This window comes from Streptomyces sp. NPDC006339 (genome assembly GCF_040612775.1).
In the GTDB taxonomy this organism is placed as follows: domain Bacteria; phylum Actinomycetota; class Actinomycetes; order Streptomycetales; family Streptomycetaceae; genus Streptomyces.
Window position 1 is genome coordinate 220,674 of the sequence record NZ_JBEXQW010000002.1, and the last position, 57,671, is coordinate 278,344.

Below are 57,671 nucleotides of genomic sequence, written 5' to 3' on the forward strand. Positions count from 1 at the left end.
AGAAGTTTCGATCATTCGGTCCGTTCCCTCTTGACGTTCGATCGAAGCGTCTTCAGGATTCCGGGCGACGCCGACGTCGCCCAGCGAGTTCCAGGGAGCATCATGCCCACGCCGCCCGAGGACCGTGAGCTCAGCCCATACACGGGATGGACCCGGACCCACTGGGAGCGCACGGCCGACGACCTGCTGCTCGCCGTCCGCCCCTACGCCTCACCCCGTAAGGGGCTGATCGACCTTCCCGGCCCCCGCCCCAGTCGGTCCGGCGTCCGCTCCGACGGCCTGGAGGGCTACGCCCGGACCTTCCTGCTCGCCGCCCTGCGCGCCGCCCACGGCGACGATCCGCACGGCCACCTCGACCGCTACGCCGAGGGGCTCGCCGCGGGCACGGAGCGCCCCGGCGGCACGGGCCCCGAGGACTGGCCCCGCATGGCCGACACCCGCCAGGCCGTCGTCGAGTCCGCCTCCGTCGCCCTCGCCCTGCGCCTGACCCGCACCCGCCTCTGGGACCGGCTCGACGACCGCGTACGGCAGCGGGCCGTCGACTGGCTGCTCCCCGCCCTCGCGCCGTCCCCCGTCGACAACAACTGGTGGCTCTTCGGCCTCACCGTCGCCGGCTTCCTCCAGGACGCCGGCATCGAGACCGACCGCGCCGCCGCCACCGTCGAGCGCTCCCTCGACCGCGTCGAGAGCTGGTACCTCGGCGACGGCTGGTACAGCGACGGCGACAACCGCGCCTTCGACCACTACAACCCCTGGGCGCTCCACTTCTACCCGGTCCTGCACGCCCACCTCGCCGGCGACCGGAACCTCCTCGACCGGTACGGGCCCCGCCTGCGCGCCCAACTCGACGACCACGTCCACCTCTTCGACGGCAACGGCGCCCCCGTCCCGTACGGGCGGTCCCTGACCTACCGCTTCGCCGCCGCGGCGGCCCCCTGGCTCGGCGCCCTCACCGGGCACACCCCGCTCAGCCCCGGCGCCACCCGCCGGCTGGCCTCCGGCACCCTGCGGTACTTCCTCGACCGCGGCGCCACCGACGCGACCGGGCTGCTCACCCTCGGCTGGCACGGCCCCTACGAGCCGGTGCTGCAGAGCTATTCGGGGCCCGGCTCCCCCTACTGGGCGTCCAAGGGTTTCCTCGGCCTGCTGCTCCCCGCCGGCCACCCCGCCTGGACCGCCCCCGAGGAGCCCCTGCCCGCCGAACGCGCCGACACCGTACGGCCCCTCGGCCCCACCGGGCTGCTCGTCCAGACCACCGCCGCCGACGGACTCGTCCGCCTCCACAACCACGGCAGCAACCACGTCGGCAGCGGCGCCGCGCAGGACGGGAACGGCGAGGACGACCCCGGCTACGCCCGGTACGCCTACTCCACCCGTACGGGACCCACCACCGCCCCCGACCCGGCCGACAACCACTTCGCGCTGCTCCGGCCCGACGGCACCCCCACCACCCGGGGCCCCGCGATCCCGCTCGGCACCGGCCCGGACCGGGCCGTCTCCGCCCACCGCCCGCTGCCCGGCGTCCGCGTCCTGTCCGCCACCCTCGCCCACGGCCGCGCCGAGGTCCGGGCCCATCTCGTCCTCGGCGCCCCGGAAGGGACCCCCGTACGGCAGACCGGCTGGGCCACGCACACCGACGGCCCGGTCTCCCAGCTCCACCCGGTCCACGGCTACCGGCCCGGCACCGCCGAACTGCCCACCGGCGCCACCCTCCAGGGCCCCGGCCCCACTCGTACGCCCGCCCTGCACGGCACCACGAGCGGACCCGAGGCCCTCTTCGTGGCCCTCGCCTCGATCACCGCCGAACACGATCCGGCCCCCGTCGCCGACCTGGCCCGCGTCCGGATCACCGGCACCCGCACCCTCACCGTGACCTGGCGGGACGGCACCGCCGCCGAGCTCGCCCTCTGCGCGGACCCCGGCGTGGACCGGCCGCCGGGCTGACCGCCGCGCCGGGTCAGGGCCGCGACCGACACGGGAGCCGTCACCCACCCGCGCGCCCGAACGCCGTGCGGGCGCGGCTACTTGGGCCCGTACTTGCGGCCCGCCCGGGAGGAGACCCCGCCCAGCAGACCGCGCGGCGCCAGCTTCACCACACCCATCAGCGCCTTGTAACGGGGATCGGGGATGGACAGCGTCCGTCCCCGGGACAGATCGGCGAGCGCCGCCGCCACCAGCTTGTCCGCGTCCAGCCACATCCAGCCCGGGATGTTGTCCGTCCCCATCCCGGCCCGCTGGTGGAACTCCGTCCGCACGAAGCCGGGGCACAGCGCCATCAGCCGCACCCCGCTCCCCGCGAGGTCCCGCGCCGCACCCTGGGTGAACTGCACCACCCACGCCTTCGACGCCCCGTAGGTGCCGCGCGGCACGAACGCGGCCACCGAGGCGACGTTCACCACCCCGCCCCGGCCCCGCTTCCGCATCGACTCCGCCGCCGCCGACGTCAGCCGCAGCACCGCCTCGCAGTGCACCTTCAGCATCGTCAGCTCGTCGGCCATGGACACTTCCAGGAACCGGCCCTTGTTGCCGAACCCGGCGTTGTTCACCAGGAGATCGACCGGCCGCCGGGGGTCGGAGAGCCGCGCCTCCACGGCCGCGATCCCCGCCTCCTCCGACAGGTCGGCGGCGAGCACCTCCGCCTCGATCCCGTGCCGGTCGTGCAGTTCGGTCGCCTGCTCCCGCAGCCGCTTCACGTCGCGTGCCACCAGCACGACGTCGTGTCCGTCCGCGGCGAGCCGCCGTGCGAAGGCGGCGCCGATGCCCGCGGTCGCGCCCGTAATCAGTGCAGTCGTCATGGGCGCACGTTAACCCGCCGTGTGTGAACGCCGTGTGTGGGGAAACCGGCCGCCCGGCCCTCCCCGCGCCCGGCCCCCTCGCCGGGCTACTCCCCGTACTTCTCCGTGTACGTGCGCGCGAGGTCGAGCAGCCCGGACTCCATCCACTCCGCCGCCACCAGCGTCTCCGGCAGCAGCGTCCGGTCGGCGGTCGCCGCGTGGTGCAGGCGGGCGACCGTGATGCCGTGCGACGGGCGGTGGACGACCTCGACGGGGTCGCCGGCCCGGATCTCGCCGGGGGTGATCACACGGAGCAGCGCGCCGGGCCCGGCCGCGGACTCGTTGAAGCGGCGGACCCAGCCCTTCTCCTCGAGGAAGCCGGCGAAGGTGCGGCAGGGGATGCGGCCGCCGGTCACCTCCAGGACGACCTCGTCGCCGATCCGCCAGCGCTCGCCGATGAGGGCGCCGTTGACGTCCAGACCAAGGGTGGTGAGGTTCTCGCCGAAGGAACCGGCGGCGAGGGGGCGGCCGAGCTCGCGCTCCCACCGGTCGAGGTCCTCGCGGGCGAAGGCGTACACCGCCCGGTCCGCGCCGCCGTGGAAGCGGAGGTCGCAGACGGCGTCACCGGCGACGCCGCTCGCCCCCTCGGGGCCCGGGGCCGCGATCCGCACCGGACCCTCCACCGGGCGCTTGTCGATGCCCGTCCTGCCCGAGGGCGCGTTGGTGTACTCCACGGCCTTGGCCCGGCCCGCGTTCACGCTCAGCAATTCCATGGGGGCACCCTAACCAGGGCTTTCTCCGGAGTCCTCAAAGTTGTTCGACGGAATTCGCCTCGGGATCCAAGATGCGCTTATGCTCGAAGAATGATCGAGGCCCGCCACCTCCGCGTCCTGCGCGCCGTCGCCGCCACCGGCTCCTTCTCCGCCGCCGCGCGCGAACTCGGCTGCACCCAGCCCGCGGTGAGCCAGCAGATGAAGGCACTCGAATCCTCCGCCGGCACCCCGCTGCTCGTGCGCACCGGCCGCGAGATGCGGCTCACCCAGGCGGGCGAGGCCCTGGTCCGGCACGCCGCCGGCATCCTCGCCGGGCTCACCGCGGCCGAGGAGGAGGTCGCCGCCATCGCGGGCCTGCGGGCCGGCCGGGTCCGGCTCGTCTCGTTCCCCAGCGGCAGCTCCACCCTCGTCCCCACCGCCCTGGCCGCCCTGCGCGCCGCCCACCCCGGCACCCGGGTCTCCCTGGTGGAGGCCGAGCCGCCGCGCTCGGTGGAGATGCTCCGCGAGGGCGACTGCGACGTGGCCCTCGCCTTCCGCTACGGGGCGGGGCCCGACACCTGGGACGACCTGGTGGTCCGCCCGCTGCTCGCCGACCGGCTCGTGGGGCTGGTCCCGGAGGGGCACCGGCTCGCCGGCGCCGGATCGGTCACGATCGGCGAACTGGCCGAGGACCCCTGGATCGCGGGCTGCCCGCGCTGCCGCCGTCAGCTCGTGGACGTCTGCGAGCGGGCGGGCTTCACCCCCAGGATCGACTTCGCCACCGACGACTACCCGGCCGTCGTGGGCCTGGTGGGCGCGGGTCTGGGCGTCGCCGTCCTGCCGCAACTGGCCCTGGAGTCCGTACGGCCCAAGGGAGCCGTCACCGTGACGGTGGAACCCGCGGTGGAGCGGGAGATCGTGGCGCTGACCCTTCCGGACCTGGCCCAGGTCCCGGCCGTCGCGGCCACCCTGGACGAGCTCGGCCGCGCCGCGGGCCGTGCGGGGACGCCGGCGCCCGCCTGAGCGAAAAGGACACGCTCCGGCGCCGTTCGGGTGATGCCGGGGTGCCGCCGTACGAGTGGACCGTCCACCGGCCGTTCGGGTGGACTCGCGTTCCCGTACGGCCCAGCGGGCTGCGCCGTGCGGGTGAACGAGGGTGGGCCGTTGGCGTGAGGGCGTGCGGGCCGTCGGAGTGAGCGGCTCGCGTCCGCGCGGGTGACGGCCCCGCCGCCGTACGGGCGACGGGTGCGCGGCCGGGCCGGGCCGTGCGGGTGAACCGGGGTCGGGCCGTCCGGGTGAGGGGCGTACGCCGGCCATGTCACCGGGCCGGGTGGGCGTCGGTCCGGTGTGTCACCCCGTCAGGTGCCGCGCGGCTCCGCCGAATCAGAGCGCAGAAACGTTCCTTCACGCATGGGCCACCCCGGCCGAACTCGCGGCCGAGGCCCGCGTCGCGGTCCCCGGCGCGGCCGTGGTGGCGGCCGTCGCCGTCGTGGTGACCAGGCGGTTGCGCGCCCGGCCCATGAGCTCCTCGCGTTCGTCCTCGGTGAGGCCGCCCCAGACGCCGTAGGGCTCCCGTACGGCGAGCGCGTGCGCCGCGCACTCCGCGCGCACCGGGCACCGCATGCAGACCTCTTTAGCCGAGTTCTCGCGCGCACTCCGTGCCGCGCCGCGCTCTCCCTCCGGGTGGAAGAACAGGGAGCTGTCGACCCCTCGGCAGGCGGCCAGGAGCTGCCAGTCCCACAGATCGGCGTTGGGTCCGGGAAGGCGGGAGAAATCTGCCATTGCGCTTGTCCCCTTGAAACCGTGTCGAACGGATAGGTGGGCGGGTGGATGGCTGCGGGTGGATGACGGTGGGACGGGGCCTTCCGGCCCCTCCATGGGTCTCGCGTACCCGCTCCCGCGGGTTCGATCCGACCGTACAACTACTGACTGAGTAGATGTAAATATGACTCATTGCGAATCTAGCCACAGACACCGCGAAAAGGGAAGAAAACCCGCTAAATGGGGCATAGCTTCAAGGCGAAGGACGGATGACCTGCGACGCTCTCCTCCGCGTACGGTCCCTTACGTAGAGTGCCGAAGGCGGCCGTCCGACCCGTAACTCTTTCGAGTGACCATCGTTGAGAGTGCGGAGGCGGTTGAAGGAACAAGCGCTCGGGCAGGTGTCCGAGGGCTCGACCGCACAGGTGACGATTCGTACCAGCCCTGGAGGCTCAAGGTGACGCGCATCAGCTGCGAGGGCCGCGGAGGTCAGGCATGACATCCGTGCTCGTCTGCGACGACTCCCCGCTTGCCCGAGAGGCGCTCCGCCGCGCGGTCGCGACCGTGCCCGGCGTCGAGCGCGTGACCACCGCGGCCAACGGCGAGGAAGTCCTCCGCCGCTGGGGCGCCGACCGCTCGGACCTCATCCTGATGGACGTGCGCATGCCCGGCCTGGGCGGCGTGGAGACCGTCCGCCGGCTGCTCTCGGCCGATCCGGGCGCCCGCATCATCATGCTCACCGTCGCCGAGGACCTGGACGGCGTCGCCCTCGCGGTCGCCGCCGGTGCCCGCGGCTATCTGCACAAGGACGCCTCGCGCGCCGAGCTGCGGGCCACGGTCACCCAGGCGCTCGCCGACCCGACCTGGCGGCTCGCCCCCCGCCGGCTGCGCTCCGCCGAGATGGGCGCGGCGCCCACCCTCACCGCCCGGGAGATCCAGGTCCTCGAGGGCATGAGCCACGGCCGGTCCAACGCGGAGATCGGGCGCGAGCTCTTCCTCTCCGAGGACACGGTCAAGACCCACGCCCGCCGTCTCTTCAAGAAGCTGGGTGCCTCCGACCGGGCGCACGCGGTCGCCCTCGGATTCCGCTGGGGCCTGGTCCGCTGACCTGCGGCCGGCGGCCGCATCCCCGTCCGCCACGGGGCGGACGGGGTGGGCTTGTGTCACTTCCCCGCGGAATGCCGCATCCTTGAAGGCGTGGAGTTCCTCGGGGACGAGACGAACGAGCGAGCCGGAATCGAGCGGAAGGGGAGGGCGCAGGAGATGAGTCCCGGCGCACCTGCTCATAACGCTTCGGTGCACAACTACGGACGCGGTGCCGCGGACGAGCGGGCGTCGGGGCACCATGGAGCGATGCGCGACGACGAGACCGTGGGGTCACCCGTGCCCGCCGGGCCGGGGGAGATCGGTGCGCTCGTTCACCGTGCCGTCGAGGGGGACGCGCAGGCCACGCACGATCTCCTCGCGCGCGTGCACCCGCTCGCCCTGCGCTATTGCCGTACGCGACTGAACCGGCTGCCCGGGGACGCCCGCCACTTCGTGGAGGACCTCGCCCAGGAGGTCTGCGTCGCCGTCCTCATGGCGCTGCCGCGCTACCGGGACACCGGCAGGCCCTTCGAGGCGTTCGTCTTCGCCATCGCCGGCCACAAGGTGGCCGACCTCCAGCGGGCCGCCATGCGGCACCCCGGATCGACGGCGGTGCCCTCCGACGAGATGCCCGAGCGTCCCGACGACTCCCTCGGCCCCGAGGAGCGCGCGCTGCTCAGCGACGACGCCGAATGGGCCAAGAAGCTGCTCGCCAACCTCCCCGAGAACCAGCGCGAGCTCCTCGTGCTGCGGGTGGCCGTCGGGCTGACCGCCGAGGAGACCGGCCAGATGCTCGGCATGTCCCCGGGCGCCGTGCGGGTGGCGCAGCACCGCGCCCTGAGCCGGCTGCGGGCCCTGGCCGAGCAGTAGCCCCGGCCGGGCGGCGGGCCCCGGCCGGTCAGTAAGGGTGGTGCGGGGCGCCTGTCCCTCACGTACACGTACGAAAGTCCAAAGCTTCTCCGCGATCTTGCTCGTGGAATGAGACACCCTCGCGGCCCGTTAGCATGGACATCCGCACCGATCAAGGCCATTGGGGAAGGTGTCATGACCAACGTCGACGGAGTGCCCGAGAAATTCGCGACACTCGGGCTGACCTACGACGATGTGCTGCTGCTGCCGGGTGCCTCCGAGGTGCTCCCCAACGCGGTCGACACCTCGTCCCGCATCTCCCGCAACGTACGGGTCAACATCCCGCTGCTGTCCGCGGCGATGGACAAGGTGACCGAATCCCGTATGGCGATCGCGATGGCCCGTCTCGGCGGCGTCGGCGTGCTGCACCGCAACCTCTCCATCGAGGACCAGGTCAACCAGGTCGACCTGGTCAAGCGCTCCGAGTCCGGCATGGTCACGGACCCGATCACGGTGCACCCGGAGGCGACCCTCGCCGAGGCGGACGCCCTGTGCGCCAAGTTCCGCATCAGCGGCGTCCCCGTCACCAACCCGGCCGGCAAGCTGCTCGGCATCGTGACCAACCGCGACATGGCCTTCGAGACCGACCGCAGCCGTCAGGTCCGCGAGGTCATGACGCCGATGCCGCTGGTCACCGGCAAGGTCGGCATCTCCGGCGTGGACGCCATGGAGCTGCTGCGCCGCCACAAGATCGAGAAGCTGCCGCTGGTCGACGACGAGGGCGTCCTCAAGGGCCTCATCACCGTCAAGGACTTCGTCAAGGCGGAGAAGTACCCGAACGCCGCCAAGGACGCCGAGGGCCGGCTGCTCGTCGGCGCCGCCGTCGGCGCCAGCCCGGAGGCCCTGGAGCGGGCCCAGGCGCTCGCCGCGGTCGGTGTGGACTTCCTGATCGTCGACACCTCGCACGGCCACAACAGCAACGCCCTGAGCTGGATGGCGAAGATCAAGTCGAGCGTGAACGTCGACGTGATCGGCGGCAACGTCGCCACTCGCGACGGCGCGCAGGCGATGATCGACGCCGGTGTCGACGGCATCAAGGTCGGCGTCGGCCCCGGCTCCATCTGCACCACCCGCGTGGTCGCCGGCATCGGCGTCCCGCAGGTCACCGCGATCTACGAGGCGTCCCTCGCGGCCCGCGCCGCCGGCGTCCCGCTGATCGGCGACGGCGGCCTGCAGTACTCCGGCGACATCGGCAAGGCGCTCGCCGCCGGCGCCGACACCGTGATGCTCGGCAGCCTCCTCGCGGGCTGCGAGGAGTCGCCCGGCGAGCTGATGTTCATCAACGGCAAGCAGTTCAAGTCGTACCGCGGCATGGGTTCGCTCGGCGCCATGCAGTCCCGCGGCCAGGGCCGGTCCTACTCGAAGGACCGCTACTTCCAGGCCGACGTCACCTCCGACGACAAGCTCGTGCCCGAGGGCATCGAGGGCCAGGTGCCCTACCGCGGCCCGCTCTCCTCCGTGGTGCACCAGCTCGTCGGCGGTCTGCGCCAGACCATGGGCTACGTGGGCGCGGCCACCATCGAGGAGATGGAGTCGAAGGGCCGCTTCGTCCGGATCACCTCGGCGGGTCTCAAGGAGAGCCACCCGCACGACATCCAGATGACGGTCGAGGCGCCGAACTACAGCCGGAAGTAGCGTCCGGTCACGCAGCGCGACCCGTGGGGGCGGTTCCGGCATGTGGCCGGAGCCGCCCCTTCGGCGTGGGTCGGGGATACTGGTAGGCGCAGACACAGAGGGAAAGGCCACACAACGTGACTGAGATCGAGATCGGGCGCGGCAAGCGCGGCCGCAGGGCGTACGCGTTCGACGACATCGCCGTCGTACCGAGCCGGCGCACCCGGGACCCGAAGGAGGTCTCGATCGCCTGGCAGATCGACGCCTACCGCTTCGAGCTGCCCTTCCTGGCCGCCCCCATGGACTCCGTCGTCTCGCCGCAGACCGCCATCCGCATCGGCGAGCTGGGCGGCCTGGGCGTGCTGAACCTCGAGGGTCTGTGGACCCGCCACGAGGACCCGCAGCCGCTGCTCGACGAGATCGCCGAGCTCGACGAGGCCACCGCGACCCGCCGTCTGCAGGAGATCTACGCCGCTCCCATCAAGGAGGAGCTGATCGGGCAGCGCCTCAAGGAGGTGCGCGACTCGGGTGTGGTCACCGCCGCCGCGCTCTCCCCGCAGCGCACCGCGCAGTTCTCCAAGGCCGTGGTCGACGCGGGCGTGGACATCTTCGTCATCCGCGGCACGACCGTCTCCGCCGAGCACGTCTCCGGCGCGGCCGAGCCGCTGAACCTCAAGCAGTTCATCTACGAGCTCGACGTGCCGGTCATCGTCGGCGGCTGCGCCACCTACACGGCGGCCCTGCACCTGATGCGCACCGGCGCCGCGGGCGTCCTGGTCGGCTTCGGCGGCGGCGCGGCGCACACCACGCGCAACGTGCTCGGCATCCAGGTCCCGATGGCCACCGCCGTCGCCGACGTGGCCGCCGCCCGCCGTGACTACATGGACGAGTCCGGCGGCCGCTACGTGCACGTGATCGCGGACGGCGGCGTCGGCTGGTCCGGCGACCTGCCGAAGGCGATCGCCTGCGGCGCCGACGCGGTCATGATGGGCTCCCCGCTCGCCCGCGCCACGGACGCCCCCGGCAAGGGCCACCACTGGGGCATGGAGGCCGTCCACGAGGACGTGCCGCGCGGCAAGCTGGTCGACCTGGGCATCGTCGGGACCACCGAGGAGATCCTCACCGGCCCGTCGCACACCCCCGACGGCTCCATGAACTTCTTCGGCGCCCTGCGCCGCGCCATGGCCACCACGGGCTACAGCGAGCTCAAGGAGTTCCAGCGGGTCGAGGTCACTGTCGCCGACGCCCAGCACAAGCGCTGACCGCTGACCGTCCGCGTGTGACGGAGGACCCCGCACCGGGTGGTGCGGGGCCCTTCGCCGTCGGTCCCGGTCACAGCCGGTGGGCCGCTCCGGCCGGGGTGGCGCCCCGGGTGTCGAGGAGGAGCTGGGCCTTCACCGAGAGGCCCTGGAGGTCGTAGGTGCGGTGGTGCTGGAGCAGGATCGTCAGGTCCGCCTGCGCGGCGGCCTCGTAGAGGGAGTCGGCGCGGGGGACGGGCAGGTCGCGGACCCGCCAGTCGGGGACGTACGGGTCGTGGTAGCTGACCTGGGCGCCGAGGTCCATCAGCCGGCGGGCGATCTCGTCGGCGGGTGAGCCCTGCCGGTCGGCGAGATCGGGTTTGTACGTGATCCCGAGCAGAAGGACCCGGGCGCCGCGGGCGGACTTGCCGTGCTCGTTGAGGAGCGTGGCGCTGCGCTGGACGACGTACTGCGGCATCCGTTCGTTGACCTGGCCGGCGAGTTCGACCAGCCGCAGCGGGCGGTGGCCGTCGAGGCGGTCGACGGGGACGCCGTGGCCGCCGACGCCGGGTCCCGGGCGGAAGGCGTGGAAGCCGAAGGGCTTGGTCTCGGCGCAGCGGATGACGTCCCAGAGGTCGACGCCGATCTCGTGGCAGAGCACCGCCATCTCGTTGACCAGGGCGATGTTGACGTGCCGGAAGTTGGTCTCCAGGAGCTTGACCGTCTCCGCCTCGCGGGGGCCGCGCGCGCGGACCACCTTGTCGGTGAGGCGGCCGTAGAAGGCGGCGGCGGACTCGGTGCAGGCGGAGGTCAGTCCGCCGATCACCTTGGGCGTGCCGGCGAGGGCGTGGGCGCCGCGGACGGTGCCCTGCGCGGGGCGGCCGGGGTCGAGGCGGCCGGGGGAGTAGGCGAGGTGGAAGTCGCGTCCGGCGCGCAGTCCCGAGCCCTTCTCGAGGAGGTCGCGCAGCGGGCCCTCGGTGGTGCCGGGCGGCACCGGGGACTCCAGGAGGACGGTGGTGTGCGGGCGCAGCCGTGCGGCGAGGGCGCGGGCGGCGTCGGACACGGCGGTGAGGTCGAGGGCGCCGTCCGGTCCCGGCGGGGTGGGGGCGCAGATGACGGCCGTGCGGACGCGCCCGAGCTCGGCGGGGTCGGCGGCGGGCCGGAAGCCGGCGGAGAGCATCCGGCGGATCTCGGCGGCGGTGAGGGAGCCGTCGACAGGGGGGCGTCCGGCGGCGAGCTCGGCGGCGGGGCGGGGATCGGTGTCGTAGCCGACGGTGGCGATGCCGGCGGCGGTGGCTGCCTGGGCGAGGGGGAGTCCGTGGTGGCCGAGGCCGATGACGGCGAGATCAGCGGGCATGGAGGTGGGCCGTCCTTCCCAGTAGCCGGAGGGGACGCGGTGCGCAAGCCCTGTGGACCGAAGGAGCCTTACGCAATGTCAGACTAAGCGTAAATATGACCGATATGCGGCATTGTCGGGCCGAAGGTCGCCGAGTGTTATCCACAGGTCGGGGTCGGGGCGGTGGCTGAAGTCGGAGGGCCGGGACAGAATCAGGACTGTGAGCCGGACCACACGCGTCGGGCGGCCGGTGATCGAGGCCGTGTACGGGGACGGGTGCGGCCGGCCGTGCCGACACACGGGGGACGACGGGAGGCAGCAGCCGTGAGGACAGCGACACTGGGACCCGCCGAGCGCGCCGAGGCGCTGGCGGCGATGGCCGAGCGTGAACTGGACGTACTGGTCGTCGGCGCCGGGGTCGTCGGCGCCGGCATCGCCCTCGACTCCGTCACCAGAGGGCTCGCGACCGGCCTCGTCGAGGCCCGCGACTGGGCGTCCGGCACCTCCAGCCGGTCGAGCAAGCTCATCCACGGCGGCCTGCGCTATCTGGAGATGCTCGACTTCGCGCTCGTCCGCGAGGCCCTCAAGGAGCGCGGCCTGCTCCTCGAACGGCTCGCACCCCACCTCGTCAGGCCCGTCCCCTTCCTCTACCCCCTCCAGCACAAGGGCTGGGAGCGGCTGTACGCGGGCTCCGGCGTCGCCCTGTACGACGCGATGTCGGTCTCCTCGGGCCACGGCCGCGGCCTGCCGGTGCACCGCCACCTCAGCCGCCGCCGCGCCCTGCGCGTCGCCCCCTGCCTCCGCAAGGACGCCCTCGTCGGCGCCCTGCAGTACTACGACGCCCAGATGGACGACGCCCGCTTCGTCACCACCCTCGTCCGCACCGCCGCGAGCTACGGGGCGCGGGTCGCCAGCCGGGCCCGCGTCGTCGGCTTCCTGCGCGAGGGCGAGCGGGTGGTCGGCGCCCGCGTCCAGGACGTCGAGACCGGCGGGGAGTACGAGATCAGGGCCCGTCAGATCGTCAACGCCACCGGCGTGTGGACCGACGACACCCAGGCACTCATCGGCGAGCGCGGCCAGTTCCACGTCCGCGCCTCCAAGGGCATCCACCTGGTCGTGCCCAAGGACCGCATCCACTCCACCACCGGACTCATCCTGCGCACCGAGAAGTCCGTCCTCTTCGTCATCCCCTGGGGCCGCCACTGGATCATCGGCACCACCGACACCGACTGGGACCTCGACAAGGCCCACCCGGCCGCCTCCAGCGCCGACATCGACTACCTCTTGGAGCACGTGAACGGCGTGCTCGCGACCCCGCTCACCCGCGACGACGTCCAGGGCGTCTACGCGGGCCTGCGCCCGCTCCTCGCCGGCGAGTCGGACGCCACCAGCAAGCTCTCCCGCGAGCACACCGTCGCCCACCCCGTGCCCGGTCTCGTCGTCGTCGCCGGCGGGAAGTACACGACCTACCGGGTCATGGCGAAGGACGCCGTCGACGAGGCCGTCCACGGACTCGACAAGCGGGTCGCCGCCTGCGTCACCGAGGACACCCCGCTCCTCGGCGCCGAGGGCTACAAGGCCCTGTGGAACGCCCGCGCCGGAATCGCCGCCCGCACCGGCCTCCACGTCGCCCGGGTCGAGCATCTGCTCAACCGCTACGGCTCCCTGACGGAGGAGCTCCTCGACCTCGTCGCCGCCGACCCGTCCCTCGGCGCGCCCCTGCCGGCCGCCGAGGACTATCTGAAGGCCGAGATCGTCTACGCCGCCTCCCACGAGGGCGCGCGCCACCTGGACGACGTCCTCACCCGCCGCACCCGCATCTCCATCGAGACCTTCGACCGGGGCACGCGCAGTGCCCGCGAATGCGCCGAACTCATGGCCCCGGTCCTCGGCTGGGACGCCGCCCAGATCGACAAGGAGGTCGAGCACTACGAGAAGCGCGTCGAGGCGGAGCGCGAGTCCCAGCGCCAGCCCGACGACCTGACGGCCGACGCGGCACGGCTCGGGGCGCCGGACATCGTGCCGATCTGACAGGGTGGGGGCACCCTTCACGGGTGGGAAAGGTGCTCGGAGTGCGGACCCGGGGGAGGCAGCGGTCCCGGAGTGAGGGACAATGAGCTCTCTTCCAGGGCGGGTTGCCGCATTGCGCGGGAGCTCCGGACGCGGGCGAGAAACAGGGATCGCAGAGGGGACGCATGTCGGAGGCGGAGCAGTCGCGGGACACGGGGCAGGACCCCCGGCGGGACGCCGCCGCGGGCGCCGCCACCGACGGCGACCGGGGTGCGGTTCCGGCCGCGCGCGCGGAGCGGGACAAGAAGCCGGTGGACTCGGCGGATTCGGACGGTTCGGCGGCGCCGAAGACCCCGGAGACGCCCAAGGTGCCGAGGGCGTCCAGGGCGCCGGAGGACACCCAGGCCGGACAGGCCGGGCGGACGGCGGAGGACGCGCGGCCGGCCGGCTCCGCCGACGTGCCGTCGGCCGAAGCGGCGGGTGACGACAGCGGGCCGGCCGGTGCCGACCCGTCGACGCGCGCCGGCCGGGCACCGGCCGCCGGTAGTGGCGCCGACGCCCCCGCGCGGCAGGAGGCCGCCTCGCCGGCCGGTACGCGGGACGCCGGGCAGGACGTCCGGGACAAGGTTTCTGACACCCCGACCACGACGGTCCTCGCCAAGGGCCGCAGCGGCGCCGCGGACCAGACGGGCCGCAGCCGGGACGACAAGGAGTCGGACAGCCCGGCGACCGCGATCCTGGCCAAGGGCCGGAGCGGTGGCACGGGCGCGGGCGGACCGGCGCGGGACAAGGCGGCGGACGCTCCGGCGGCCACCGGCCTGGCCAAGGACCGCGCCACCGGCGCGGGCGCGGCCGGGCGAGGCGTCCAGGACGCGGTGCCGGGCAGCGCGAAGGGCGCGGGCAAGGCCGCAGGTGGCAGCGGGTCGACCGACGGGGCCGCGCCGGCCGCGGGCTTCGGGGCCGACGCGACCGGAACGGGCGCCCGGGCCGGACGGGCTGACACGCCGTCCGCCCAGGGACGCCTCCTGGCCGGGCGCTACCGCCTCGGCGTCGTCCTCGGCCGTGGCGGCATGGGCACCGTGTGGCGCGCGGTCGACGAGACCCTGGGCCGGACCGTCGCCGTCAAGGAGCTCCGCTTCCCCAACAGCATCGACGAGGACGAGAAGCGACGCCTCATCACCCGGACCCTGCGCGAGGCCAAGGCCATCGCCCGGATCCGCAACAACGGCGCCGTGACCGTCTACGACGTGGTCGACGAGGACGACCGCCCGTGGATCGTCATGGAGCTCATCGAGGGCAAGTCGCTGGCCGACGCCGTCCGCGAGGACGGCACGCTCACCCCGCGCCGCGCCGCCGAGGTCGGCCTCGCCATCCTCGACGTGCTGCGCTCCGCGCACCGCGAGGGCATCCTCCACCGCGACGTGAAGCCGTCCAACGTGCTGATCGCCGAGGACGGCCGGGTCGTCCTCACCGACTTCGGCATCGCCCAGGTCGAGGGCGACCCCTCGATCACCTCCACCGGCATGCTCGTCGGCGCCCCCTCCTACATCTCGCCCGAGCGGGCCCGCGGCCACAAGCCCGGACCGGCCGCCGACCTCTGGTCGCTCGGCGGGCTCCTGTACGCCGCCGTCGAGGGCAGCCCGCCCTACGACAAGGGCTCCGCCATCGCCACCCTCACCGCGGTGATGACCGAGCCGGTCGACCCGCCGAAGAACGCGGGACCGGAGCTGGAGAAGGTCATCTACGGCCTCCTCGCCAAGGACCCCGACCAGCGGCTCGACGACGCGGGCGCGCGGGTGCTGCTGCGCGCCGTCCTGGACGCGCCGGAGGCGCCGCCGGAGCCCTCGCCGGAGGCGACGAGGGTCGTTCCGCTGCCCCCGCTCCCCGATCGTCCGCCGGTGGCCGCCAAGCCGGAGAAGCCCGCCCGGGAGAAGGCCGGCGAGGCGACCGCCGAGCGGCTCCGGGGCGCCCTGAAGTCCGTGCGCAACGCCGCCGCGGGCGCGGCCACGCGGAGCGAGGCCGACCGCAGGCCCGGCGCCGGGACGCCCGAGCGGCCCGGGCAGGCCCGCGCCTCGCTCACCGACGTCGTCCCGCGCCGCACCCTGGTGATCATCGCGGCGGTCGTGGTCCTCGCCCTGCTCGGCACGATCCTGTACGTCGCCCTCGGCGGCGGCAACGCGGGCACCGACCAGGGCAAGGGCACCGCCTCCGCCGGCACCACGGCCTCGGCGGGCACCAGTTCCGGCGGCACCGACGGCCGGACCGACGACGGTACGGACACGACCCCGAGCGACCCCGACCAGCAGGGCAGCGGCGGCACACCGGCGACCGACGGCGGCGGGCAGGGCGGCACCACGCCGTCCGGCACGCCCGGCGGCGACCAGGCGGGCGGCGGCCCGAAGCTGCCGCCCGGCTATGTGATGGTCACCAACGACCGCTTCCACTTCCGGATGGCGATGCCCGCCACCTTCAAGCTCGCGGCGATAGCGGGCCAGAACTCGGGCGGCATCTTCCACGCCGGCGGCACCGGATTCCCGCGCGTCCAGGTCGACTTCAACGACAGCCCGAAGGACGACGCGGCCGCCGCCTGGCGCGCCGCCATGGCCGCCGTCGCCGCGTCGAGCAACGGCTACAAGCACATCGGCATACGCCCGGTCGCGTACAAGGGCTATCCGACCGTGGCCGACTGGGAGTTCGAGCGCACCCAGAACGGCATGCGCGTCCGGGTGCTCAACCGGGGCTTCAAGGTCGACGCCGACCACGGCTACTCGATCATGGTGAGCTGCCGGGCCGACGCCTGGGACGCCGCGGAGTGCAAGACGCTCCGCGAGACCGCGTTCGCCACGTTCGGCCCCAAGGACTGACGGGCGCACGTATCGTGAGAGGCCCCGCCCGCGAGGGCGGGGCACGGCGGACGGCAGGCGCGTGGGGAGGCGTCGTGGACGACTACGCGGGAAGGGTGCTGGCGGACCGCTATCGGCTGCCCCTGCCCCCGGCGGACGCGTACGACCACGTCGAGACGCGCGCCTTCGACACGTACAGCGGCCAGGAAGTGCGGATCCGTCAGGTCCCGCTGCCCGAGGTCGTGGACGCCGAACTCCTCGACGACGAGCCGTTCACGGCTCCCGGACGCGCGACCCGCAGACCGGCCGAGCCGACGGTCCGCCGCGCCGTCGAAGCCGCCCAGGCCGCCGCGCGGATCCCCGACCACCCCCGACTCGACCAGGTCTTCGACGTGTTCGCGGAGGCCGGTTCCCTGTGGATCGTGAGCGAGTTCGTCGCCGCCACACCGCTCTCCGAGCTCCTCGCCGACGGCCCGCTGACCCCGTACCGGGCCGCCGAGATCGGCGCCGACCTGCTCACCGCCCTGCGCACCCTGCACGCGCACGGCTGGACCCACCGGAACGTCACCGCGCGCACCGTCCTCGTCTGCGACGACGGCCGCGTCGTCCTCACCGGCCTCGCCGCAGGCGCCGCCGAGGAGGCCCTCTGCGGCTACGCCCCGGTGCCGCGCGAGGAGGACTCCCCGTACGGGGTGCCCGGATTCGGCCGGGAGGTCTACGAGACCGAGGTGTACGACGAGGCCGAGGCGTACGACGAGAACGCGCTGTATTCCGAGCACGAGGGGTACGGCGAGACCGGGGACCACCGGGAGTACGACGAGGCCGGAGAGTACGGCGAGGCCGGAGAGTACGGCGAGGCCGAGGGCCACGAGGAGTTCGCAGGCTACGAGGAGGGCGAGCCGTACGGCGCGGAGGTCCACGAACTGGAGCCCCCCGCACCCGCGACCGTGAACCGGGTGCCCGGGTCCCGGGCGCCCGAGGGCGAGCCGGGCGAAGACGACGAGCCGGACGGTCCCGGCACGGCGTACGGCGCCGGCTACGGGCCCGACGGAGGCACCCCGTACGGCGGTCCGGGCCGGCCCGAGCTGTCCGCCGCGCCCGTGCCCGTCGTGCCCACCCCCGCCGTGCCGCCCGCCGCCGACGTGCGGGCCGCCCGTGCCGGGGCCATCGCCGCCTACCGCGCCGGGGCCCGCGCCGCCGCGCGGATCGGTGAGACCGGAGCCCTCCCGGCCCCGCGCCCCGCCACGCCCGCCGACACCACGCCCCCGGCCGGTGGCCCGCCCTCGCCTCCTGCGCCGCCGCAGTGGTGGTCCCGGGCGGGCGACGAGGACGACGCCGACGACCTCGACGACCTCGACGACGAGGACGAGACGGGTGGCGGCTACGGGACGCCGCCGCCGCGCGCCTACCTGGCCGGGACCTGGAGCGACGGCCCGCACGCCGCCCGCGACGGCGGGCGTTCCGTCCCGGCGGGCGGCGGCGGGAGCACCGGCCCCGCGCTGCCCGCGCTCCCCGCCGGATACCGGGCGGCCGCCCCCGCGCAGCCGCCCGCGTCCGCCGCCGCCCCGACCGGTGACGGCTCCGGCGACCCGTACCGGGGACCGGTGACCCGGCTCGCCGCCGAGCGGGCCCGCCAGACCCGTATCGCGGTCGTCGGCGCCGTCACCGAGCGCTGGGCGCCCGAGCAGGCCGGCCCGGTCCACGAGCACTGGCGGCTCGCCCCGCCCATCGGCCCCGCCACCGACCTGTGGGCGCTGGGCGCGCTGCTCTACCGGGCCGTCCAGGGCCACGCCCCGTACCCCGAGGACAGCGCCGCCGAGCTGGTGCAGTTGGTCTGCGCCGAGCCGCCCGCGTTCGCCGAAGAGTGCGGGCCGCTGCGACCGGTCGTGGAGTCGCTGCTGCGCCAGGACCCCACGGAGCGCCCCGACGTCGAGGAGCTGAGCGGCTGGCTGCGCTCCCTGGTGCGGTCGGCGCCCGAGCCGGAGGCCGGGATCGGAGTCGTACCGCTGCCGTCCCCCGACGTCACCCGGCTGCCCATCGTGCGCCGCCGCGGCGAGCTGGTGCGGCGCCGTCGCGGCGGAGCCTCGGGCGGCCGGCACCGCCAGGGACGCGCCGGCAGGGGCCGCGACCGCCGGAACCCGCGCCAGCCGTCGTACGCGGCGCCCGCGGCGTACGGGCGGCGCACCAAGCCCGCCGACACCGCGCACGCCGACACCGCGGACCTGCACGAGGAGATCCCGCAGCGCGCCCCGCGCGCGCCCCGCGCCCCCGGCCGCACCTCGGGCTCCCCGCGCGCCCTGGGCTGCTCGCTGCTGCTGCTCGTCCTCCTGCTGCTCGCCGGGGCGATCGCCTACGCGGTGTGGTTCATGCCCCGGCAGGGCGAGGAGGGGAGCGGCGGCAGGACGGCGCCGCCGGCGACGTCCGGTGCCCCGGCGACCGCGTCGGCGCCGCCCGCCACCGGCGAGCCGTCGTCCCGCCCCACCCCCCACCAGCCGGCGACCACCCCGCCCGCGGCCGACCCGTCGGCGCCCGCGCTCGCCGCCGGTTACGTGCTCCGCACGGACCCCGAGGGCTTCCAGGTCGGCGTGCCGCGCGACTGGCGGCGCAGCCCGATCAACGACGCCGGGCAAGTGCGCTACACGAGCGGTGACTTCACGCTGATCGTCGTGCCCGGCCGGGACACCGTGCAGGCGAACGGCTCCGATCCCATGGCGTACCAGCGGACCAAGGAGCGGGAGCTCCAGCCGTGGCGGGACTCGTCCTGGTCCAGCGCCTCCGGTCTGCGCCGGATCGACGTCGGCCGGCAGACGATGGCGGTGGGTCAGTTCACCTGGCAGGACAGCACGGGACGCGAGGTGTTCGTGCGCAATATGGCGCTGATCGAGGGCGGTCGCTACCACGTCGTCCTCGTCATCGGGCCGGAGAACGAGCGGGACAAGGTCTCCGAGGTCTACGACCAGGCGGTGAAGGGATACCGCGCCACCCGCTGACCCGGTCCCGCCTCGCCCCGCCTCGCCCCGCCTCGCCTCGCCCCGAAACGGCCGCCGGTCACAGGTTGTTCCCAATGCCCGCCCCGAGGTTCCGTGAGCCGTGCCCCCCTCCGTAACCTTGCCTCCGAAGCAAACAAGCGGGGGCACGTGGAACATTCTGAGAGCACCGGCACCGGGCTGCTGCTCGCCGGGCGTTACCGGCTGGGCGAGTCCATCGGGCGCGGCGGCATGGGCAAGGTCTGGCGCGCCCACGACGAGGTGCTGCACCGTGTGGTGGCGGTCAAGGAGTTGACGGCGGGACGGTTCGTGGCCGAGGCCGACCGGCTGGTCCTGCACGCCCGGACGCAGAAGGAGGCCCGGGCGGCGGCCCGGATCACCCACCCCGGCGTGGTCACGGTGCACGACGTGCTCGAGCACGACGACCGTCCGTGGATCGTGATGCAGTACGTGGACGGGCCCTCGCTCGCGGACGCGGTGAAGGAGTCCGGTTCCGGCACGATCGAGCCGCGCGAGGCGGCCCGGATCGGCCTGCACGTCCTCGGCGCCCTGCGCGCGGCGCACGCCGCCGGAGTGCTGCACCGGGACGTGAAGCCCGGCAACGTGCTGCTCGCCCGCGACGGGCGGGTCCTCATCACCGACTTCGGCATCGCCGCCATCGAGGGCGACTCCTCGATCACCCGCACCGGCGAACTCGTCGGCTCCATCGACTACCTCGCGCCCGAGCGGGTGCGCGGCGGCGACCCGGGCCCGGCCTCCGACCTGTGGTCCCTGGGCGCCACCCTGTACGCGGCGGTGGAGGGCGGCTCGCCGTTCCGCCGCGGCTCGCCGATCAGCACGATGCAGGCGGTGGTCACCGAGGAACCGCCGTACCCCCGTAAGGCCGGCGCGCTCGCCCCGGTCATCGTCGCGCTGCTGCGCAAGGACCCCGACCAGCGCCCGCGCGCGGACGAGGCCGAGCGGATGCTGCTCGACGCGATGGAGGGGCGGACGCCGGAGGCCGCGCAGGCGTACGTGCCGACGCGGCGGATGGGCCGGGAGGAGCTGAGCGCCGCGGGCGCCTCCGCCACGACACCGCTGCCGCTGCCGCAGGACGACCTGGCGGCGCCCGCCCCCGCCACCACCGTCCCCGTCCAGGCCCGAGCCGCGACGCCCACCCAGGCCCAAGCCCAGGCCCAAGCCCAGGCCCAGACCCCGCCCCAGCCCCAGGGCCCGGCGGCCCATGACCCGGCCCAGGCCCAGCACCCGGCCCAGGCCCAGCACCCGGCCCGCGTCCAGGGACGGGGCCGCTGGCGCTCCTCGCTGCTCGCGGCCGTCGTCGCGGGGCTCCTCGCGGGCGGCGCGGTGTTCGCCGCCATGACCCACCTGGGCGGGGACAAGGGCGACCGGGGCGGCGCCGGCCCGTCCACCACCTCCCAGGGCGCGGGCAAGGACCCGGCCGGGGACCCGGCCCAGGGCGAGATCCCGGCCGGCTGGCACCGGGTCGAGGATCCGGAGGGCTTCAGCCTGGTCGTACCGGACGGCTGGAAGCGCCAGGCGGACGGCGACCAGATCGACTACACGCCCGACAACGGGCGCCACCGCATCCGGATCAGCATCGACCCCTCGCCCGACTTCGAGAACCCGTACGTGCACATGCTCGACCTGGAGAAGATCGTCCGGAAGCGGGCCGAGTACCAGCGCATCCGGCTGACCCAGAACACCTTCCGTGACCAGGTCAAATCCTGCGTGTGGGAGTTCACCTGGATCGAGAAGCAGACCTTCCCGGGGCCGCGCCACGCGATCGACCAGGTGTACTACGACGACGACGGCACCGAGTACGCCCTCTACATGGCCTCGCCGGAGGAGAGCTGGGAGCGCACGCGTGAGCAGTTCGACATCGTGAAGAAGTACTGGAGGGCGCCTGGAGATGCCGTAAGCCCCTGATCAGGGCTTATGTGCCAGTGTTCACTGGCGCGTTTGTGCGCGCCGGGTGAAAACGCGTTACTGACGGGTACCCAAAGGCGGGTTTGCGCCCTACCCTCGCCCTCATGACGGACTCGCAGGCATCCTCCCCCACGGACGCGGCCGCCGCCGCGGCCACCCTCGACGCCCCCGGCACGCCCGCCACGCCCGGCACCAACCCCGTCGCGCCCGCGCCTGCCGGCGCGCGCACGGCCGCCGACGTGGTCACGCCCGATCTGGTCGTCCGGCTCACCCGCGGGGTCGTGGGGTCCGGCCGTACCGCCAACCACACCCCCTTCACCGGGGACAAGCTGGCGGACCTGCCCGAGTCCACCCCCGAGGACGTCGCCGCCGCCTTCGCCCGCGCCCGGGCCGCCCAGGGCGCCTGGGCCGCGACCCCGGTCAGGGCGCGCGCGGCCGTGCTGCTGCGCTTCCACGACCTGGTCCTCCAGCGCCAGGGCGAGGTCCTCGACCTCATCCAGCTCGAGACCGGCAAGGCCCGCCTGCACGCCCACGAGGAGGTCCAGGCGGTCGCCGTCGCCGCCCGCCACTACGGCCGCAAGGCGCCCGCGTACCTGCGTCCCAAGCGCCACACGGGTGTCGTGCCGACCCTCACCAAGGTCACCGAGCTGCGCCAGCCGCGCGGGGTCGTCGGCCAGATCGCGCCCTGGAACTACCCGCTGGAGCTCTCGGTCGGCGACGCCCTGCCCGCCTTCGTCTCCGGCAACGCGGTCGTGATGAAGCCGGACACCGAGACCGCCCTCACCGCCCTGTGGGCCCGCGACCTGCTGATCGAGGCCGGTCTGCCCGCAGAGGTCTTCCAGGTCGTCCTCGGCGAGGGCCCGGTCGTCGGCCCCGAGGTCGTCCGCCACGCCGACTACGTCTCCTTCACCGGCTCCACCCGCACCGGCCGCGAGGTCGCCCAGGGCGCCGCCGCCCGCCTCGTCGGCGTCACGCTCGAACTCGGCGGCAAGAACGCCATGCTGGTGCTCCAGGACGCCGACATCGAGAAGGCGGCCGCCGGCGCCGTCCGCGCCTGCTTCTCCTCCGCCGGTCAGCTCTGCATCTCCATCGAGCGGCTGTACGTGCACGAGTCGGTCGCCGACGAGTTCATCGCCCGCTTCGCCGCCCGCACCAAGGCCATGCGACTCGGCAACTCCCTCGCGTACGGCGCCGACATGGGCTCCCTCGTCGGCGAGCGGCAGTTGGAGACCGTCACCCGGCACGTCGAGGAGGCCGTCGCCAAGGGCGCCAGGCTGATCGCCGGCGGCGTCGCCCGCCCGGACATCGGCCCGCTCTTCTACGAGCCGACCATCCTCGAAGGCGTCGAGGCCCCGATGGCCGTCTGCACCGAGGAGACCTTCGGCCCGGTCGTCTCCGTCTACCGCTTCACGGACGAGGACGAGGTCGTCGAGCTGACCAACGCCACCCCGTACGGCCTCAACGCCTCCGTCTGGACCACCGACTCCCGCCGCGGCCACGCCATCGCCGCCCGGCTGCGCACCGGCACGGTCAACATCAACGAGGGCTACGCGCCCGCGTACGGCAGCGTGCAGGCCCCGATGGGCGGCATGAAGGACTCCGGCCTCGGCCGGCGCCACGGCTCGGAGGGCATCCTCAAGTTCACCGAGGCCCAGACCGTCGCCCAGCAGCGGCTGATCCCGCTCGCCCCCTCCTTCGGGATGGACGACGAGAAGTACGCCGCCTTCATGAGCACGTCCCTGAAGGTCATGAAGGCCCTGCGCCTGCGCTGACCCGCACCCGTTTCGCCGTCCCGCCCCGAAGCCCCTTTTCGTACGAGGAGAGCCATGACCGTGGTACCCCCTGCCCAGAATCAGGAAGACGACGGTGCGTACGACTACGACGTCATCGTCGTCGGCTCCGGCTTCGGCGGTTCGGTCACCGCCCTGCGCCTCACCGAGAAGGGCTACCGGGTCGGCGTCCTGGAGGCCGGGCGGCGCTTCACCCGCGCCACCCTGCCCAAGAACTCCTGGGACCTGAAGAACTTCCTGTGGGCCCCGGCGCTCGGCCTCTACGGGCTCCAGCGCATCCACCTGCTCGGCAACGTCATGGTGCTCGCCGGCGCCGGGGTCGGCGGCGGCTCGCTCAACTACGCCAACACCCTCTACGAGCCGCTCGACCCGTTCTTCCAGGACCCGCAGTGGAAGGACATCACCGACTGGCGCGAGGAGCTCGCGCCCTTCTACGACCAGGCCAAGCGGATGCTCGGCGTGCGGCTCAACCCGACGATGACGCCCTCCGACGTCCACCTGAAGGCCACCGCCCAGGCGATGGGGATCGGCGACACCTTCCACATGGCGCCGGTCGGCGTCTTCTTCGGGGACGGCGCCGATGCCGACGGCACGGCGAGGGCGAAGCCGGGCGGCGAGGTCGCCGACCCCTACTTCGGCGGCGCGGGCCCGGCCCGCAGGGCCTGCACCGAGTGCGGCGAGTGCATGACCGGCTGCCGGCACGGCGCCAAGAACACCCTCAACGAGAACTACCTCTACCTCGCCGAGAAGGCCGGCGCGGTCGTCCACCCCATGACCTCCGTCGTCGCCGTCACCGAGGACGCGCGCGGCGGCTACGCGGTCAAGACCCTCCCGACCGACAACCGCAGGAAGGGCGCGGGCCGGACCTTCACCGCCCGCCGGGTGGTGATCGCGGCCGGCACGTACGGCACCCAGACCCTGCTGCACCGGATGAAGGACACCGGGCTGCTGCCCCGGATCTCCTCCCGGCTCGGCGAGCTGACCCGTACGAACTCGGAGGCGCTGGTCGGCTCGCAGACCACCGACCGCCGCTACCGCAAGAAGCACGGCAAGGACCGGGTCGACTTCACCCGGGGCGTCGCCATCACCTCGTCGATCCACCCCGACGCGAACACCCACATCGAGCCGGTGCGCTACGGCAAGGGCTCCAACTCGATGGGCGGTCTGACCGTCCTCCAGGTGCCCTACGGCGCCCACCGCGTCCGCAAGTGGCTCCTGGAGATGGTCAAGCACCCGGCGCTCGCGCTGCGCTCGCTGTCCAACCGGCGGTGGTCGGAGCGGACCATCATCGGCCTGGTGATGCAGTCCCTGGACAACTCCCTCACCACCTACCGCAAGCCCGGCGGCCTCGGGAAGGGCCTGCTCACCGCCCGCCAGGGCCACGGCGCCCCCAACCCGACCCAGATCGAGGCCGCGACCCGTGCCGCCTCGCTGATGGCCGAGGAGATCAACGGCTTCGCCGGTTCCAACATCGGCGAACTCATGGGCACCCCGCTCACCGCCCACTTCCTGGGCGGCTGTCCGATCGGTGCGGACGCCGAGTCGGGCGTCATCGACCCGTACCACCGCCTCTACGGCCACCCGGGGATCTCCGTCGTGGACGGTGCCGCGGTCTCCGCCAATCTGGGGGTGAACCCGTCCCTGACGATCACGGCGCAGGCGGAGCGGGCGATGTCCTTCTGGCCCAACAAGGGTGAGGAGGACCCGCGCCCGCGTCAGGGCGAGGCGTACGTGCGGCTGGCGCCGGTCGAGCCGAAGGCGCCCGCCGTCCCGGCCGAGGCGTTCGGCGCCCTGAAGCTGCCGTTCCTGGGGATTCCCGTCGTCCCGCCGGCCGTCCCGCCGGTCGCTCCGCCGGCCGTGCGGCCGAAGGAGACGGAGTCGGCGTAGCCGGATTCCGGAAAACGGAAAGGGCGCTGCACCCCCCTCCGAGTGCAGCGCCCCTCCAGTTTCTGGGTGGTGCTGAATAGATGACCCGTGACCTGGGGGATTGGTTGTAGCGCTCGCACGAGATCTTCATGTGACGCGCGTCACGTATCGAGCGGGGCTTTCGACACGCACGCCAAGGGGCCCCGCGCCGCGATTCCGGTCGCGGGCGCGAGGCCCCTGGTGAGGCGAGGAGGGGGGTGCGGGAAGGAGTGTGGGGGAGGAGGGTGTGGGGAGGGGGACCGGGACGGTGGGTGTCGGGTCGTTCGGCCGGTTGCGGCCGGTCCCGGGCGTCCCCGGAACCGACCGCCCTTTCTGGGTGACCGGGCTGCTGTCCCCTGCCGTCCGGTCACGCGCGCTGGGGCGAGGTCCCACGACGTACCGGAGGTACGTCACACGCCCCAGCGAGAGCCACGCGTGGTCTTCTTCGGGCCCGCCCCTGGCTGGCACGGACATCACGACCAACGAAGCCGCGCCGGGCCCGGTCACGCGCCGTACGGGTGAGGGTGCGACCGAACTCGGGTACGGGACAGCACTCACACGCGCCGGAGGCCGCCCCGGGCGGTCAGATCCGGCCTCGGCACAGCTCCAGCATCGTCATCGCGAGCGCCGTGCCCGGCTTGCCCAGCGCGTCCCGGTAGTGGCCGAGCACCTCCATCTCGCGGGCCAGGTTCACCCGGCGGCCGCCGGAGGAGACGCGGGCCTCCTGGATGACGGCCGAGACGGCCATGCGTTCCTGGATCAGACCGATGATCCGGTCGTCGAGCGCGTCGATGCGCTCGCGGGCGTCGCCGATGAGCGCGGCCGCCTCGTCGGTGCGGGCGCCGGTCTGCTCGGTGGGGGTCTTCGCGCCGAGGGTCTTCGCATGGAGGGTCTTGGCGTCGAGGGTCTTCTCGGGGGAGGTGGTGGTCACGGTGGGGCTCCTCGTGTCGGGTCGGGAGCCCCGGGGCGGCATCGCCCGGGAACAAGCAGAACGCCCCGGGCCTTGTCGGCCCGGGGCGCCTGGGAAGTCGCTTGTCAGTTGCTCAAGCAGCACGACCATGGCAGCCGGTGGGCCGGTTGCCATAGGTAAAGAGGAAGGTCGGGAGCTTGCGCATGGCGCACAGTATGGACCCCCGCGTGCGTCCGGGTGCAAGCCGGGCCCGGATGGTGAGACGAAGGCCACCCCGGTTCGGATGGTGAGACGAAACGCGTCATCGGCGCGCCGGTAGAATCGACAAATAGCCCCCTTCGGGGGAACCCCCAGGGATCCCCTCCTACCGCCGGAAGGCCGCCGAAGTGTCATCAGCGCCCCCCGCTGCCGCGCCCGACGTCACCAACCCGGACGTAGTCCTCGTTGTCGACTTCGGCGCCCAGTACGCCCAGCTCATCGCCCGCCGCGTCCGTGAGGCCCGGGTCTACAGCGAGATCGTCCCGTCCACCATGCCGGTGGCCGAGATGCTGGCCAAGAACCCGAAGGCGATCATCCTCTCCGGCGGCCCGTCCTCCGTGTACGCGGAGGGCGCCCCGCGCCTCGACCGCGAGATCTTCGAGGCCGGTGTCCCCGTCTTCGGCATGTGCTACGGCTTCCAGCTCATGGCGACCACCCTCGGTGGCACCGTCGACAACACCGGAGCCCGCGAGTACGGCCGTACCCCCCTCCACGTCAGCAAGGCCGGCTCCACCCTCTTCGAGGGCACCCCGGTCGAGCAGTCCGTGTGGATGTCGCACGGCGACGCCTGCTCCGCCGCCCCCGAGGGCTTCACCGTCACCGCGTCCACCGACGTCGTGCCGGTCGCCGCCTTCGAGAACGACGAGAAGAAGCTGTACGGCGTCCAGTACCACCCCGAGGTGCTGCACTCCACGCACGGCCAGCAGATCCTGGAGCACTTCCTCTACCGCGGCGCCGGCATCGAGCCCTCCTGGACCACCGGCAACGTGATCGAGGAGCAGGTCGCGGCCATCCGCGCCCAGGTCGGCACCAAGCGCGCGATCTGCGGTCTGTCCGGCGGCGTCGACTCCGCCGTGGCCGCCGCGCTCGTCCAGAAGGCCATCGGCTCGCAGCTCACCTGCGTCTACGTCGACCACGGCCTGATGCGCAAGGGCGAGACCGAGCAGGTAGAGAAGGACTTCGTGGCCGCCACCGGCGTCCAGTTGAAGGTCGTCGACGCGCAGGAGCGCTTCCTCACCGCCCTCGCCGGCGTCTCCGACCCGGAGACCAAGCGCAAGATCATCGGCCGGGAGTTCATCCGCGTCTTCGAGCAGGCGCAGGCCGAGATCGTCGCCGAGGGCGCCGCCGACGGCGAGGAGGTCGCCTTCCTCGTCCAGGGCACGCTCTACCCGGACATCGTCGAGTCCGGCGGCGGCACCGGCACCGCCAACATCAAGTCCCACCACAACGTGGGCGGCCTCCCCGAGGACCTGGAGTTCGAGCTCGTCGAGCCGCTGCGCCAGCTCTTCAAGGACGAGGTCCGCATGGTCGGCCAGGAGCTCGGCCTGCCCGAGGAGATCGTCCAGCGCCAGCCGTTCCCCGGCCCCGGCCTCGGCATCCGCATCGTCGGCGAGGTCACCAAGGAGCGCCTGGACCTGCTCCGCGAGGCCGACGCCATCGCCCGCGAGGAGCTCACCGCCGCCGGTCTCGACCGCGAGATCTGGCAGTGCCCCGTCGTGCTGCTCGCCGACGTCCGCTCCGTCGGCGTCCAGGGCGACGGCCGCACCTACGGCCACCCGATCGTGCTGCGCCCGGTGTCCTCCGAGGACGCCATGACCGCCGACTGGTCGCGCCTGCCGTACGACGTGCTGGCCCGCATCTCGACCCGCATCACCAACGAGGTCGCCGACGTCAACCGCGTCGTCCTCGACGTGACCAGCAAGCCGCCGGGCACCATCGAGTGGGAGTAGTCGCTCCCGCGGGTGCCGCCTGAGCGCCTGAGCGCTCGCGCACCCGAACGTCCGAGACCGCCGTCCCCGCTCCGCCGCGGGGGCGGCGGTCTCGCGTACGGGCCACGGGCGGCCGGAAAGGGGGGCCGGAAAGGAGGGCCGGAACGGGGTCCGCGCGGGCTCTGGTGAGTTGCCCGGCCGGGCGTTACCTTCCGGCGCATGACCGAGACACCGGCGTCCGCTCCCACGCCCGTTCCCGCGCCTTCCCCCGCCCCCGGGTCCGCCCCCGTCCCCGTACCCGTCGGGCAGCTCCACTTCGCCATGCCGCCCGTCCACGCGACGGCCGCCGAGGAGCGCAGGCACCGCAAGCAGCGCCTCGCCGCCGCGCTGCGGAACTTCGGACGGCTCGGATACGAGGACGGGGTGTCCGGGCACATCACCGCCCGCGACCCCGAGCACCCCGACTGCTTCTGGGCGAACCCCTTCGGCGCGCCCTTCGCCGAGATCACCGCGAGCGACCTGATCCTCGTCGACGGCGACGGCCGGGTCGTCCACGGCACCCACCACGTCAACCAGGCCGCCTTCACCGTGCACGCCCAGGTGCACCGCGCCCGGCCGGACGTCGTGGCCGTCGCCCACACCCACACCACGCACGGGCGGGCGCTCGCCGCCCTCGGCGAGCTGATCGACCCGATCACCCAGGACGCCTGCGCCTTCTACCAGGACCACGTCCTCTACGACGCCTACACCGGCGTCACCGTCGACCCCGAGGAGGGCCGGCGGATCGCGGTCGCCCTCGGCGCGTGCAAGGCGATCGTGCTGCGCAACCACGGGCTGCTCACGGTCGGCACCTCCGTGGACGCGGCGGCCTGGTGGTTCATCGCCATGGAACGCTGCGCCCAGGTGCAGCTCACCGCACGGGCCGCGGGCAAGCCGGTGCTCATCGACCACCGCGACGCCGTCGCCACCCGGGAACAGCTCGGCAGCGACCTCGTGGCCTGGATCAACTACCAGCCGCTGTGGCGGCGGATCAGCCGCGAGGAGCCCGAACTCCTGTCGTAGCGAACGTCCTGGTGACGGACTTGGCAGTCCTTACGTCAATGTGATGACTCTTCAATCACTCCCGCGCGAGGTGTGCAATGCGCTCGGGCGGAGTGGTCGGTGCGGCACAATTCCCAGGAATCAACAGCGAGTTGACGAGGACGAGTCGACCGAGCGGGAAGTGGGCGGCGCCGTGGCGGTGCAAGAGGCGAGACAGTGCGGGTCGGGCGGCGCGGAGGGCGGGCCCTGCCCGCACTGCGAACGCTCCGGCCACCGGCGGGCCGTCGCCGCCTTCCTCGCCCGGCGCGACGAACTCGCCGCCGGGCACGGCGTGCCCGCCGCCCTCGCCCACTCGCCGGTCGCCTCACGGCAGTGGGTCTCCGACGAACTCGCCCAGTCCGCCCGCACCGTCGCCGCGCGCGGCCGTGGGACGGGCGGTGCCCGGTGCGACCGGATCCACCGCGGCACCCTCGCCGTCGGGTGGGGCGCCGTCCTCGCCCTGCTCCTCGGCCAGGCCCTCACGGCCCTCGGCACCGGCTGGACCGGCACCCGCACGGCCGCCCTGGGCGCCGCCGTCCTGCTCGCGGCCGCCCTGACGGCCGCGGCCCGGTCGCACCGGCACCGCGGCGGGGTCGTCGCCCCCCTCCTCGGCGAGGACAACCGGCTCTCCACCTCCCGTGCCGTCGCCGCCGCCTGGCTCCTCCTCTCCGTCTACGCGCTGCTGCTGCTCGCCCTGCGCCTGGTCACCGGCGCCCCCGACGTGGACCTCGGTCTCGGCCGGGGCGCCGGGCTGCTCGCCGTGCTCGCCCTGGTCGGCCTGACCGCGGTCGTCGCCCGGCTCGTCGTGGCCCTGCGGATCGCCGGCCGCCGCCTCCAGAAGGTCCGCGCCGACCGGCCCCGGCCGTCCGATCTGCTGTGCGACGACGACGGGCGTGCCAGCCTCACCGACGCGCAGTACGTGCTGGTCTCCGCCGCCGTCCTCGTCCTCGCCGCGGTCCGCCTCGGCCAGGCCCCCGACCGGCTGCCCGGCCTGCCCTGGGCGCTGGTGCTGCTCGTCGCCGTCTCCGTGGCCTGCTACCTCTTCGGCAAGTGCGTGGAGGGCGGCCGGCCCAAGATCTTCTCGGTGGTCCGGGCCCGCGAGGCGGGCGACCTCGACGCCCCCATCCGCACCGGCGACGACATCGAGATCCGCGGCACCGGCTTCGTCCCGGCGGGAGCGGCCGCGCCCGACCCGCTCACCCGGCTCGTGGTCCGCATCGGCCCCGTCCACGCCCATGTCCCCCTCGTCCCCGTCCCCGGCGGTTTCGCCAACCCGACCGACACCGCCCTGACCGTCCCCCTCCCGGCCGACGTGGAGCCGGGCAGGATGGAGGTGTCGGTGATCACGGCCGCCGGGATCGAGACCAACCGGGTCGTGATCGACGTCCTCGACTGACCCACGACGGTGACCCGGTGCCGGGTCCGCGCCTCGGGGATGTCCTGTCACCGGGAATGCGAGGAGAATCGAAACTCGGACCCCCGGACCGAGCGACGGGGCGCGCGTGGAGAGGCGGCCGGCGATGACGGGACGGACGGACGGAACGAGCGACCGGGGCCCCGGCGACCACGGAACCGGCGACCACGGAACCGGCGACCACGGGGCTGGGGGCCACGGCACCGGTGGTGACGGCTTCGGACGGGGCTCCGGAGCCGGCTACCGGGGCTTCGGCTCCGGAGGCGCCGGTGACGGCGGCAGCGACGGGTGGACGGCCGTCGCCACCCGCTACGCCCTGCTTCCGCTGAGGCTCTTCCTCGGCGTCACCTTCATCTACGCCGGGCTCGACAAGCTCACCGACTCCGCCTTTCTCGCCGACACCGGCCCCGAGTCGATCGGCGAGGTCATGCGGGGCGTCCGCGACACCTCCGCCCTCCCCGCCCTCGTCGACCTGGCACTCGAGAACCCCGTCGCCTTCGGCTACGCCATCGCCCTCGGCGAGCTGACCGTCGGCCTCGGCACCCTCTTCGGTCTCTTCGCCCGGGTCGCCGCGCTCGGCGGGGCGCTGATCTCGCTGAGCCTGTGGCTGACCGTCAGTTGGCAGGTGAACCCGTACTACCTCGGCAACGACCTCGCCTATCTCATGGCCTGGCTCCCGCTGCTGCTCGCCGGTGCGCCCGTGCTGTCGCTGGACGCGCTCCTCGCCGACCGCCGCCGTATCCGATAGGCGGCCCAGGACGCGACCGCCGCGAGGCCGAGCGCCCCGCACAGCACCGGGATCACCACGTACCAGGCGACCGACCAGGCGTCCGCCGCGTCCCCCGCGTAGAGCGCCGCGAGGGCCAGGGCGGCCATGCCCAGGATCAGCCGTCCCGGGCGGAACTCATGCACCAGCACGGACGACCTCCACCTGTCCGAGACCGACCTCCAGGAAGAGGTCGAGCGTGCCGCCCGGGGTGACCCCCGGCGGCGGGGCGAGCGTACGGCTCTCGTCGAGGTCCGGCGCGATGTCGATGTCCCCCTGCGGCGAGGGCGCGACGGGCGCCGTCGGGGGCACGGCCGACGGCACGGCGGGCGGGGACACCGGCGCGGCGGTCGACGGCGTCGCGGAGGGGATGGCCGACGGGGCCGCCGGCGCGTTCTCCGGGGGCAGCCGCAGATCGCCGAGGCCCACCTGGGCCCGGAGCTTCACCGTCGCGTCGCGCGGCACGATCACCTTCAGCTTCCCCGCGCCGACCTCCAGCCGCGTCGCCACCGTCGTCCCCGCCGGCACGGCGAGAGCCGACAGGTCGAGCGTGCCGATGCCGGTGCCGAGCTCGTAGCGCGGCTGCACGGCCGAGACCGCCGCCGGCCGCCAGGTCTCGCGGGCCCAGACCGTGGAGATCTCCTTCGGCAGCACCGACGCCACCGCGAGCAGGCCCGCGGTCACGAGCATCAGGAAGACCGTGCCGAAACCGGTCCGGCCGAGGAAGCTGCTGACCACCAGACCGAGCCCGAACACCGCGAGCGCGGCGGCCAGACCGATCTGCAGGCTCGTGCCCAGCGGATTCCCCTCCCACGACAGGCCGGTGCCGAGGCCGCCCGCGATCAGGGCCAGCAGGAACACCAGGCCGCCGATGGACGGCGGGCTCGTGCGCACCCGGGCCGACGGGGTCGGGCGGCCCGGCGCGGCGGCCGGGTCCGGGCCCCACTGGCTGCCCGGCGTCGGCACCACGCCGTCGATCTTCCCCTCCTCGTCGAGGATCCCGTGCGGCCCCCAGAGATAGCCGATGGCCACCTTCCCGGTCGAGCCGTCCTTGACGATGGGGTCCCGCCACCAGGACGGGAACTCCACGAGCGGCGGCGCCTTGGTCTCCGGCGGCGCCTCGGCGACCGCGAGCGCGGCGGCCGCGTCTATCCGGCCGCCCTCCTCGACGGTCGCCACGACCGACTGCCGCCGCTGCGACCAGACCGCCGCACCGCTCACCGCGAGCGACAGGACGAGCGCGAACGCCAGCGTCCCCCCGTTGTGCAGCATCGACAGGAAGATCCCGCAGCCCACGAGCGCCATCAGCACCGCGGTCAGCGAGGAGCCCGAGACCCGGCCGGTCAGCAGCCGGCGGCCCTCGTTCTCCTCCTCGTCCGCGAGCGGCAGCAGCAGCCACGCGAAGCCGTAGAAGATCAGCCCGACGCCGCCGGTCACCGCGAGCACGCCGAGCACGACCCGGAAGATCACCGGGTCGAGGTCGAAATGCCGGCCGAGACCGCCGCACACGCCGGCCACGACCTTCTGCCCGCGCGAGCGCCGCAGCGGCGAGGCGGGCGGGGCCTCCGCCGGCGGCGGGGCCTCGTGGTGCGAAGGCGTCGAACTGGTCATGCGTCCATGGTGACGGGCCGTGACCCTCCGCGGCACCGGGACCGACCCTGCCTTGACCCTGATCTTCCGGGGCCGCCCTACCCCGAGACGGTTCCAGGGTCGATATCCGGGCCGACCCTGATGTCCGTGGACGGCCGAACGTGTGACGATCGGTACATGTCCGCAGCCGCTCGTGTCACCGACATCGACGAACCGCCCGTGCGCAGGCTCTACCGCAGCGCCGACGGCCGGTGGCTCGGCGGTGTCGCGCGCGGCCTCGCCGGGCACCTCGGGCTGCCCGTCATCTGGATCCGCGCGTTCTTCGTGGCCCTGATGCTCGCGGACGGGCTCGGCGCGCTGCTGTACGCGGTGTTCTGGATCGTCGTCCCCCTCGGCGTCGGCGGCCGCTCCGCGCCCCGGCCCGTGTTCGAGACCATGCCGGACGGCCGCAGACGCCTCCGCAAGCCCGACCGCGGCCAGGTCTTCGCCCTGATCGCGCTGGCGCTCGGGATCACCGCGTTCATCGGCAACCTCAACGTCGACAAGCAGGCCGGCCGCTACATCTGGCCGTCCCTGCTGATCGGCGTCGGTGTCGTCCTCGTCTGGCGGCAGGCCGACAACGCCCGCCGGGCGAGCTGGACCGACCCCGACCGCCGCCGGCGCGTCCTCCAACTGGTCCGTGGCCTCGTCGGCGTCGCCCTGGTCGGCACCGGGCTCGCGGTCTTCCTCGTGGTCCGCGGCTCCGTCACCCAGCTCGGCACGGCGCTGACCGCCGCCGTCGCGGTCCTCACCGGCATCGCCCTGCTCGCCGGACCCTGGCTGGTCCGCATGTCGCAGGACCTGAGCGAGGAGCGCACCCTGCGTATCCGCGCCCAGGAGCGCGCCGAGGTCGCCGCCCACGTCCACGACTCCGTGCTGCACACCCTCACCCTGATCCAGCGCAACGCCGAGGACCCCGGCGAGGTCCGCCGGCTGGCGCGCGCCCAGGAGCGGGAGCTGCGCAACTGGCTGTACCGGCCGGAGGGCACCGGCAAGGAGGAGGACGAGGAGCCCACCACCCTCGCCGAGTCGGTCAAGCGGGCCGCGGCGGAGGTCGAGGACAAGCACGGCGTCCCGCTGGAGGTCGTGGTCGTCGGCGACTGCCCGCTCGACGAGAAGCTGGGCGCGCAGATGCAGGCCGCGCGCGAGGCGATGGTCAACGCCGCCAAGTACGGTGGCGAGGGCGGACCGGTCCAGGTCTTCGCGGAGGTGGAGGGCCGGACGGTCTTCGTCTCCGTCAAGGACCGAGGGCCCGGCTTCGACCTGGACGCGGTGCCGGACGACCGGATGGGCGTACGAGAATCGATCATCGGCCGGATGCAGCGCAACGGCGGATCGGCGCGGCTCAGATCCGTGCCGGGCGGGGGCACCGAAGTGGAGCTGGAGATGGAGAGGGCGGACGGATGAGCGACGAGACCGGGACCGGGAGCGAGGCGGCGCAGGGCACGGGGCGCCGGGTGCGGGTCGTGCTCGTCGACGACCACCGCATGTTCCGCACCGGGGTGCAGGCCGAGATCGGCCGGACCGACGTGACCGGCGTCGAGGTGGTCGGCGAGGCGGCCGACGTGGAGCAGGCGGTCACGGTCATCACCGCGACCCGCCCCGAGGTCGTCCTCCTCGACGTCCACCTGCCGGGCGGCGGCGGTGTCGAGGTGCTGCGGCGCTGCGCGAGCCTCATGGCGGCGGCCGAGGACCCGGTCCGCTTCCTGGCCCTGTCGGTCTCCGACGCGGCCGAGGACGTGATCGGGGTGATCCGCGGCGGCGCCCGCGGCTATGTCACCAAGACCATCACCGGCACCGACCTGGTCGACTCCATCTTCCGGGTCCAGGAGGGCGACGCGGTCTTCTCGCCCCGCCTGGCCGGCTTCGTACTCGACGCCTTCGCCTCGACGGACGCGCCGCCCGTCGACGAGGACCTGGACCGGCTCACCCAGCGGGAGCGGGAGGTGCTGCGCCTGATCGCCCGGGGATACGCGTACAAGGAGATCGCCAAGCAGCTCTTCATCTCGGTGAAGACGGTCGAGTCCCACGTCTCGGCGGTGCTGCGCAAGCTCCAGCTCTCCAACCGGCACGAGCTGACCCGCTGGGCGACCGCCCGCCGCCTGGTGTAGCCGGGAGGCCGTGGCCGCGTCAGCCGACCCGGGTGGCGCCCGCGAAGGGCATCTCGTCGATCGGGGCGACCCGGACGGGGGCGCCCGGGCGCGGTGCGTGGATCATCTGCCCGCCGCCGATGTAGAGACCGACGTGGCTGATGCCGGAGTAGAAGAAGACGAGGTCGCCGGGGGCCAGTTCGGAGCGCGAGACCCGGCGGCCCGCGTTGATCTGGGTGTAGGTGGTGCGGGGCAGCGAGACCCCGGCCGCGCGCCAGGACGCCTGGGTCAGCCCCGAGCAGTCGTAGGCGGACGGACCGGTCGCGCCCCACACGTACGGCTTGCCGATCTGCGCCCGCGCGAAGGCGATCGCCTCGGCGGCCCGCGCGGTCGGTGCCGCGATCGGCCCGCGGACCGTGGAGGCCCGGTCGGCCCTCGCCGCGCCCCCGGAGCCCCCGCCGTGACCGCCGTGGCCGCCGGCCGCCACGGCGGCCTCGTAGCGCGCCCGCTCCTGCGCGGTGAGCCGCGCGAGCAGCGTCCGGGCGGCCTCCAGCTTGCCCTGCACGGCCGTCTTCTGCTGCCGCAGCTCCGCCTCGTGGGCCTTCAGTTCCCGCAGCCGGCTCTCCGACTCGCTGCGCAACTGCCGTACGGCCGCCAGCTCACGCCGTACGGAGGCGACCGCCGCGGCCTGCCGGTCCCCGGCCTTCTCGGCGCGCGCGGCCCGCTCCAGGTACTGGTCGGGGTCGGAGGTGAGCGCGAGCTGGATCGCCGGGTCGAGTCCGCCGGAGCGGTACTGCGCGGCCGCGAACGCGCCGAGGGCCTCGCGGGAGCGGTTGAGCCGGTCGGTCCTGCGGGCGGCCTCGTCGCGCAGCCGGTCGAAGGCGGCCCGCGCCCGGTCGGCCCGCTCCTTCGCCCCGTTGTACTTCTCGGTCGCGACCTCGGCCTCCTCGTAGAGCCGGTCGACCTGGGCCTTCACCTGCGCGGGCGTCGGACGGGGCGTGGCGTGCCCGGCTCCCTCGAAGACGGTCGCGGTGGCGGCGGAGGTCAGGGCCAGGGTGGCCGCGGTGCGGGCGGCACGGCCGCCGAGAGGGGAGTGCTTGGGCTTGCGGTGCGCTGCCACGAGGGCGGGTCACATCCTCTCCCTGTGGGGGACGCTGCCCGCCGGGACCGGCGGCGGCCCGCACAGGGGAGACGGGCCGCCGCCGGTTTTTCTCGGCGGGGGTGACCGACGACCGCCGCGGAACGGCGGTGGTGGGGAGCCGGTCACCTGGGGGAGGACGCTAAGCCCGGCTGCCGGCCGGCTGCGGGGAGTTGACCGCTATTGGCGCCAGTTGACGTTCCGGGACCGTTCTCTTTCGGGCCGGGTCCTGCTCGGACGGCGCTTCCGGTGGCCGCCTGACCGAAGCCCCGGACAAGGTGGACCCGCCCGGAGGCCGGTGCTATGGCCCCGGTTAGGCTCCGCCCCATGGACGTACTCATTCATGTCTTCGTCGCCCTGCACATCATCGGAATCGCCTCCCTGCTCGGCGGATTCCTCACCCAGATGAAGGCGATGGGGGCCGGTACGGCCCGCTTCACCCCGGCGATGCTGCACGGCGCCCTGACCATGCTGATCACCGGCGTCGCCCTCGTCGGCCTCAACCAGGCCGACGACCAGACCGTGAACAACCTCAAGATCGGCATCAAGCTCGCCGTCCTCGTGGTGATCCTCGGCCTCGTCTACGTCAAGCGCGACGAGGAGAGGATCGACAAGGGCCTCTTCGGCGCGGTCGGCGGCCTGACCATGGCGAACATCTTCATCGCCACCCTCTGGGTCTGAGCCGCCCGGGACTCCCCGGACACCCCGGGGCGTCCGAAGTCACCCCGAACCGGGCCGTCGCCTTCCGTGAGGATCCGGTCACTTCGGGAGACAGGAGCGGACTGTCAGTCCGGCGTCCTAGACTCGTGAGGCGATGAGCAACAGCCTCTTTGACGACAGCTTCCTGGCGAGCCTCCAGAACCACTCCTCGGAGGAGCCTCCGCCCCTGCCCGAGGACGAGCACGGCGCCCCGGCCGCGGAGGAGGTTCCGCACGACCTCTTCGGGGACCGCTTCGACGTGCCTCCGGCCCCCCGGGACGCGTACTACCGCGACGGCGCCCCCCGGCCCGTCGTGGACCCCGCCGCGCTCCTGGACGGGCTGAACGAGCAGCAGCGCGCCGCCGTCGTCCACACCGGCTCACCCCTGCTCATCGTCGCCGGCGCCGGCTCCGGCAAGACCCGGGTGCTCACCCACCGCATCGCCCACCTCCTGGCCACCCGGCACGTCCACCCCGGCCAGATACTCGCGATCACCTTCACCAACAAGGCCGCGGGCGAGATGAAGGAGCGCGTCGAGCAGCTCGTCGGCCCGCGCGCCCACGCCATGTGGGTCATGACCTTCCACAGCGCCTGCGTCCGCATCCTGCGCCGCGAGAGCAAGAAGCTCGGCTTCACCTCCTCCTTCTCGATCTACGACGCCGCCGACTCCAAGCGCCTGATGGCGCTGGTCTGCCGCGACCTGGACCTCGACCCGAAGAAGTTCCCGCCGAAGTCCTTCAGCGCCAAGATCTCCAACCTGAAGAACGAGCTGATCGACGAGGAGACCTTCGCCGACCAGGCCGCCGACGGCTTCGAGAAGACCCTCGCCGAGGCGTACCGGATGTACCAGGCGCGGCTGCGCGAGGCCAACGCCCTGGACTTCGACGACATCATCATGACGACGGTCCACCTGCTCCAGGCGTTCCCCGACGTCGCCGAGCACTACCGCCGCCGCTTCCGCCACGTCCTCGTCGACGAGTACCAGGACACCAACCACGCCCAGTACACCCTCGTACGGGAACTGGTCGGCACCGGCTACGAGGACCTGGAGCCCGCCGAGCTGTGCGTCGTCGGTGACGCGGACCAGTCGATCTACGCCTTCCGCGGCGCGACCATCCGCAACATCCTCCAGTTCGAGGAGGACTACCCGGACGCCACCACGATCCTGCTGGAGCAGAACTACCGCTCCACCCAGACGATCCTGTCGGCCGCCAACGCGGTCATCGAGCGCAACGAGTCCCGCCGCCCCAAGAACCTGTGGACCAACGCCGGCGCCGGCGCGCAGATCACCGGATACGTCGCCGACACCGAGCACGACGAGGCCCAGTTCGTCGCCGACGAGATCGACCGGCTCACGGACGCGGGCGAGGCCAAGGCCGGCGACGTCGCCGTCTTCTACCGCACCAACGCCCAGTCCCGCGTCTTCGAAGAGATCTTCATCCGCGTCGGACTGCCCTACAAGGTCGTCGGCGGCGTGCGCTTCTACGAGCGCAAGGAGGTCCGCGACGTCCTGGCCTACCTGCGCGTCCTCGCCAACCCCGAGGACAACGTGCCGCTGCGCCGCATCCTCAACGTCCCCAAGCGCGGCATCGGCGAGCGCGCCGAGGCGATGATCGACGCCCTCGCGCTGCGCGAGAAGATCACCTTCCCGCAGGCGCTCAAGCGCGTCGACGAGGCGTATGGCATGGCGGCCCGCTCCGCCAACGCCGTCAAGCGCTTCAACACGCTCATGGAGGAGCTCCGCACCATCGTCGACTCGGGCGCCGGACCGGCCGTGGTCCTGGAGGCCGTGCTCGAGCGGACCGGTTATCTGGCCGAGCTGCAGGCGTCCACCGACCCGCAGGACGAGACCCGCATCGAGAACCTCCAGGAACTCGCCGCCGTGGCCCTGGAGTTCGAGCAGGAGCGCGGCGAAGAGGGCGGATCGCTCGCCGAGTTCCTGGAGCAGGTCGCCCTCGTCGCCGACTCCGACCAGATCCCCGACGAGGACGAGGAGGGCTCCGGCGTCATCACCCTGATGACCCTCCACACCGCCAAGGGCCTGGAGTTCCCGGTGGTCTTCCTCACCGGCATGGAGGACGGCGTCTTCCCGCACATGCGCGCCCTCGGCCAGACCAAGGAGCTCGAGGAGGAGCGCCGCCTCGCCTACGTCGGCATCACGCGCGCCCGCGAGCGGCTCTATCTCACCCGCTCCGCGATGCGCAGCGCCTGGGGCCAGCCCTCGTACAACCCGGCCTCGCGCTTCCTGGAGGAGATCCCGGCCACGTATCTGGAGTGGAAGCGGACCGGCCCGATGGCCAAGCCCGCCGGGCCGACCTCGGGGATCACCTCCTCGCTCTCCTCGTCCCGCACCCGCTCCGGCCCCTCGGGCTTCGCCACCCGGCGCACGAACGACAAGCCGGTGATCGCGCTCCAGGTCGGCGACCGGGTCACGCACGACCAGTTCGGCCTCGGCACGGTCATGGCCGTGACGGGCGTGGGCGCGGACGCGCAGGCCACGATCGACTTCGGCGACGAGAAGCCCAAGCGGCTGCTGCTGCGGTACGCGCCGGTCGAGAAGCTGTAGGGCACCGGCCGTTACGGCGAAGGGGCCCCGGCCGGTGATCGGCGGGGCCCCTTCGGCGTGCGAGGAGGGTGTCAGCTCGTCGGGTCGAGACCGTGGCTGCGCAGCCAGCTCAGCGGGTCGATCGCCGCGCCGCCGTTCGGCCGGACCTCGAAGTGGAGGTGCGGGCCGGTGGAGTTGCCGGAGTTGCCGGAGTACGCGATGACGTCGCCGGCCTTGACCTTGCCGGAGCGGATCTTGGTGCTGCTGAGGTGGCAGTACCAGGTCTCGGTGCCGTCCGGGGAGGTCACGATCGCCATGTTGCCGTAGGCGCTGTTCCACTGCGTGCGGACGGTGCCGTCGGTCGCGGCCATGACGGGCGTGCCGTACTGGACGGGGAAGTCGATGCCGGTGTGCACCGACATCCAGTTGACGCCGGACTGGCCGTAGCGGGCGCTGAGCTGGTGGAGCTTCACCGGCAGCCAGAACTTCGGACGGAGGGCCTCCTTGCGGGCGGCCTCCTCCTCGCGCTTCTTCTTCTCCGCCTCCTGGCGCAGCTTCAGATCGATGCGCTCCTGGGTGCGGCTGGCACGGTCGCCGAAGTCGCGGGCGTCGGCGCTCAGCGCGGCGAGCTGCGTGTCCAGCTTGCTGTTGGCGGCGACCTGCTTGACCGAGGCCGGGTCGGCGGCGGCGAGGGACGTCGTGTCGTCCTTGCCCTCCGCGCCGGAGTCGGTGAGTCCGCTGACCGAGGCGGCCGCGATGCCGGCGACGCCCATGACGCAGGCCGACGGGACGGCGACGGTCAGCAGCGCGGACCGCTTGGCGGGCGTACGGCGCCGGCCGCGGCTGCCCCCACCGCCGGAACGGCGCACGGGGCGGGCGGCGGCACCCGCGGCGGCGGGGACCTCGGGGGCGACGTCGGGGGTGATGTCGTGGGCCAGGTCGACACCGTCGAGATCGGTGTCGAGCTCCAGGGCGACCATGGTCTCGGCGCTGTGGAACGCGTCGAGGTCCTGCTCCTGCTGCGCGTACGGGGCGGTGTCGTACGTCGCCGTCATGTCGTACGCCGCGGTCGTCTCGTACGTCGCGGTCGTGTCGTACGCCGCCTGCGGGTGCGCCTGCGCGTCGTAGGCGGCCGTGTCGTAGGCGGCCGTCTCGTAGGAGGACGGGTCGTACGCGTAGGACGACGACTCGAAGGTGAACTCCGAGGTCTGCTCGGGCGCTTGCTCCGGCGTGTACTGGTGCGGGACGACCGGCTCGGGCGTGGCCTGGTTCCAGGCGGTGGCGTCGTACGCACCGGTCTCGAAGGTGGGCGTCGTCCACTGGCCGGTGGTGTCGTGGGAGGCGAAGGCCGCCGCCTCGTACTGGCCGGTCTGCTGCGCCTCGGTCCAGGCGGTGGCGTCCCACTGGCCGGTGGCGGTGTACGCGTCCTGGGAACCGGTGTCCCACTGGCCGCTGTAGTCGGTGTAACCGCTGTACCCGTGCTGGCCGGACTGTGCCGAGTAGTCCGTGTAACCAGCCTGACCTGCGTCGTAGCCGGTCTCATAGGTGCCGAACAGTGGGTCGACGGCGAAGCTGCCCGTGGTCTGGGTGGCGTCCGTGACGTACCCGGCGTGGGGGTGCTGGTCGTTCACCAACTTCTCTCTCGCCTCGGCAGCAGGGGGGTCAAGCAGTGGCGTGACTGTACCCGGCGGTACGCGCGCCCGACAATCTTCGGCGGGTTTCGAGCCGCCAGGAAACGGGCAATCGGCCGTCTTTCGGCGGCTTGAGGAGAGAGCTTTGGCTCTGTGTTCGAAGAACGTTCGAAGAACGGAGCCCTTTCGGCGGGCCTTCGGCGAACCTCGGGCGGGCCCTCTGGCGGTCCGTCAGGCCACCGAAGCGGAACCCTCCGACCCGCCCTCCGTATCCGCCGCCGGCCCGCCGTCGTCGAGGGCGGCCAGGATGCCCACGGCGACCGTGGGATGCACCGGCAGCGCGAGATGTCCGACGCCGCTGACCCGCACGTTGTGCACGACCAGGTCGGGGTGGTCGAGGCGGGCCGTCTCCACCGGCACCATCACCTGGTCCAGATCGCTCCAGAAGCTCACGAACCGGGTACGGCAGCCCGACGACGGACCCGCGAGCTCCCGTAGCACCGGCGAACCGGGGCGCATCTGGCGCACCAGCGGGTGGGCGTCGGCCAGCGGTACGAACGTCGTGCCCGCGTGCGGGGTGCCCAGCATGACGAGCGTGCGCACCCGGGCGTCACCGCCGAGGCGCTGGACGTAATAGCGGGCGATGAGGCCGCCCAGGCTGTGCCCCACCAGGTCGACCTCGGCGTGCCCGGTCCGGGCGAGCAGCTCCTCCACCCGGCGGCCCAGCAGCTCGGCGGCGGTCCGGAGGTCGCAGGTGAGCGGGGAGTAGTTGAGCGACTCGACACGGTCACGGCCGTGGCGGGCCAGGGCGCGGCGCAGCAGCACGAAGACGGAGCGGTTGTCGACGAAGCCGTGCAGCAGGACGACGGGGCGGGTGGTGGAGGCGGCCTCGGGGTCCGCGGCGGCGCGGCGCTCCGCGACGAGGCCGGAGGGATAGAGCACCAGGTGGCCGGCGAGGATCGCGAGATCCAGGGCCGTCGCCTTCACGCGGTCGGCGAGCCGGTCGGCGCTCCGGAAGGCCGGGAGGGGGAAGCGCCCGGAGATATGGCGGGTGAGTGCGGTGGGGGTGAGCGCCATCGCGGCCTCCGTCCCGTCCCGTACGCGGTGCGCCGCGTTCCCGTGCCGGGCGCGGGCCGTGCGGCCGGCGGCGCGGGGGTACGGCGACCCCGTGGCGGCTCCTCAGCGGAGCGAACAATGTCCCACGTGTGATTTCCCCCTCGCTGCCCACCGCGAAACGGTCCCGTGCGGGATGCTGGCGATAACGTTCGTTCACCTCCCCGGCAATCAAGCGCGGGGGTCGCATGTGGAGGCAGTGATGGGTGTGACCGGTCCGATCCGCGTGGTGGTCGCCAAGCCGGGTCTCGACGGCCACGATCGCGGGGCCAAGGTGATCGCGCGGGCGCTGCGCGATGCCGGTATGGAGGTCATCTACACGGGCCTCCACCAGACGCCTGAGCAGATCGTGGACACCGCGATCCAGGAGGACGCCGACGCGATCGGCCTCTCGATCCTCTCCGGCGCTCACAACACGCTGTTCGTGAAGGTGCTCGAGCTCCTGAAGGAGCGCGACGCGGAGGACATCAAGGTCTTCGGCGGCGGCATCATCCCGGACGCCGACATCGCGCCGCTGAAGGAGAAGGGCGTGGCGGAGATCTTCACCCCGGGCGCGACGACCGCGTCGATCGTGGACTGGGTGAACGCCAACGTGCGCGTGGCCGCCTGACGACGGTCTCTCCGCCGGCGGGCGACGACCACCCGACGGGGCGGCCCGGGTCACGGACCCGGGCCGCCCCGTCGCCGTGCCGGGCCCCGGAGGCGGTGGGCCGGGGCTCCGGGGGCTCCGGGGGCGGTGGGCCGGGCTCGGAGGTGGTGGGCCGGTCGGGTGGTCAGGGCCCGGCGAGTTCCGCGTGCATCGCGGCGCGCAGTTCCAGGGTGGACACCAGGCGCTGGAACGCCTCCGACCAGTACCCGGCGGCGCCGGGGGAGGCGTCCTCCGCTTCGGTGGGAAGGGCGGTCAGCGCGGCGAGCTGGGGAGCGACGGACGGGGACAGACAGCGCTCGGCCAGGCCCATCACCCCGCTGAAGCTCCAGGGATAGCTGCCCGCGTCGCGGGCGATGTCCAGCGCGTCGACCACCGCCCCGCCCAGCGGCTCCGCCCACGGCACCGCGCACACGCCGAGAAGCTGGAACGCCTCCGACAGCCCGTGGGCCGCTATGAACGACGCCACCCACACCGCCCGCTCCTCCGCCGGAAGCGTGGACAGCAACTGCGCCCGCTCCGCGAGCGAGGACGTGCCGGGGCCGGCGGCCTGCGGAGCCGCCGGAGAGCCGAGCAGGGCCCGGGACCAGTCCGCGTTCCGCTGGCGGACGGCCGCCCGGCACCAGGCCGCGTGCAGCTCGCCCCGCCAGTCGTCCGCGACCGGCAGGGCGACGATCTCCTCCGGACCGCGCCCCCCGAACCGCGCCGGCCAGGAGTCCAGCGGCGCCGCCTCCACGAGCTGGCCCAGCCACCAGGAACGCTCGCCGCGCCCGCTGGGCGGAGTGGGCGCCACACCGTCGTGCCGCATCCCCGCGTCGCACTCGTGCGGCGCCTCGACGACGATCCGCTCCGCCCCCTTCGTACGGTCGAGGGAGACGCACGACGCGGCCCGCTCCGCCATCCGGGCGGCGAGCGCCGAGGCCGGCAGCGCGGAGAGCAGCTCGGCGGCCGTCGCCCGCACGTTGCGGCTGCGGTCGGACAGCGCCGCCTCCAGGAACTCCTCGTCCGCCGGGCCGAGCCCGGCCCGCAACGAGTCCAGGAACATCAGCCGGTCCTCCGCGCGCTCCGTGCCCCAGGTGGAGGCGAGCAGCTCCCGGCCGCGGTCCGGGTCATCGGCCCGTACGGCCGAGAGCAGCGCGACCCGCTCCGCGAACAGGCCCTCCTCCCACAGGGCCAGGACCGCGTCCCGGTCCCCGGGATCGGGCAGCGCGCCGCCCGCGCCCGCCCCGCGCAGCGCGAACTTCCACTCCGGGTTGAGCCGGGCCAGCCACAGGCCCCGCGGCCCGGCGAAGGCGAGCGCCTGCGGGCGCAGGTCCGTCCTGGCCCGGGCCGCGTCGAGCAGCGCGGGCAGCGCGGCCGCCGGCGCGCGGTAACCGTGCTCGTTGGCGGCGGCCAGCCACTGGGGCAGCAGCTCCGTCAGATCCGGTGCCGCCCCGCGCCGCCCCCCGGACGGCGCGGGCGCGGCCCGGCCCGCGAGGAGCTGCGCCAGCCGGCACCCGGCCGCCTCGGGCAGCGGCCTGCGGTCGTCCTCCGGCGCGGCCTCCAGCGGGGCCGCCGCAGGACCGGGCCGCAGCCCCGCCCTGCGCCGTACGGTCTGCACGGCGGCCGCGTCGAGCAGCGCGACGGCCGCCGCGTCCCCGGCCCTCCCGGCGGGCGGCTTCCGGTCGGTGCCCAGCAGCGCCGACGTGACGAGCTCTTCCCAGGCGTCCATGGACTCCTCCAGACGTGTGTGTCGAACGGGTCGGCGACGGTCAGACCAGCGGCACCGTCTCGCCGGGCGAGTCCGGCGCCCAGGCGGCCAGCGGGGTGAACCCCTGGTGCCCCACCTCCCCGAACACCGTGAGCGGCGCCCCACCCGACAGGGCGACCAGCCGCCACAGCCCCGAACCCCCCTGCGCCCCCCGACTCAGCGGCACGGCCCCCCGCCCGAGCCCCCCAGAGGCCCCCGCGCCCCGGCCCCCGTGTCCCGGGCTGTGCTCGCGGCCCTCGGCCGAAGGGGCCGGGCCTGCGGGGCCCGTACCCGGAAGGCCGTCGTCGCCGGGGACGCGGCCCGGGTTGCCCGTGTGCGGGCGGGGTACGTCGGAGACGACCCCGGTCGGATGCCCGTCGGTCCGCGGCGCGCCGGCCCGGTGGGCCTCGCCGCTCTCGCCGCCCTCGGCCGAAGGGGCCGTACCGGCCGGGGGCGCCGGGCTCGCGGCCTTCGGTGCCGTCGGCGCGGGATCCGCGCCGGTCGTCGGCGCCGAGGTCTCCTCCCGGCCGCTCGCGTCCGCCAGTTGCCAGCCGTAGTCCGCGCGGGCCGGGGCGACGGCGGAGAGGGTGACCGGCCAGCTCTCCAGCCAGGGGTCCTCCTGGAGGGCCCGGCCGTAGGAGGCGAGGGCGTCGGCGAGGGAGGTGCCGGGGGGCGGGGTGGTGGAGGGGGAGAGGCCGAAGCGGTCGAGCAGCTCCGCGCGGAGTCCCCCGCCGCCCTCGTACGGGCGCAGCGCGGCGTCCAGCACGGCGCCGACCGGCAGCGCCAGTTGAGGAGCCCGGCCGGCCGCGCCGAAGGAGAGGAGCAGGGCCGTGCGGCCGCTGGTCCGGCCGTGCAGCCAGATGCGGCGGGTCGTCAGACGGCTGTCCCCGGTGTCGTACTGGGCGAGCACCAGCCACCGGTCGCGCAGCACGGGCCCCTCCGCCGGGGCCGGCAGGCCGACCCGGCTCCGTACCGTCGCCGCCAGCGGGCCGGGCAGCCGGTCGGCGGACAGCCAGGCGCGGTCGAGGAGATGGGTCAGCGCGCACTCCTCCAGGAGCCGGACCGGCCAGCCCGGCCCCGACCCCGGTATCGCCCCCAGCTCGCGCACCCGGCCCGCGAGACCGGGAGCCTGCGCGTCGACCATGCGGGCCGCCGTCTCCTCCCACAGGCCGTACCCCGCGGTCTCGGCCGAGGCGAGCCCGCCGCGCAGCAGATCGGCGAGCCGCCGCTCCAACTCCTCGGCGCCCGAGGTGATCCGCGCCGCCCTCCGCTCGGCGCGGCGGCGCGCCGCCTCGGGGTCGGCCGGTCCGGTGTCCGCGCCGTCGCGCGCGCCCTCGGCCCGCGCGCGCCGCCCCGCGAGCCACGTCTCCGCCCAGTCCGGCGCCCCGTCCCCGGCCTCCGGCACCCCGCCGCCGGCCCACAGCAACAGCAGCCCCAGCGCGTGCTTGCACGGGAACTTGCGGCTCGGGCAGCCGCACGCGTACGCCGGACCCGTGGTGTCCACCACCGTCCGGTACGGCGACTTCCCGCTGCCCGCGCACAGCCCCCACACGGCCCCCCGGCCGTCGCACCCCGTCCCGGACCACGGCCCGGGCGCACCCAGCCTGCTTCCCGCCTTGCGCGACGCGTCGTCAGGAGCCAGAGCCAGCACCTGTTCCGCCGTCCAGCGCACCCCCTGCTCAGTCATGCGAACGACCGTACGGGCCGCCACTGACAACGCCTCCCACCTGCGGTTTCCCGCGGCCGGAGCCGATTGTCAGTGGCATGGTGCACCGTGGATCGCACAGCAGGTCGAACGATCTGGAGGGGGACCCATGACCCTGCCCGAAAACACCACGGCGACCACCGCGACCACGGCGGCGACCACCACGGCCGGCCCCGCCGAAGGCTCCCGCGCCACGGCCCTGCGGCCGCACGCCGAGGACGCCTTCGCCCACGAACTCGCCGCGCTCGCCGCCGCGGACGACCGGCCGCGCCCCACCCGCTGGCGCCTCTCGCCCTGGGCCGTCGCCACCTATCTGCTCGGCGGCACGCTGCCCGACGGCACGGTGATCACACCGAAGTACGTCGGCCCCCGCCGCATCGTCGAGGTCGCCGTCACCACGCTCGCCACCGACCGCGCCCTGCTCCTGCTCGGCGTGCCCGGCACCGCCAAGACGTGGGTCTCCGAGCACCTCGCCGCCGCCGTCAGCGGCGACTCCACCCTCCTCGTCCAGGGCACCGCCGGCACGCCCGAGGAGGCCATCCGCTACGGCTGGAACTACGCGCAGTTGCTCGCCCACGGCCCCAGCCGCGGCGCCCTCGTGCCCAGCCCCGTCATGCGGGCCATGGCGCAGGGCATGACCGCCCGCGTCGAGGAGCTCACCCGCATCCCCGCCGACGTGCAGGACACGCTCATCACGATCCTGTCCGAGAAGACCCTGCCGATCCCGGAGCTGGGCGAGGAGGTGCAGGCCGTCGGCGGCTTCAACCTCATCGCCACGGCCAACGACCGCGACCGCGGGGTCAACGAGCTCTCCAGCGCGCTGCGCCGCCGCTTCAACACCGTCGTCCTGCCGCTGCCCGCCACGCCGGAGGCCGAGGTGGACATCGTCGCGCGGCGCGTCGACCAGATCGGGCGCTCGCTCGACCTGCCGGCCGTGCCGGAGGGCGTGGACGAGATCCGCCGGGTCGTCACCGTCTTCCGCGAGCTGCGCGACGGCGTGACCACCGACGGCCGCACCAAGCTCAAGTCGCCCTCCGGGACGCTGTCGACGGCCGAGGCGATCTCCGTCGTCACCGGCGGTCTCGCCCTCGCCGCCCACTTCGGCGACGGCGTGCTGCGCTCCGCCGACGTCGCCGCCGGCCTGCTCGGCGCCGTGATCCGGGACCCGGCGGCCGACCGGGTGATCTGGCAGGAGTACCTGGAGACGGTGGTCCGTGAGAGAGACGGCTGGAAGGACTTCTACCGCGCCTGCCGCGAGGTGAGCGCATGACGCGGCCCACCGGCGGCCCGGTCACGCCGCGCACCCGCACCGCCGGCCTCGCCGCCCCCGGCACCCCCGGCACCCCCGGTCGCCCACCGTCCGCCGGTCCCGCACCCGCCGCCGGACCCCTCGTGCTCGGCGTGCGGCACCACGGGCCCGGCTCCGCCCGGGCGGTGGCCGCCGCCCTGGAGGCGGGCCGGCCCAAGGCCGTGCTCATCGAGGGACCGCCCGAAGCGGACGCGCTGGTGGCGCTCGCCGCCGACGAGGAGATGCGGCCCCCCGTCGCGCTGCTGGCGCACGCCGTGGACGACCCGGGGCGGGCCGCCTTCTGGCCCATGGCCGAGTTCTCGCCCGAGTGGGTCGCCCTCCGCTGGGCCCTCGCCCACGGCGCCGAGGTCCGCTTCGTCGACCTGCCCGCCGCCCACACCCTCGCCGCCACGGACCCCACCTGGGGCGACGAGGACGAGGTCGCCGGCCAGGGCCTGCGCGTCGACCCCATCGCCGAGCTCGCCGAAGCCGCCGGATACGACGACGCCGAGCGCTGGTGGGAGGACGTCGTCGAACTGCGCGGCGCCGCCGACCCCTTCGCCCCCTTCGAGGCCCTCGCCGACGCCATGGGCGCGCTGCGCGAGGCGTACGGGCACGGAGGCCACCCCCGCGACCTGGTCCGCGAGGCCCACATGCGGATCCGGCTGCGGGCCGCGCAGAAGGAGTTCGGTGACGACGTGGCCGTCGTCTGCGGCGCCTGGCACGTGCCCGCCCTGCGCCGCGCGAGCAGGGTCACCGCCGACCGCGCCCTCCTCAAGGGGCTGCCCAAGGTGAAGACCGAGCTGACCTGGGTGCCCTGGACCCACCGGCGCCTCGCCCGCCGCTCCGGCTACGGCGCGGGCATCGACGCCCCCGGCTGGTACGCGCACCTGTTCACCGCCCCCGACCGTCCCGTCGAGCGGTGGATGACCAAGGTCGCCGGGCTCCTCAGGGAGGAGGACCTGCCCATCTCCTCCGCCCATGTCATCGAGGCCGTGCGGCTCGCCGACACCCTCGCCGTGCTGCGCGGCCGGCCGCTGCCCGGCCTCGGCGAGACCACCGACGCCGTCACGGCCGTCATGGGCGACGGCTCCGACGTGCCCCTCGGCCTGGTCCGCGACCGCCTCGTCGTCGGCGACGTCCTCGGCACCGTCCCGCCCGGCGCCCCCGCCGTCCCCCTCCAGCGCGACCTCGAACGGCTCCAGCGCGCACTGCGCCTCAAGCCCGAGGCACATGAGCGCGAGCTCGAACTCGACCTGCGCAAGGACAACGACGCGGCCCGCAGCCGGCTGCTCCACCGGCTCCGGCTGCTCGGCATCGGATGGGGCACCCCCGTCGCGGGCCGCGGCTCCACCGGCACGTTCCGCGAGAGCTGGCGGCTGCGCTGGGAGCCGGAGCTCCATGTGCAGGTCGCCGAGGCGGGCGTCTGGGGCACCACCGTCGAGGCCGCGGCCACCGCCAAGGCCGCCTCGCAGGCCGCCGCCGCGGACGACCTGGCGACCGTCACCGCCCTCGCCGAGCAGTGCCTGCTCGCCGGCCTCGGCGACGCCCTGCCCGCCGTCCTGCACGCGCTCGCCGACCGCGCCGCCCTCGACGCGGACGTCGCCCACCTCGCCCAGGCCCTGCCCGCCCTCGCCCGCTCCCTCCGCTACGGCGACGTGCGCGCCACCGACACGACCGCCCTGGCCGAGGTCGCCGCCGGCCTCGCCGAACGCATCTGCGTCGGCCTGCCCCCCGCCTGCACGGGTCTCGACACCGACGCCGCCGCCGACATGCGCGACCGGATCGACGCCGTCCACACGGCGATCGCCCTCCTCCCGGACCGCCCCGCCCCCGCCGACGCCCCGGCCGGTCCCGGTGAGGGGCCGGCCGAGCGGTGGGGCGGGGTGCTGCGGCGGCTGGTGGAGCGGGAGCGGGTGCCGGGGGTGCTGCGGGGGCGGGCGGCGCGGTTGCTGCTGGACGAGGGGCGGCTCCCCGAAGGGGAGGCCGCGCGGCTGATGGGGCTCGCGCTGTCGCCCGGCACACCGCCCGCCGACGCCGCCGCCTGGATCGAGGGGTTCGTCGGCGGCGCCTCCGGAGGCGGCCTGCTCCTCGTCCACGACGAGCGGCTCCTCGGCCTGGTCGACGACTGGCTGGGCGCCGTACCGGCCGAGGCGTTCACCGACGTGCTGCCCCTGCTGCGGCGGACCTTCGCCGCGTACGAGCCCGGTGTGCGCCGCACCCTCGGCGAGCTCGTCGCCCGAGGGCCGGCCGCGGGCGGCTCCGCCGCGACCGCCGGCATACCGGGCTTCGCGGCGGACCTCGACGGGCCCCGCGCCGACGCCGTCCTGCCCCTCCTCCACCTCATCCTCGGCACGGAGGCAGCCGTATGACCCCCGCCCCGCACCCGACCACCACCACCGCCACCGACGACGACCGGCTGCGCCGCTGGCGGCTGGTGCTCGGCGGCGGTGACGCCGACGGCACCGGACGCGCCCTCACCGGCACCGACGCCGCCATGGACGGCGCCCTCGCCGCCCTCTACGACAAGGCGCCGCGCGGGCGCGAGCGCTCGGCCGGTCTCGGCGGCTCCGCGCCCTCCGTCGCCCGCTGGCTCGGCGACATCCGCAGGTACTTCCCCAGCAGCGTCGTCCAGGTCATGCAGCGCGACGCCATCGACCGCCTCGGGCTCTCCACCCTGCTCCTGGAGCCCGAGATGCTGGAGGCCGTCGAGGCGGACGTCCACCTCGTCGGCACCCTGCTGTCCCTCAACAAGGCCATGCCGGAGACCACCAAGGACACCGCGCGGGCCGTCGTCCGCAAGGTCGTCGAGGAGCTGGAGAAGCGGCTCGCCACCCGCACCCGCGCCACCCTCACCGGCGCCCTGGACCGCTCGGCCCGGATCAGCCGCCCCCGCCACCGGGACATCGACTGGGACCGCACGATCCGCGCCAACCTCGCGCACTACCTGCCGGAGCACCGCACGGTCGTCCCCCAGCGGCTCATCGGCTACGGCCGGGCCTCCCAGGCGGTCAAAAAGGAGGTCGTCCTCTGCATCGACCAGTCCGGCTCCATGGCCGCCTCCGTCGTCTACGCCTCCGTCTTCGGCGCCGTCCTCGCCTCCATGCGGGCGATCGCCACCCGGCTGGTCGTCTTCGACACCGCCGTCGTCGACCTCACCGACCAGCTCGACGACCCCGTCGACGTCCTCTTCGGCACCCAGCTCGGCGGCGGCACGGACATCAACCGCGCGCTCGCCTACTGCCAGTCGAGGATCACCCGCCCCGCCGACACCGTCGTCGTCCTCATCAGCGACCTCTACGAGGGCGGCATCCGCGACGAGATGCTCAAGCGGGTCGCGGCGATGAAGGCGTCCGGCGTGCAGTTCGTCGCCCTGCTGGCCCTGTCCGACGAGGGCGCCCCCGCCTACGACCGGGAGCACGCGGCCGCGCTCGCCGCCCTCGGCGCCCCGGCCTTCGCCTGCACGCCCGACCTCTTCCCCGAGGTGATGGCCGCCGCCCTCGAGAAGCGCCCGCTGCCGATACCCGCCGCCTGACGTGACGACCGGCTCGCGGGCGGGCCCACCTGCGGAATCCGTACGGGACCGGCCGCCCCGCCCGTACGGAATCCGTCGCCGGGGCGCCACCCGGACGGACGCCCCGCGTGTCACTGAGGCCCATATCACACTCCGGCCCCGTCGCCCCTCACCTCGCGGCCCCGCGCGCCGTGAGGAGCCGGGTGCCCGCGTGCGGCCTGCCGGGAGGCCGCCGGTCGGGGCCGTGCCCGGGCCTACGGAACGCCCCGCGACCCCTACGATCTGTGACCCGTATCACCGCTCCGTTGTGACCTGCGATTTAGGGACCCACGGCCCACGGGGATAACCTGCGAGACGGACATGCCGCGTCCACGGACACCGTGTACGCCTCCCTTGTGACAGCGCAGTCACGTTGCCCTTCGCGGCACGCCCACGCAGACAACGAACCGCGATCATCTAGAAAAGGGACGCGCGTGGACCTGTTCGAGTACCAGGCGAGGGACCTCTTCGCCAAGCACGGTGTACCGGTGCTGGCCGGTGAAGTCATCGACACGCCTGAGGCGGCGCGCGAGGCCACCGAGCGGCTTGGCGGCAAGTCGGTCGTCAAGGCGCAGGTGAAGGTCGGCGGCCGCGGCAAGGCCGGCGGCGTCAAGCTGGCCGCCACCCCGGACGAGGCCGTCGCCCGCGCGACGGACATCCTGGGCATGGACATCAAGGGCCACACGGTCCACAAGGTGATGATCGCGGAGACCGCTCCGGAGATCGTCGAGGAGTACTACGTCTCGTACCTCCTCGACCGCACCAACCGCACCTTCCTCGCCATGGCCTCCGTCGCCGGCGGCATGGACATCGAGGAGGTCGCCGCGACGACCCCCGAGAAGCTGGCGAAGGTGCCGGTCGACGCCAACAACGGCGTCGACATCGAGAAGGCCCGCGAGATCGTCGCCCAGGCGAAGTTCCCGGCCGACGTGGCCGAGAAGGTCGCCGAGATCCTCGTGACCCTGTGGAAGACCTTCGTCGCCGAGGACGCGCTCCTCGTCGAGGTCAACCCGCTGGCGAAGGTCGCCTCCGGCGAGGTCATCGCCCTCGACGGCAAGGTGTCCCTGGACGCCAACGCCGACTTCCGTCAGCCCGAGCACGAGGCGCTCGAGGACAAGGCCGCAGCCAACCCGCTCGAGGCTGCCGCCAAGGCCAAGGGCCTCAACTACGTCAAGCTCGACGGCGAGGTCGGCATCATCGGCAACGGCGCCGGCCTGGTCATGTCGACCCTGGACGTTGTCGCGTACGCCGGTGAGAACCACGGCGGCGTGAAGCCGGCCAACTTCCTCGACATCGGCGGCGGCGCCTCCGCCGAGGTCATGGCGAACGGCCTGGAGATCATCCTCGGCGACCCGGACGTCAAGTCCGTGTTCGTCAACGTCTTCGGCGGCATCACCGCCTGCGACGAGGTCGCCAACGGCATCGTGCAGGCTCTGGAGCTCCTCGCCTCCCGTGGCGACGAGGTCACCAAGCCGCTGGTCGTGCGCCTCGACGGCAACAACGCGGAGCTGGGTCGCAAGATCCTTTCGGACGCCAACCACCCGCTCGTGCAGCGTGTGGACACCATGGACGGCGCGGCCGACAAGGCCGCCGAGCTCGCGGCTGCGAAGTAAGGGACGAGGACAAACAGCCATGGCTATCTTCCTCAACAAGGACAGCAAGGTCATCGTCCAGGGCATGACCGGTGCCACGGGCATGAAGCACACCAAGCTCATGCTGGGTGACGGCACCAACATCGTCGGTGGCGTGAACCCGCGCAAGGCCGGCACCAAGGTCGACTTCGACGGCACCGAGGTCCCGGTCTTCGGCACCGTCGCCGAGGCGATGAAGGAGACCGGCGCCAACGTCTCGGTCCTCTTCGTCCCGCCGGCCTTCGCCAAGGCCGCCGTGGTCGAGGCGATCGACGCCGAGATCCCGCTCGCCGTCGTCATCACCGAGGGCATCGCCGTCCACGACTCCGCCGCGTTCTACGCGTACGCCGTGGAGAAGGGCAACAAGACCCGCCTCATCGGCCCGAACTGCCCCGGTCTCATCACCCCGGGCCAGTCCAACGCCGGCATCATCCCGGGCGACATCACGAAGCCGGGCCGCATCGGCCTGGTCTCGAAGTCCGGCACGCTGACGTACCAGATGATGTACGAGCTCCGTGACATCGGCTTCTCCTCCGCCGTCGGCATCGGTGGCGACCCGGTCATCGGCACCACGCACATCGACTGCCTGGCGGCCTTCGAGGCCGACCCGGACACCGAGCTGATCGTCATGATCGGCGAGATCGGCGGCGACGCCGAGGAGCGTGCGGCCGACTTCATCAAGGCCAACGTCACCAAGCCGGTCGTCGGCTACGTCGCGGGCTTCACCGCGCCCGAGGGCAAGACCATGGGCCACGCCGGCGCCATCGTCTCCGGCTCCTCCGGCACCGCCCAGGCGAAGAAGGAGGCCCTGGAGGCCGCCGGTGTCAAGGTCGGCAAGACCCCGACCGAGACCGCCAAGCTGGCGCGCGCCATCCTCGCGGGCTGACGCGATCGGACCCGGGCTGAATCGCACAGCAGCCTGACAGGCCGCCACGGCTGTGACGGCCGTACGTGAGTGGGCCCCGCCCCCTCCCGGGAGACCGGGCGGGGGCGGGGCCCACGCGCATGCGCGCCTGCTGCCCGGGCTACTCGGGGCGCGGGACGAGCCGCTCCGGGCCCGGGTGCGGGGCGGAACGCAGCTTGTCGCGGAGTTCCCTGTCCTCCGGGCGCAGCTTCTGCGGCCCGCCGCGGACCGGGACGCCGTCGACGACCTGGCCCGGCGCGTTGACCGGGATGTAGCGGGTGGGCGCGGTCGCCGCGGTGAAGGCCGTGACGCCGATCAGGCCCGCCGTCACCCCCATCACCGCCCGGGTCAACAGCCGGGTCCGCCGCTCGCTGCCGGTCCGCACGCTGCGCGCCGGGGCGAGCGTCGCCGTCGGCGCCTCCGCGACCAGCGCGCTCAGCCGGCGCTGCAGTGCCTCGGGGTCCGCGAGCTCCGGCACCCGCTGCCCGATCACCGCCCGGGCGTGCAGCAGCCGGTTCCCGGCGGCCGGCGTGCTCGCCTCCGTCTCGGCGGCCGTCTCCGGCAGGTCCAGGCCGAGCCCGTCGTAGAGCAGGACGGTCCGGCGGTACGGGGGCGGCAACTCCAGCAGCGCCCCGAGCAGGGCGCGCCGGGACGCCTCGGTCGGCGGGGAGTCGGGGTGCCGGTGACGGCGCCGGAAGCGGTGCCAGGGGGAAAGCGCGTACTCGTACGCCACCGCGCGCACCCACCCCACCGGATCGCGGTCGACCGCGACCTCCGGCCAGTGCTGCCACGCGTGGTGGAAGGCGTGCTCCACGGCCTCCCGGGAGAGCCGGCGGCGCCCCGTGAGCAGATACGTCTGGTGGACGAGTCCGGGGGCGGCGTACGCGTACAGCCCGTCGAAGGCGGCCTCGGGGGTGAGCGCGGCCGGAGCGGCCTCGGCGCCCTCGCCGGCGTCGCCGGGGCCGTCGGTGCCGTCGAAGGGTCCGGCGGCGTGGCCGGCCACGGCGACGTCGGCCTCACCACGCTCGCTCGCCCGGCCCGCCCCGATGCCCTCGGCCGGGCCGAACGGCGCGTCGGTGAGCTGTCCGGATCGTCGCTCCGACCCTCGGCCCGCCCCGTCGTCCCGCGCCGGGCTCGTAGTGGTGTCCGCCGTCTCGGAGGCCGCCGCCGGCGGCGTCGGTTTGAGCCGTTCCTGTGGGGCGCGCGCGGCGTGGGCTTCCGCCTGCGCCGTGGGCGCCTCCGCGCCAGGCAACGCCGTCGCGCCGGGCGCCCCGCCGGGAGTCTTCGGGGGGCGGGCGGCGCCCTTCGCGGCCGGGCGGGGGCGGGTGGTGGCGGGGGCCGGGCGGGGGGTCGTCGGCTCCTCGTGGACGCCGAGCAGCCTGGCGTACGCCTCCCGCTTGCGCCCGCGCGGGGCACTGCGGCCGGTCTCCCAGGAGCGGACGGTGGCGCGGGTGACACCCAGGGTCTCCGCGACCTGCTCCTCGCTCAGGGAGAGCGCCTCACGCAGCCGGCGCCTCTCCTTGGGAGAGGGGAGCGAGACGGACGGACTCGTGGGACTCATCGGCGTCGACCTCCCGCGGCGCAACTCTGGGCGGAAAAGTACATAAACGTATCTTGAGCGACACAACGGTCATTCGCCTGTTACGAGGGCAAACCGCGTGTCGCTGGCACCATGAGCCCGTGACGTACGCGACCGAGCAGCGCCCGCCGCTGGTGTCCGAAGCCTCGGCCCGGGGCCACCGTTCCGCGGCCCTGGTCACCGCCTTCGTGCGCGGCGGGGTCGCGGCCGGCCTCGGGCTCGGCGCGCTCTCCGTCCTCGTGATCGCGGCCTGGATCGCCTCGCCCTTCCCCGACAGCGGCCCCGGCGGCGCCCTGCACATCGCGGCGGGCCTGTGGCTGCTGGCCCACGGCGCGGACCTGATCCGCACCGACACCGTCTCCGGGATCCCGGCCCCGCTCGGCGTCACCCCCCTGCTGCTCAGCGTCCTGCCGCTGTGGCTCGCGCACCGCGCGGTCCGCGACACGCTGGACCCGGACGACGGCGGGCCCGCGCCGTCGACGGGCGGCGCCGTCGCCGCCGTCGCGGGCGGATATCTGCTGGTCGCGGCCGTGGTCGTGGTCTACACGGAGGCCGGGACGCTGCCCGCGGACCTGCTCACGGCCGGCGCCCTGACGCCCGCCGCCGTCCTCGCCGCGGCGGGCGCGGGGGCCTGGACGGCCCGCGGCCGCCCGCTGCCGGGCCGCGAGCAGAGCACGGTGGCCCTGCGCGCCGCCGGACTCGCGCTGCTCGGCCTGCTCGGCGGCGGCGCGGTGCTCGTCGCCGCCTCGCTGCTCCGGCACGTCGGCGCGGCCCAGGCGTCCTTCCACGGCCTCGCGGGCGAGTGGTCCGGCCGGGCGGCCCTGGCCCTGCTGGTGCTCGCGCTGCTGCCGAACGCCGTCGTCTGGAGCGTCTCGTACGCGCTCGGTCCCGGCTTCACGCTCGGTACGGACGCCTTGGTCGCCCCGCTCGGCTTCACCGGCACCCCGGCCGTGCCGGACTTCCCGCTGCTCGCCGCACTGCCCGGCGAGGGGCCCGGCCGGTGGCTGCACTGGACGGTGGCCGCCGTCCCGGCGGTGGCGGCCCTGGTGCTCGGACGGCAGGTGGGCGGGGCGGCCCGTGCCTGGACCGGCCGGGAGACGGTGCTGGCCGCGCTCGGGGCGTCCTGGGCCTGCGGGGCGGCGATCGCGGTCCTCGCGGCGGCGGCCGGCGGTCCGCTGGGCTCCGGCCGGCTCGCGGCCTTCGGTCCGGTGTGGTGGCAGACGGGCGCGGCGGCCGCGCTGTGGAGCATGGCGCTCGGCGTGCCGACGGCCCTCGCGGTACGGGCCTGGGGGCGCCGCCGCCCGCGCCGGGCGGCCGATCGCGGGGCTGATCGTGCGGCCGCCGAGCGGGTGGCGGACCGGGCGTCCGCGGCGGCGGCGCCGCAGACCGGCGGCCCCGCCTCCCCGTCCGTACCGCCGGCCACCGCGGGCGCGCTCGCCGCCCTCGACGCCCTGGAGAAGCGGGACCCGCTGGGCCCCCTGGGCCCCCTGGACGCGCTGGACGCTCTGGACGACGAGGGGTCCGACGACTCCTACGGCTTCCTGCCCGCCGCATGGGAGCCGTCCGGTGGGTCGTCCGGCGGGCCGTCCGGGGAGCCGTCCACCGAACCGCCCGCGCCCCCCGTGCCCCCGGTACCTCAGGCGCCGCCCGTACCTCCCCCGCCCCCGCCTCCGGAAAGCTGAGCTACTCGCGCACCCCGAACGTGTCCTGGAGCGGCTTCGGCAGCAGGTCGTTGCAGGCCAACTGGCTCTGCTTGGTCAGGGCGTCGGCCCGGCACTCGTAGAAGTCCCGGTACACCAGGTGCATCGCGAAGCCGCTCGCCACGATGAGCAGCGCCACCGCGGACGCGACCAGACCGCTGATCGCCGCCGTCCGCTGGGAACGGGCCGCGCCCGCCGCCGTGGCCGTCTGCACCGGCGACTGCGGCCCCTCCGGGGCCTTCGCCTTGGCGCGCAGCCCGCTGATCGCCCAGTACAGGCCGAGCGCGCCGAGCAGCAGCGCCAGCTCCGGGATGTCGAAGATCGCGAAGAAGAACGCCCACATGCCGGAGAGCACCGCGTACCGCGCCCGCCGCTGTGCCGGGTCGGTCGGGTCCCAGCGGAGGCCCGGCCCCTGGCCGCCCTCCGGCCCGCCCTGACCGCCGCCCGAGGGCTGCTCGGGGCGCCGGCCGAAACCGTCGGAGGAACGACCGGGCTGGCTGCTGCTCCAGCCCGGGCCCCGGCCGGAACCCGAACCCGAACCCGAACCGTCTCCTCGGCCCTCTTCTGCCCCCTGTCCCTCCTGTCCCTCGTGCCCTTCCCGGCCGTCGGGACGCCGCGGCTGCCACGGCTGGTCCGGCTGCCCCTCCGGGGGCGGTGCGAACGGGTTGTTGTCGTTCGTGGACTGGCGATCCGGCATGTGCTGGACGTCTTCCCTCTGTCTGTCGTGCGCGGGTGTGGCGTGCTGTCGTGCGCGGTGTGGCGTGTCGTCGGACCCAGACGCTACCGCCCGGTCCCGCCCCCGTCCCGTGGGGGCCGTCCGGAGTGCCGGTATCGTTGCTGACGGTCGAGCCCTTCGTAGGGTTCCCCGTATCGAGGGACGCGATTCGTTCGTACGACCGCACAAACACCACGGAAAGAGTGACCTCAGTGGCTGCCGCCCGCCTCGTCGTCCTGGTCTCCGGCTCCGGCACGAACCTCCAGGCCCTGCTCGACGCGATCGCCGCCGACCCCCAGGGATACGGC

Annotated in this window: 40 protein-coding genes and 1 pseudogene (1 of these 41 only partly in view); 28 read left to right on the top strand and 13 right to left on the bottom strand. The window is 74.1% G+C overall.

The window, feature by feature from the left end; translation table 11 throughout:
• Positions 1-102: 102 nt before the first annotated feature.
• Positions 103-1,944, top strand: coding sequence for a DUF2264 domain-containing protein (locus ABZ135_RS02630; protein WP_356691002.1), 1,842 nt, complete (start codon positions 103-105; stop codon positions 1,942-1,944).
• A 77-nt stretch (positions 1,945-2,021) separates the two neighbouring features.
• On the opposite strand, the gene ABZ135_RS02635 is transcribed toward ABZ135_RS02630, so the two are convergent.
• Both ABZ135_RS02635 and ABZ135_RS02640 read right to left on the bottom strand, forming a co-directional pair.
• Positions 2,022-2,795: an SDR family oxidoreductase gene (locus ABZ135_RS02635; protein ID WP_356691004.1), complete on the bottom strand. Its 774-nt coding sequence runs from the start codon at positions 2,793-2,795 to the stop codon at positions 2,022-2,024.
• Positions 2,796-2,881: 86 nt separating this feature from the next.
• Complete coding sequence (locus tag ABZ135_RS02640; RefSeq protein WP_356691006.1) at positions 2,882-3,547, bottom strand: MOSC domain-containing protein; 666 nt, start codon at positions 3,545-3,547, stop codon at positions 2,882-2,884.
• Positions 3,548-3,637: 90 nt separating this feature from the next.
• On the opposite strand from ABZ135_RS02640, the gene ABZ135_RS02645 reads away from it, so the two are divergent.
• Positions 3,638-4,549: a LysR family transcriptional regulator gene (locus tag ABZ135_RS02645; RefSeq protein WP_356691008.1), complete on the top strand. Its 912-nt coding sequence runs from the start codon at positions 3,638-3,640 to the stop codon at positions 4,547-4,549.
• Between the two features lie 381 nt (positions 4,550-4,930).
• On the opposite strand, the gene ABZ135_RS02650 is transcribed toward ABZ135_RS02645, so the two are convergent.
• Entirely contained in the window at positions 4,931-5,308 is a 378-nt protein-coding gene (locus ABZ135_RS02650; RefSeq protein ID WP_356691010.1) for a WhiB family transcriptional regulator, read from the bottom strand.
• Positions 5,309-5,782: 474 nt separating this feature from the next.
• Between ABZ135_RS02650 and ABZ135_RS02655 the strand changes: the two genes are divergently transcribed.
• From ABZ135_RS02655 to ABZ135_RS02670, 4 genes are all read left to right on the top strand, one after another.
• Positions 5,783-6,394, top strand: a complete 612-nt coding sequence (locus tag ABZ135_RS02655; protein ID WP_003948568.1) for a response regulator transcription factor — start codon at positions 5,783-5,785, stop codon at positions 6,392-6,394.
• A gap of 246 nt (positions 6,395-6,640) precedes the next feature.
• On the top strand, positions 6,641-7,243 hold the full coding sequence (locus ABZ135_RS02660; RefSeq protein WP_356691012.1) for a sigma-70 family RNA polymerase sigma factor: 603 nt from the start codon (positions 6,641-6,643) through the stop codon (positions 7,241-7,243).
• 174 nt (positions 7,244-7,417) lie between these two features.
• Entirely contained in the window at positions 7,418-8,917 is a 1,500-nt protein-coding gene (gene guaB, locus ABZ135_RS02665; protein ID WP_356691014.1) for an IMP dehydrogenase, read from the top strand.
• Positions 8,918-9,033: 116 nt separating this feature from the next.
• Positions 9,034-10,158 carry a GuaB3 family IMP dehydrogenase-related protein gene (locus ABZ135_RS02670; RefSeq protein WP_356691016.1) on the top strand — a complete coding sequence of 375 codons (1,125 nt, stop codon included), beginning with the start codon at positions 9,034-9,036 and terminating at the stop codon, positions 10,156-10,158.
• Positions 10,159-10,228: 70 nt separating this feature from the next.
• Here ABZ135_RS02670 and ABZ135_RS02675 read toward each other — a convergent pair whose 3' ends face one another.
• On the bottom strand, positions 10,229-11,491 hold the full coding sequence (locus ABZ135_RS02675; RefSeq protein WP_356691018.1) for a nucleotide sugar dehydrogenase: 1,263 nt from the start codon (positions 11,489-11,491) through the stop codon (positions 10,229-10,231).
• Between the two features lie 303 nt (positions 11,492-11,794).
• Between ABZ135_RS02675 and ABZ135_RS02680 the strand changes: the two genes are divergently transcribed.
• The 6 genes from ABZ135_RS02680 (at position 11,795) to ABZ135_RS02705 (ending at position 24,913) form a co-directional block, all read left to right on the top strand.
• Entirely contained in the window at positions 11,795-13,501 is a 1,707-nt protein-coding gene (locus ABZ135_RS02680; protein ID WP_356691020.1) for a glycerol-3-phosphate dehydrogenase/oxidase, read from the top strand.
• A gap of 164 nt (positions 13,502-13,665) precedes the next feature.
• Positions 13,666-16,344: a protein kinase gene (locus ABZ135_RS02685; RefSeq protein WP_356691022.1), complete on the top strand. Its 2,679-nt coding sequence runs from the start codon at positions 13,666-13,668 to the stop codon at positions 16,342-16,344.
• Between the two features lie 74 nt (positions 16,345-16,418).
• Positions 16,419-19,313, top strand: a complete 2,895-nt coding sequence (locus ABZ135_RS02690) for a protein kinase (RefSeq protein ID WP_356691024.1) — start codon at positions 16,419-16,421, stop codon at positions 19,311-19,313.
• A 147-nt stretch (positions 19,314-19,460) separates the two neighbouring features.
• Entirely contained in the window at positions 19,461-21,236 is a 1,776-nt protein-coding gene (locus ABZ135_RS02695) for a serine/threonine-protein kinase (RefSeq protein WP_356691026.1), read from the top strand.
• Positions 21,237-21,340: 104 nt separating this feature from the next.
• Positions 21,341-23,008 (top strand): succinic semialdehyde dehydrogenase, encoded by a 1,668-nt coding sequence (locus ABZ135_RS02700; protein WP_356691028.1) that lies wholly within the window; start codon positions 21,341-21,343, stop codon positions 23,006-23,008.
• 54 nt (positions 23,009-23,062) lie between these two features.
• A complete protein-coding gene (locus ABZ135_RS02705; RefSeq protein WP_356691030.1) occupies positions 23,063-24,913 on the top strand; it encodes a GMC family oxidoreductase in 1,851 nt (616 codons plus the stop codon).
• 601 nt (positions 24,914-25,514) lie between these two features.
• On the opposite strand, the gene ABZ135_RS02710 is transcribed toward ABZ135_RS02705, so the two are convergent.
• On the bottom strand, positions 25,515-25,862 hold the full coding sequence (locus ABZ135_RS02710) for a chorismate mutase (protein ID WP_356691032.1): 348 nt from the start codon (positions 25,860-25,862) through the stop codon (positions 25,515-25,517).
• A 365-nt stretch (positions 25,863-26,227) separates the two neighbouring features.
• Here ABZ135_RS02710 and guaA point away from each other — a divergent pair, with 365 nt between their 5' ends.
• The 4 genes from guaA to ABZ135_RS02730 all read left to right on the top strand — a co-directional run bounded on the left by guaA (position 26,228) and on the right by ABZ135_RS02730 (position 31,050).
• Entirely contained in the window at positions 26,228-27,829 is a 1,602-nt protein-coding gene (gene guaA / locus ABZ135_RS02715) for a glutamine-hydrolyzing GMP synthase (RefSeq protein ID WP_356691034.1), read from the top strand.
• Between the two features lie 300 nt (positions 27,830-28,129).
• Positions 28,130-28,870: a class II aldolase/adducin family protein gene (locus tag ABZ135_RS02720; protein ID WP_356691100.1), complete on the top strand. Its 741-nt coding sequence runs from the start codon at positions 28,130-28,132 to the stop codon at positions 28,868-28,870.
• Between the two features lie 172 nt (positions 28,871-29,042).
• On the top strand, positions 29,043-30,284 hold the full coding sequence (locus ABZ135_RS02725; RefSeq protein WP_356691036.1) for a hypothetical protein: 1,242 nt from the start codon (positions 29,043-29,045) through the stop codon (positions 30,282-30,284).
• Between the two features lie 124 nt (positions 30,285-30,408).
• The gene (locus tag ABZ135_RS02730; RefSeq protein WP_356691038.1) at positions 30,409-31,050 is read left to right on the top strand and encodes a DoxX family protein; all 642 of its coding nucleotides are present in this window, start codon (positions 30,409-30,411) and stop codon (positions 31,048-31,050) included.
• A 156-nt stretch (positions 31,051-31,206) separates the two neighbouring features.
• Here ABZ135_RS02730 and ABZ135_RS02735 read toward each other — a convergent pair whose 3' ends face one another.
• Positions 31,207-32,679: a PspC domain-containing protein gene (locus ABZ135_RS02735; protein WP_356691040.1), complete on the bottom strand. Its 1,473-nt coding sequence runs from the start codon at positions 32,677-32,679 to the stop codon at positions 31,207-31,209.
• Positions 32,680-32,835: 156 nt separating this feature from the next.
• Here ABZ135_RS02735 and ABZ135_RS02740 point away from each other — a divergent pair, with 156 nt between their 5' ends.
• Positions 32,836-34,104 (top strand): PspC domain-containing protein, encoded by a 1,269-nt coding sequence (locus tag ABZ135_RS02740; RefSeq protein WP_356691042.1) that lies wholly within the window; start codon positions 32,836-32,838, stop codon positions 34,102-34,104.
• A complete protein-coding gene (locus ABZ135_RS02745) occupies positions 34,101-34,808 on the top strand; it encodes a response regulator transcription factor (protein ID WP_356691044.1) in 708 nt (235 codons plus the stop codon). Before ABZ135_RS02740 ends, ABZ135_RS02745 begins: the two co-directional genes overlap by 4 nt.
• Before the next feature lie 19 nt (positions 34,809-34,827).
• Here the strand turns inward: ABZ135_RS02745 and ABZ135_RS02750 are convergent, their stop codons facing one another.
• Entirely contained in the window at positions 34,828-35,907 is a 1,080-nt protein-coding gene (locus ABZ135_RS02750) for an NlpC/P60 family protein (RefSeq protein WP_356691046.1), read from the bottom strand.
• A 345-nt stretch (positions 35,908-36,252) separates the two neighbouring features.
• Here ABZ135_RS02750 and ABZ135_RS02755 point away from each other — a divergent pair, with 345 nt between their 5' ends.
• Complete coding sequence (locus tag ABZ135_RS02755) at positions 36,253-36,606, top strand: hypothetical protein (RefSeq protein ID WP_356691048.1); 354 nt, start codon at positions 36,253-36,255, stop codon at positions 36,604-36,606.
• 133 nt (positions 36,607-36,739) lie between these two features.
• Positions 36,740-39,190: a DNA helicase PcrA gene (gene pcrA / locus ABZ135_RS02760; RefSeq protein WP_356691050.1), complete on the top strand. Its 2,451-nt coding sequence runs from the start codon at positions 36,740-36,742 to the stop codon at positions 39,188-39,190.
• Positions 39,191-39,261: 71 nt separating this feature from the next.
• On the opposite strand, the gene ABZ135_RS02765 is transcribed toward pcrA, so the two are convergent.
• Complete coding sequence (locus tag ABZ135_RS02765; protein WP_356691052.1) at positions 39,262-40,800, bottom strand: M23 family metallopeptidase; 1,539 nt, start codon at positions 40,798-40,800, stop codon at positions 39,262-39,264.
• A gap of 231 nt (positions 40,801-41,031) precedes the next feature.
• Positions 41,032-41,877, bottom strand: a complete 846-nt coding sequence (locus ABZ135_RS02770; protein WP_356691054.1) for an alpha/beta fold hydrolase — start codon at positions 41,875-41,877, stop codon at positions 41,032-41,034.
• Between the two features lie 238 nt (positions 41,878-42,115).
• On the opposite strand from ABZ135_RS02770, the gene ABZ135_RS02775 reads away from it, so the two are divergent.
• Entirely contained in the window at positions 42,116-42,523 is a 408-nt protein-coding gene (locus ABZ135_RS02775; RefSeq protein ID WP_158989561.1) for a cobalamin B12-binding domain-containing protein, read from the top strand.
• Between the two features lie 163 nt (positions 42,524-42,686).
• On the opposite strand, the gene ABZ135_RS02780 is transcribed toward ABZ135_RS02775, so the two are convergent.
• Positions 42,687-44,270, bottom strand: a complete 1,584-nt coding sequence (locus ABZ135_RS02780; RefSeq protein WP_356691056.1) for a DUF5691 domain-containing protein — start codon at positions 44,268-44,270, stop codon at positions 42,687-42,689.
• 544 nt (positions 44,271-44,814) lie between these two features.
• Positions 44,815-45,975, bottom strand: a pseudogene (locus ABZ135_RS02785) (SWIM zinc finger family protein); the annotation flags it as partial.
• A gap of 127 nt (positions 45,976-46,102) precedes the next feature.
• Between ABZ135_RS02785 and ABZ135_RS02790 the strand changes: the two are divergent.
• The 5 genes from ABZ135_RS02790 to sucD all read left to right on the top strand — a co-directional run bounded on the left by ABZ135_RS02790 (position 46,103) and on the right by sucD (position 53,351).
• Positions 46,103-47,263, top strand: a complete 1,161-nt coding sequence (locus tag ABZ135_RS02790; RefSeq protein WP_356691058.1) for an AAA family ATPase — start codon at positions 46,103-46,105, stop codon at positions 47,261-47,263.
• Positions 47,260-49,653, top strand: coding sequence for a DUF5682 family protein (locus tag ABZ135_RS02795; protein ID WP_356691060.1), 2,394 nt, complete (start codon positions 47,260-47,262; stop codon positions 49,651-49,653). Before ABZ135_RS02790 ends, ABZ135_RS02795 begins: the two co-directional genes overlap by 4 nt.
• Complete coding sequence (locus ABZ135_RS02800) at positions 49,650-50,816, top strand: VWA domain-containing protein (RefSeq protein WP_356691062.1); 1,167 nt, start codon at positions 49,650-49,652, stop codon at positions 50,814-50,816. Before ABZ135_RS02795 ends, ABZ135_RS02800 begins: the two co-directional genes overlap by 4 nt.
• A 452-nt stretch (positions 50,817-51,268) precedes the next feature.
• On the top strand, positions 51,269-52,447 hold the full coding sequence (gene sucC / locus ABZ135_RS02805) for an ADP-forming succinate--CoA ligase subunit beta (RefSeq protein ID WP_356691064.1): 1,179 nt from the start codon (positions 51,269-51,271) through the stop codon (positions 52,445-52,447).
• 19 nt (positions 52,448-52,466) lie between these two features.
• Positions 52,467-53,351, top strand: a complete 885-nt coding sequence (sucD, locus tag ABZ135_RS02810) for a succinate--CoA ligase subunit alpha (RefSeq protein ID WP_356691066.1) — start codon at positions 52,467-52,469, stop codon at positions 53,349-53,351.
• A 139-nt stretch (positions 53,352-53,490) separates the two neighbouring features.
• Here the strand turns inward: sucD and ABZ135_RS02815 are convergent, their stop codons facing one another.
• Positions 53,491-54,930 (bottom strand): sigma factor-like helix-turn-helix DNA-binding protein, encoded by a 1,440-nt coding sequence (locus ABZ135_RS02815; protein WP_356691068.1) that lies wholly within the window; start codon positions 54,928-54,930, stop codon positions 53,491-53,493.
• 119 nt (positions 54,931-55,049) lie between these two features.
• Between ABZ135_RS02815 and ABZ135_RS02820 the strand changes: the two genes are divergently transcribed.
• The gene (locus ABZ135_RS02820) at positions 55,050-56,630 is read left to right on the top strand and encodes a DUF6350 family protein (protein WP_356691070.1); all 1,581 of its coding nucleotides are present in this window, start codon (positions 55,050-55,052) and stop codon (positions 56,628-56,630) included.
• A gap of 1 nt (position 56,631) precedes the next feature.
• Here ABZ135_RS02820 and ABZ135_RS02825 read toward each other — a convergent pair whose 3' ends face one another.
• Complete coding sequence (locus ABZ135_RS02825) at positions 56,632-57,345, bottom strand: hypothetical protein (protein ID WP_356691072.1); 714 nt, start codon at positions 57,343-57,345, stop codon at positions 56,632-56,634.
• A gap of 230 nt (positions 57,346-57,575) precedes the next feature.
• On the opposite strand from ABZ135_RS02825, the gene purN reads away from it, so the two are divergent.
• Positions 57,576-57,671, top strand: partial view of a phosphoribosylglycinamide formyltransferase gene (purN, locus tag ABZ135_RS02830; protein ID WP_356691074.1) — the start only. 534 nt of this gene lie beyond the right edge of the window; the window shows 96 of its 630 coding nt (coding positions 1-96); it begins with the start codon at positions 57,576-57,578; its stop codon lies beyond the right edge, outside the window.

What these genes read in the sequence shown, in the direction of transcription:
- ABZ135_RS02705 (WP_356691030.1), top strand. Translation starts at nt 23,063, where the DNA reads ATGACCGTGGTACCCCCTGCCCAGAATCAGGAAGACGACGGTGCGTAC.
- ABZ135_RS02675 (WP_356691018.1), bottom strand. Translation starts at nt 11,491, where the DNA reads ATGCCCGCTGATCTCGCCGTCATCGGCCTCGGCCACCACGGACTCCCC.
- ABZ135_RS02685 (WP_356691022.1), top strand. Translation starts at nt 13,666, where the DNA reads ATGTCGGAGGCGGAGCAGTCGCGGGACACGGGGCAGGACCCCCGGCGG.
- ABZ135_RS02800 (WP_356691062.1), top strand. Translation starts at nt 49,650, where the DNA reads ATGACCCCCGCCCCGCACCCGACCACCACCACCGCCACCGACGACGAC.
- ABZ135_RS02640 (WP_356691006.1), bottom strand. Translation starts at nt 3,547, where the DNA reads ATGGAATTGCTGAGCGTGAACGCGGGCCGGGCCAAGGCCGTGGAGTAC.
- ABZ135_RS02655 (WP_003948568.1), top strand. Translation starts at nt 5,783, where the DNA reads ATGACATCCGTGCTCGTCTGCGACGACTCCCCGCTTGCCCGAGAGGCG.
- ABZ135_RS02730 (WP_356691038.1), top strand. Translation starts at nt 30,409, where the DNA reads ATGACGGGACGGACGGACGGAACGAGCGACCGGGGCCCCGGCGACCAC.
- ABZ135_RS02645 (WP_356691008.1), top strand. Translation starts at nt 3,638, where the DNA reads ATGATCGAGGCCCGCCACCTCCGCGTCCTGCGCGCCGTCGCCGCCACC.
- ABZ135_RS02700 (WP_356691028.1), top strand. Translation starts at nt 21,341, where the DNA reads ATGACGGACTCGCAGGCATCCTCCCCCACGGACGCGGCCGCCGCCGCG.
- ABZ135_RS02635 (WP_356691004.1), bottom strand. Translation starts at nt 2,795, where the DNA reads ATGACGACTGCACTGATTACGGGCGCGACCGCGGGCATCGGCGCCGCC.
- ABZ135_RS02780 (WP_356691056.1), bottom strand. Translation starts at nt 44,270, where the DNA reads ATGGACGCCTGGGAAGAGCTCGTCACGTCGGCGCTGCTGGGCACCGAC.
- ABZ135_RS02630 (WP_356691002.1), top strand. Translation starts at nt 103, where the DNA reads ATGCCCACGCCGCCCGAGGACCGTGAGCTCAGCCCATACACGGGATGG.
- ABZ135_RS02660 (WP_356691012.1), top strand. Translation starts at nt 6,641, where the DNA reads ATGCGCGACGACGAGACCGTGGGGTCACCCGTGCCCGCCGGGCCGGGG.
- ABZ135_RS02795 (WP_356691060.1), top strand. Translation starts at nt 47,260, where the DNA reads ATGACGCGGCCCACCGGCGGCCCGGTCACGCCGCGCACCCGCACCGCC.
- ABZ135_RS02770 (WP_356691054.1), bottom strand. Translation starts at nt 41,877, where the DNA reads ATGGCGCTCACCCCCACCGCACTCACCCGCCATATCTCCGGGCGCTTC.
- sucD (WP_356691066.1), top strand. Translation starts at nt 52,467, where the DNA reads ATGGCTATCTTCCTCAACAAGGACAGCAAGGTCATCGTCCAGGGCATG.
- ABZ135_RS02735 (WP_356691040.1), bottom strand. Translation starts at nt 32,679, where the DNA reads ATGACCAGTTCGACGCCTTCGCACCACGAGGCCCCGCCGCCGGCGGAG.
- ABZ135_RS02790 (WP_356691058.1), top strand. Translation starts at nt 46,103, where the DNA reads ATGACCCTGCCCGAAAACACCACGGCGACCACCGCGACCACGGCGGCG.
- ABZ135_RS02815 (WP_356691068.1), bottom strand. Translation starts at nt 54,930, where the DNA reads ATGAGTCCCACGAGTCCGTCCGTCTCGCTCCCCTCTCCCAAGGAGAGG.
- pcrA (WP_356691050.1), top strand. Translation starts at nt 36,740, where the DNA reads ATGAGCAACAGCCTCTTTGACGACAGCTTCCTGGCGAGCCTCCAGAAC.
- ABZ135_RS02745 (WP_356691044.1), top strand. Translation starts at nt 34,101, where the DNA reads ATGAGCGACGAGACCGGGACCGGGAGCGAGGCGGCGCAGGGCACGGGG.
- ABZ135_RS02775 (WP_158989561.1), top strand. Translation starts at nt 42,116, where the DNA reads ATGGGTGTGACCGGTCCGATCCGCGTGGTGGTCGCCAAGCCGGGTCTC.
- ABZ135_RS02825 (WP_356691072.1), bottom strand. Translation starts at nt 57,345, where the DNA reads ATGCCGGATCGCCAGTCCACGAACGACAACAACCCGTTCGCACCGCCC.
- ABZ135_RS02720 (WP_356691100.1), top strand. Translation starts at nt 28,130, where the DNA reads ATGCCGCCCGTCCACGCGACGGCCGCCGAGGAGCGCAGGCACCGCAAG.
- ABZ135_RS02740 (WP_356691042.1), top strand. Translation starts at nt 32,836, where the DNA reads ATGTCCGCAGCCGCTCGTGTCACCGACATCGACGAACCGCCCGTGCGC.
- ABZ135_RS02755 (WP_356691048.1), top strand. Translation starts at nt 36,253, where the DNA reads ATGGACGTACTCATTCATGTCTTCGTCGCCCTGCACATCATCGGAATC.
- ABZ135_RS02650 (WP_356691010.1), bottom strand. Translation starts at nt 5,308, where the DNA reads ATGGCAGATTTCTCCCGCCTTCCCGGACCCAACGCCGATCTGTGGGAC.
- guaB (WP_356691014.1), top strand. Translation starts at nt 7,418, where the DNA reads ATGACCAACGTCGACGGAGTGCCCGAGAAATTCGCGACACTCGGGCTG.